General features: G+C 58.1%; 59 protein-coding genes, 4 tRNA genes and 2 rRNA genes (1 of these 65 only partly in view). 58 read left to right on the top strand and 7 right to left on the bottom strand.

Annotation, left to right across the window (positions count from 1 at the left end; genetic code table 11):
* From CKW24_RS06110 to bfr, 52 genes are all read left to right on the top strand, one after another.
* Positions 1-107: ribosomal RNA gene (locus CKW24_RS06110) — 23S ribosomal RNA — on the top strand; the annotation flags it as partial.
* Between the two features lie 168 nt (positions 108-275).
* Positions 276-391, top strand: a 5S ribosomal RNA gene (gene rrf, locus CKW24_RS06115).
* A gap of 136 nt (positions 392-527) precedes the next feature.
* The gene (birA, locus tag CKW24_RS06120) at positions 528-1,487 is read left to right on the top strand and encodes a bifunctional biotin--[acetyl-CoA-carboxylase] ligase/biotin operon repressor BirA (RefSeq protein WP_095166153.1); all 960 of its coding nucleotides are present in this window, start codon (positions 528-530) and stop codon (positions 1,485-1,487) included.
* Positions 1,477-2,226: a pantothenate kinase gene (locus CKW24_RS06125; protein WP_095166155.1), complete on the top strand. Its 750-nt coding sequence runs from the start codon at positions 1,477-1,479 to the stop codon at positions 2,224-2,226. The genes birA and CKW24_RS06125 overlap by 11 nt, the downstream gene beginning before the upstream one ends.
* 7 nt (positions 2,227-2,233) lie before the next feature.
* On the top strand, positions 2,234-2,680 hold the full coding sequence (locus CKW24_RS06130; RefSeq protein WP_095166156.1) for a hypothetical protein: 447 nt from the start codon (positions 2,234-2,236) through the stop codon (positions 2,678-2,680).
* Positions 2,681-2,822: 142 nt separating this feature from the next.
* Positions 2,823-2,907, top strand: a tRNA-Tyr gene (locus tag CKW24_RS06135).
* Positions 2,908-2,932: 25 nt separating this feature from the next.
* Positions 2,933-3,006: transfer RNA gene (locus tag CKW24_RS06140), tRNA-Gly, on the top strand.
* Between the two features lie 26 nt (positions 3,007-3,032).
* Positions 3,033-3,108: transfer RNA gene (locus tag CKW24_RS06145), tRNA-Thr, on the top strand.
* Between the two features lie 85 nt (positions 3,109-3,193).
* The gene (gene tuf, locus CKW24_RS06150) at positions 3,194-4,387 is read left to right on the top strand and encodes an elongation factor Tu (protein ID WP_010467251.1); all 1,194 of its coding nucleotides are present in this window, start codon (positions 3,194-3,196) and stop codon (positions 4,385-4,387) included.
* Positions 4,388-4,440: 53 nt separating this feature from the next.
* Positions 4,441-4,516: transfer RNA gene (locus CKW24_RS06155), tRNA-Trp, on the top strand.
* A 45-nt stretch (positions 4,517-4,561) separates the two neighbouring features.
* The gene (gene secE, locus CKW24_RS06160; RefSeq protein WP_095166158.1) at positions 4,562-4,930 is read left to right on the top strand and encodes a preprotein translocase subunit SecE; all 369 of its coding nucleotides are present in this window, start codon (positions 4,562-4,564) and stop codon (positions 4,928-4,930) included.
* Positions 4,931-4,939: 9 nt separating this feature from the next.
* The gene (nusG, locus tag CKW24_RS06165; RefSeq protein WP_003186097.1) at positions 4,940-5,473 is read left to right on the top strand and encodes a transcription termination/antitermination protein NusG; all 534 of its coding nucleotides are present in this window, start codon (positions 4,940-4,942) and stop codon (positions 5,471-5,473) included.
* Positions 5,474-5,590: 117 nt separating this feature from the next.
* Positions 5,591-6,022: a 50S ribosomal protein L11 gene (gene rplK, locus CKW24_RS06170; RefSeq protein WP_007933726.1), complete on the top strand. Its 432-nt coding sequence runs from the start codon at positions 5,591-5,593 to the stop codon at positions 6,020-6,022.
* Complete coding sequence (gene rplA / locus CKW24_RS06175) at positions 6,022-6,717, top strand: 50S ribosomal protein L1 (RefSeq protein ID WP_003176434.1); 696 nt, start codon at positions 6,022-6,024, stop codon at positions 6,715-6,717. The genes rplK and rplA overlap by 1 nt, the downstream gene beginning before the upstream one ends.
* Positions 6,718-6,916: 199 nt before the next feature.
* Positions 6,917-7,417: a 50S ribosomal protein L10 gene (gene rplJ, locus CKW24_RS06180; protein ID WP_003176433.1), complete on the top strand. Its 501-nt coding sequence runs from the start codon at positions 6,917-6,919 to the stop codon at positions 7,415-7,417.
* Between the two features lie 78 nt (positions 7,418-7,495).
* Positions 7,496-7,861 carry a 50S ribosomal protein L7/L12 gene (gene rplL / locus CKW24_RS06185; protein ID WP_025215758.1) on the top strand — a complete coding sequence of 122 codons (366 nt, stop codon included), beginning with the start codon at positions 7,496-7,498 and terminating at the stop codon, positions 7,859-7,861.
* A 220-nt stretch (positions 7,862-8,081) separates the two neighbouring features.
* Positions 8,082-12,155 carry a DNA-directed RNA polymerase subunit beta gene (gene rpoB, locus CKW24_RS06190; RefSeq protein WP_095166162.1) on the top strand — a complete coding sequence of 1,358 codons (4,074 nt, stop codon included), beginning with the start codon at positions 8,082-8,084 and terminating at the stop codon, positions 12,153-12,155.
* A 64-nt stretch (positions 12,156-12,219) separates the two neighbouring features.
* A complete protein-coding gene (rpoC, locus tag CKW24_RS06195) occupies positions 12,220-16,419 on the top strand; it encodes a DNA-directed RNA polymerase subunit beta' (protein WP_095166164.1) in 4,200 nt (1,399 codons plus the stop codon).
* Between the two features lie 216 nt (positions 16,420-16,635).
* Complete coding sequence (gene rpsL, locus CKW24_RS06200) at positions 16,636-17,007, top strand: 30S ribosomal protein S12 (RefSeq protein ID WP_002555494.1); 372 nt, start codon at positions 16,636-16,638, stop codon at positions 17,005-17,007.
* A 119-nt stretch (positions 17,008-17,126) separates the two neighbouring features.
* Complete coding sequence (gene rpsG / locus CKW24_RS06205; RefSeq protein ID WP_002555493.1) at positions 17,127-17,597, top strand: 30S ribosomal protein S7; 471 nt, start codon at positions 17,127-17,129, stop codon at positions 17,595-17,597.
* Positions 17,598-17,627: 30 nt separating this feature from the next.
* Positions 17,628-19,733 (top strand): elongation factor G, encoded by a 2,106-nt coding sequence (fusA, locus tag CKW24_RS06210; protein ID WP_095166166.1) that lies wholly within the window; start codon positions 17,628-17,630, stop codon positions 19,731-19,733.
* Positions 19,734-19,763: 30 nt separating this feature from the next.
* The gene (tuf, locus tag CKW24_RS06215) at positions 19,764-20,957 is read left to right on the top strand and encodes an elongation factor Tu (protein ID WP_008145495.1); all 1,194 of its coding nucleotides are present in this window, start codon (positions 19,764-19,766) and stop codon (positions 20,955-20,957) included.
* 144 nt (positions 20,958-21,101) lie between these two features.
* Complete coding sequence (gene rpsJ / locus CKW24_RS06220) at positions 21,102-21,413, top strand: 30S ribosomal protein S10 (protein WP_003186070.1); 312 nt, start codon at positions 21,102-21,104, stop codon at positions 21,411-21,413.
* 80 nt (positions 21,414-21,493) lie between these two features.
* The gene (gene rplC / locus CKW24_RS06225) at positions 21,494-22,129 is read left to right on the top strand and encodes a 50S ribosomal protein L3 (RefSeq protein WP_003186059.1); all 636 of its coding nucleotides are present in this window, start codon (positions 21,494-21,496) and stop codon (positions 22,127-22,129) included.
* 12 nt (positions 22,130-22,141) lie between these two features.
* Positions 22,142-22,744, top strand: a complete 603-nt coding sequence (rplD, locus tag CKW24_RS06230) for a 50S ribosomal protein L4 (RefSeq protein WP_003228735.1) — start codon at positions 22,142-22,144, stop codon at positions 22,742-22,744.
* Positions 22,741-23,040, top strand: coding sequence for a 50S ribosomal protein L23 (gene rplW / locus CKW24_RS06235; RefSeq protein ID WP_002555488.1), 300 nt, complete (start codon positions 22,741-22,743; stop codon positions 23,038-23,040). Before rplD ends, rplW begins: the two co-directional genes overlap by 4 nt.
* A 14-nt stretch (positions 23,041-23,054) precedes the next feature.
* Positions 23,055-23,879: a 50S ribosomal protein L2 gene (gene rplB / locus CKW24_RS06240; protein WP_003228734.1), complete on the top strand. Its 825-nt coding sequence runs from the start codon at positions 23,055-23,057 to the stop codon at positions 23,877-23,879.
* A 16-nt stretch (positions 23,880-23,895) separates the two neighbouring features.
* Complete coding sequence (gene rpsS, locus CKW24_RS06245) at positions 23,896-24,171, top strand: 30S ribosomal protein S19 (RefSeq protein WP_002555486.1); 276 nt, start codon at positions 23,896-23,898, stop codon at positions 24,169-24,171.
* 11 nt (positions 24,172-24,182) lie between these two features.
* On the top strand, positions 24,183-24,515 hold the full coding sequence (gene rplV / locus CKW24_RS06250) for a 50S ribosomal protein L22 (RefSeq protein WP_003103908.1): 333 nt from the start codon (positions 24,183-24,185) through the stop codon (positions 24,513-24,515).
* Positions 24,516-24,528: 13 nt separating this feature from the next.
* Positions 24,529-25,215 carry a 30S ribosomal protein S3 gene (rpsC, locus tag CKW24_RS06255; protein ID WP_003176422.1) on the top strand — a complete coding sequence of 229 codons (687 nt, stop codon included), beginning with the start codon at positions 24,529-24,531 and terminating at the stop codon, positions 25,213-25,215.
* A gap of 12 nt (positions 25,216-25,227) precedes the next feature.
* Positions 25,228-25,641 (top strand): 50S ribosomal protein L16, encoded by a 414-nt coding sequence (rplP, locus tag CKW24_RS06260; RefSeq protein WP_027898303.1) that lies wholly within the window; start codon positions 25,228-25,230, stop codon positions 25,639-25,641.
* Positions 25,641-25,832: a 50S ribosomal protein L29 gene (gene rpmC / locus CKW24_RS06265; RefSeq protein WP_002555481.1), complete on the top strand. Its 192-nt coding sequence runs from the start codon at positions 25,641-25,643 to the stop codon at positions 25,830-25,832. The genes rplP and rpmC overlap by 1 nt, the downstream gene beginning before the upstream one ends.
* Before the next feature lie 2 nt (positions 25,833-25,834).
* Positions 25,835-26,101, top strand: coding sequence for a 30S ribosomal protein S17 (gene rpsQ, locus CKW24_RS06270; RefSeq protein WP_003176419.1), 267 nt, complete (start codon positions 25,835-25,837; stop codon positions 26,099-26,101).
* A 23-nt stretch (positions 26,102-26,124) separates the two neighbouring features.
* Positions 26,125-26,493, top strand: a complete 369-nt coding sequence (gene rplN, locus CKW24_RS06275; protein WP_002555479.1) for a 50S ribosomal protein L14 — start codon at positions 26,125-26,127, stop codon at positions 26,491-26,493.
* Positions 26,494-26,504: 11 nt separating this feature from the next.
* Positions 26,505-26,819 carry a 50S ribosomal protein L24 gene (gene rplX, locus CKW24_RS06280; RefSeq protein WP_003176416.1) on the top strand — a complete coding sequence of 105 codons (315 nt, stop codon included), beginning with the start codon at positions 26,505-26,507 and terminating at the stop codon, positions 26,817-26,819.
* A gap of 22 nt (positions 26,820-26,841) precedes the next feature.
* Positions 26,842-27,381: a 50S ribosomal protein L5 gene (rplE, locus tag CKW24_RS06285; RefSeq protein WP_003210069.1), complete on the top strand. Its 540-nt coding sequence runs from the start codon at positions 26,842-26,844 to the stop codon at positions 27,379-27,381.
* Positions 27,382-27,394: 13 nt separating this feature from the next.
* Positions 27,395-27,700 carry a 30S ribosomal protein S14 gene (rpsN, locus tag CKW24_RS06290; protein ID WP_007918460.1) on the top strand — a complete coding sequence of 102 codons (306 nt, stop codon included), beginning with the start codon at positions 27,395-27,397 and terminating at the stop codon, positions 27,698-27,700.
* 209 nt (positions 27,701-27,909) lie between these two features.
* On the top strand, positions 27,910-28,302 hold the full coding sequence (gene rpsH / locus CKW24_RS06295) for a 30S ribosomal protein S8 (protein WP_003186040.1): 393 nt from the start codon (positions 27,910-27,912) through the stop codon (positions 28,300-28,302).
* Positions 28,303-28,314: 12 nt separating this feature from the next.
* Entirely contained in the window at positions 28,315-28,848 is a 534-nt protein-coding gene (gene rplF, locus CKW24_RS06300) for a 50S ribosomal protein L6 (protein ID WP_003176412.1), read from the top strand.
* Positions 28,849-28,858: 10 nt separating this feature from the next.
* On the top strand, positions 28,859-29,209 hold the full coding sequence (gene rplR / locus CKW24_RS06305) for a 50S ribosomal protein L18 (protein ID WP_003186037.1): 351 nt from the start codon (positions 28,859-28,861) through the stop codon (positions 29,207-29,209).
* Positions 29,210-29,212: 3 nt separating this feature from the next.
* Positions 29,213-29,713 (top strand): 30S ribosomal protein S5, encoded by a 501-nt coding sequence (rpsE, locus tag CKW24_RS06310; protein ID WP_003186035.1) that lies wholly within the window; start codon positions 29,213-29,215, stop codon positions 29,711-29,713.
* A 2-nt stretch (positions 29,714-29,715) separates the two neighbouring features.
* Complete coding sequence (rpmD, locus tag CKW24_RS06315; RefSeq protein WP_003186033.1) at positions 29,716-29,892, top strand: 50S ribosomal protein L30; 177 nt, start codon at positions 29,716-29,718, stop codon at positions 29,890-29,892.
* A gap of 3 nt (positions 29,893-29,895) precedes the next feature.
* On the top strand, positions 29,896-30,333 hold the full coding sequence (gene rplO / locus CKW24_RS06320) for a 50S ribosomal protein L15 (RefSeq protein ID WP_003228720.1): 438 nt from the start codon (positions 29,896-29,898) through the stop codon (positions 30,331-30,333).
* On the top strand, positions 30,334-31,662 hold the full coding sequence (gene secY / locus CKW24_RS06325; RefSeq protein WP_095166168.1) for a preprotein translocase subunit SecY: 1,329 nt from the start codon (positions 30,334-30,336) through the stop codon (positions 31,660-31,662).
* 24 nt (positions 31,663-31,686) lie between these two features.
* On the top strand, positions 31,687-31,803 hold the full coding sequence (gene rpmJ, locus CKW24_RS06330) for a 50S ribosomal protein L36 (protein ID WP_002555468.1): 117 nt from the start codon (positions 31,687-31,689) through the stop codon (positions 31,801-31,803).
* A 130-nt stretch (positions 31,804-31,933) separates the two neighbouring features.
* A complete protein-coding gene (gene rpsM, locus CKW24_RS06335; protein ID WP_003186020.1) occupies positions 31,934-32,290 on the top strand; it encodes a 30S ribosomal protein S13 in 357 nt (118 codons plus the stop codon).
* A 30-nt stretch (positions 32,291-32,320) separates the two neighbouring features.
* A complete protein-coding gene (gene rpsK / locus CKW24_RS06340) occupies positions 32,321-32,710 on the top strand; it encodes a 30S ribosomal protein S11 (protein WP_002555466.1) in 390 nt (129 codons plus the stop codon).
* 18 nt (positions 32,711-32,728) lie between these two features.
* On the top strand, positions 32,729-33,349 hold the full coding sequence (rpsD, locus tag CKW24_RS06345; RefSeq protein WP_003210056.1) for a 30S ribosomal protein S4: 621 nt from the start codon (positions 32,729-32,731) through the stop codon (positions 33,347-33,349).
* Between the two features lie 22 nt (positions 33,350-33,371).
* Entirely contained in the window at positions 33,372-34,373 is a 1,002-nt protein-coding gene (gene rpoA, locus CKW24_RS06350; RefSeq protein WP_007924176.1) for a DNA-directed RNA polymerase subunit alpha, read from the top strand.
* A gap of 42 nt (positions 34,374-34,415) precedes the next feature.
* Positions 34,416-34,802 (top strand): 50S ribosomal protein L17, encoded by a 387-nt coding sequence (gene rplQ, locus CKW24_RS06355; protein WP_017135967.1) that lies wholly within the window; start codon positions 34,416-34,418, stop codon positions 34,800-34,802.
* A gap of 229 nt (positions 34,803-35,031) precedes the next feature.
* Entirely contained in the window at positions 35,032-36,486 is a 1,455-nt protein-coding gene (locus CKW24_RS06360; RefSeq protein WP_095166170.1) for a catalase, read from the top strand.
* A gap of 149 nt (positions 36,487-36,635) precedes the next feature.
* Entirely contained in the window at positions 36,636-37,100 is a 465-nt protein-coding gene (bfr, locus tag CKW24_RS06365; protein ID WP_095166171.1) for a bacterioferritin, read from the top strand.
* Between the two features lie 140 nt (positions 37,101-37,240).
* Here the strand turns inward: bfr and uvrA are convergent, their stop codons facing one another.
* Positions 37,241-40,075: an excinuclease ABC subunit UvrA gene (uvrA, locus tag CKW24_RS06370; protein ID WP_095166173.1), complete on the bottom strand. Its 2,835-nt coding sequence runs from the start codon at positions 40,073-40,075 to the stop codon at positions 37,241-37,243.
* 188 nt (positions 40,076-40,263) lie between these two features.
* On the opposite strand from uvrA, the gene CKW24_RS06375 reads away from it, so the two are divergent.
* Together CKW24_RS06375 and CKW24_RS06380 are read left to right on the top strand one after the other, a co-directional pair.
* Complete coding sequence (locus CKW24_RS06375) at positions 40,264-41,661, top strand: MFS transporter (protein ID WP_095166174.1); 1,398 nt, start codon at positions 40,264-40,266, stop codon at positions 41,659-41,661.
* Positions 41,662-41,670: 9 nt separating this feature from the next.
* Positions 41,671-42,201, top strand: coding sequence for a single-stranded DNA-binding protein (locus tag CKW24_RS06380; RefSeq protein ID WP_095166176.1), 531 nt, complete (start codon positions 41,671-41,673; stop codon positions 42,199-42,201).
* A gap of 90 nt (positions 42,202-42,291) precedes the next feature.
* On the opposite strand, the gene CKW24_RS06385 is transcribed toward CKW24_RS06380, so the two are convergent.
* Complete coding sequence (locus CKW24_RS06385) at positions 42,292-43,116, bottom strand: alpha/beta fold hydrolase (protein WP_095166178.1); 825 nt, start codon at positions 43,114-43,116, stop codon at positions 42,292-42,294.
* Between the two features lie 36 nt (positions 43,117-43,152).
* Positions 43,153-43,707, bottom strand: coding sequence for a cysteine hydrolase family protein (locus CKW24_RS06390; RefSeq protein ID WP_095166182.1), 555 nt, complete (start codon positions 43,705-43,707; stop codon positions 43,153-43,155).
* Between the two features lie 96 nt (positions 43,708-43,803).
* On the opposite strand from CKW24_RS06390, the gene CKW24_RS06395 reads away from it, so the two are divergent.
* The 3 genes from CKW24_RS06395 to CKW24_RS06405 all read left to right on the top strand — a co-directional run bounded on the left by CKW24_RS06395 (position 43,804) and on the right by CKW24_RS06405 (position 46,842).
* Positions 43,804-44,799: a GlxA family transcriptional regulator gene (locus tag CKW24_RS06395; protein ID WP_095166185.1), complete on the top strand. Its 996-nt coding sequence runs from the start codon at positions 43,804-43,806 to the stop codon at positions 44,797-44,799.
* 185 nt (positions 44,800-44,984) lie between these two features.
* Positions 44,985-46,094, top strand: a complete 1,110-nt coding sequence (locus tag CKW24_RS06400; RefSeq protein WP_095166187.1) for a DUF3182 family protein — start codon at positions 44,985-44,987, stop codon at positions 46,092-46,094.
* Positions 46,084-46,842, top strand: a complete 759-nt coding sequence (locus CKW24_RS06405; RefSeq protein ID WP_095166189.1) for a S9 family peptidase — start codon at positions 46,084-46,086, stop codon at positions 46,840-46,842. The genes CKW24_RS06400 and CKW24_RS06405 overlap by 11 nt, the downstream gene beginning before the upstream one ends.
* Positions 46,843-46,982: 140 nt before the next feature.
* On the opposite strand, the gene CKW24_RS06410 is transcribed toward CKW24_RS06405, so the two are convergent.
* From CKW24_RS06410 to CKW24_RS06420, 3 genes are read right to left on the bottom strand one after another with little or no spacing between them, the layout of a single operon-like run.
* Positions 46,983-47,969 carry a lysylphosphatidylglycerol synthase domain-containing protein gene (locus CKW24_RS06410; RefSeq protein ID WP_095166191.1) on the bottom strand — a complete coding sequence of 329 codons (987 nt, stop codon included), beginning with the start codon at positions 47,967-47,969 and terminating at the stop codon, positions 46,983-46,985.
* Positions 47,956-49,263, bottom strand: a complete 1,308-nt coding sequence (gene clsB / locus CKW24_RS06415) for a cardiolipin synthase ClsB (protein WP_095166193.1) — start codon at positions 49,261-49,263, stop codon at positions 47,956-47,958. Before clsB ends, CKW24_RS06410 begins: the two co-directional genes overlap by 14 nt.
* Positions 49,260-50,069: an endonuclease/exonuclease/phosphatase family protein gene (locus tag CKW24_RS06420; RefSeq protein WP_095166195.1), complete on the bottom strand. Its 810-nt coding sequence runs from the start codon at positions 50,067-50,069 to the stop codon at positions 49,260-49,262. Before CKW24_RS06420 ends, clsB begins: the two co-directional genes overlap by 4 nt.
* A 203-nt stretch (positions 50,070-50,272) precedes the next feature.
* Between CKW24_RS06420 and CKW24_RS06425 the strand changes: the two genes are divergently transcribed.
* Positions 50,273-52,417: a mechanosensitive ion channel family protein gene (locus tag CKW24_RS06425; RefSeq protein ID WP_095166197.1), complete on the top strand. Its 2,145-nt coding sequence runs from the start codon at positions 50,273-50,275 to the stop codon at positions 52,415-52,417.
* Here CKW24_RS06425 and CKW24_RS06430 read toward each other — a convergent pair.
* On the bottom strand, positions 52,414-55,704 hold the 3' portion of the coding sequence (locus CKW24_RS06430) for a DEAD/DEAH box helicase (protein WP_095166199.1). Its footprint extends 1,056 nt past the window's final position; the window shows 3,291 of its 4,347 coding nt (coding positions 1,057-4,347); the start codon falls outside the window, past its right edge — the gene reads right to left on this strand; the stop codon is at positions 52,414-52,416. The genes CKW24_RS06425 and CKW24_RS06430 overlap by 4 nt on opposite strands.

Consider the following 55,704-nt stretch of genomic DNA (forward strand, 5'->3'; position numbering starts at 1 on the left):
TGAGTCCCCTGAAGGGCCGTCGAAGACTACGACGTTGATAGGTTGGGTGTGTAAGCGCTGTGAGGCGTTGAGCTAACCAATACTAATTGCCCGTGAGGCTTGACCATATAACACCCAAGCAATTTGATTACTCGAAAGAGCATCAGATTGCGGTGTGTGAAGACGAAACGAACCGAAAGTTCGAATCTGCTCAAAGCAGCACACAACACCGAAAGCTATCACATACCCAATTTGCTGAAGCGAGGCCGTCTGGCCACGACTCAGTACCCGAATTTCTTGACGACCATAGAGCATTGGAACCACCTGATCCCATCCCGAACTCAGCAGTGAAACGATGCATCGCCGATGGTAGTGTGGGGTTTCCCCATGTGAGAGTAGGTCATCGTCAAGATTAAATTCCGAAACCCCTATCTGCGTATGCAGGTAGGGGTTTTGTTTTTGTCCGCGAGAAAGTTGGCGTATAGGGTTTCTATGCAACAGCGCGGGGCATGGCTATCATGCGGGCCTCATTGTGAGGCGATACTTGCATGCTGACGTTGTTAAAACTCTTGAAAGATGGTCGTTTCCATTCCGGGCAAGCGCTTGGCGTTGCTCTGGGGATCAGCCGGAGTGCTGTTTGGAAGCAACTCCAGCATCTCGAGGCGGAGTTGGGTCTCACTATTCATAAGGTGCGTGGTCGCGGCTATCAGTTGCGCGCGCCCCTGACGCTGCTCGATCCGGCCGGGATCGCTGAGCATTCGCCGTCCAGTCAATGGCCGGTGCTGGTCTTTGACTCGCTTGATTCAACCAATGCCGAAGCCCTGCGTTCAATCGAGCGGGGGATGGCGGCGCCGTTCCTGGTGCTTGCGGAGCGGCAAACGGCCGGTCGTGGTCGCCGGGGTCGCAAGTGGGTCAGTCCCTTTGCCGAAAACCTTTACTACAGCCTAGTGCTGCGTATCGATGGTGGTATGCGCCAGTTGGAGGGCTTGAGCCTGGTGGTAGGCCTTGCCGTGATGCAGACTTTGAGAGACCTGGGCATTGCTGGGGCGGGGTTGAAGTGGCCCAATGATGTACTGGTTGGCGAGAAAAAGATCGCCGGCATATTGTTGGAGTTGGTCGGAGATCCCGCTGATGTGTGCCACGTTGTCCTGGGTGTGGGGATCAACGTGAATATGCAGGAGGCTGATGAGGTCGATCAGCAGTGGACCTCCATGTACTTGGAGGCGGGCAAGGGGTTTGATCGTAATCTGCTGGTGGCACACCTCGGTGGTGTGCTCCAGGAACACCTTAATCGTCACCAGTCTGCAGGTTTTTCGGTGCTGCAGGCGCAGTGGGAGCAAGGTCACCTCTGGCAAGGGCGTGCGGTATCGCTGATTGCCGGGGTGAACCGGATTGATGGTGTGGTGATGGGTATCGACGGGCAAGGTGCGCTGCGCTTGAAAGTCGACGGCGTGGAAAAGGTTTTTAGTGGTGGCGAGCTAAGTTTGAGGCTGCGCGATGATTCTTGAGCTCGACTGTGGGAATAGCTTTATCAAGTGGCGCGTGCTGCATGCAGACGCCACGCATCTGTTTGCCGAGGGTGTGGTGGACTCGGACCTGGCCCTGCTGGAGGGTCTGCGCGGCTGTGTGGGGCTGGATCTCAAGTACTGTCGCCTGGTCAGTGTGCGCACCAATGATGAAACGGCAGCGTTGGTGACGGCATTGGCCGATGCATTTGGTGTTTTCGCGCTGTGTGCGGCGCCGTCCAGGTTGATGTCCGGGGTTGAGAATGGTTACGAGGATTTTCAGCGACTCGGCCTCGATCGCTGGTTGGCCATGCTCGGCGCCTATCACCTGGCCGCAGGGGCCTGTCTGGTACTGGATTTCGGTACGGCACTGACAGCCGACTTCATTGCTGCTGATGGCAAACACCTGGGGGGCTTCATTTGCCCGGGTATGCCGCTGATGCGTCATCAATTACGCACGCACACCCGGCGCATTCGTTATGACGACATCGCGGCCTCTCGGGCGCTGGAAAGTTTCGCGCCGGGTCGTAATACGGTTGAGGCGGTAGAGCGTGGCTGTTCATTGATGCTGCGTGGGTTTGTCCTGACTCAGCTGGAACTGGCGCGTGAGTACTGGGGCGAAGATTTCAGCGTGTTTCTCACCGGCGGCGACGCGGACCTGGTGTCCGGCGTCGTCCCGCAAGCGCGGGTAGTGCCGGATCTTGTATTCGTGGGTCTGGCCATGGCCTGTCCATTGTCCTGAGGTTCTTATGCGTTGGTTGTTTCTGCTGTTGTTGGTTCTTAACGTCTTCTATTACGTCTGGCATCAGCAGGAGGTGCCCTTGCGTGCCAAGGACGTTACTCCGCTAAGTTTGTATAAGGGGTCGCAGCAGGATATCCGGCTGTTGAGTGAAACCAGGAGCTCCGCAGTGGCGCGCGACACGTCCAGGGCTGAGTCGGCGGATGAGAGCTGCCTGTACCTGGGCGGATTTGCTCGCCAGGAGACGGCCAGGGCATTCGAGGGGCGGCTGGCTGCGCTCGATATCAAGGTGCAACAGCTGGCAACTTCGCTGCCAGATTCAGCCGGCTTCTGGATGCGCGTATCCCCGCAAACCCGGCATTTGGCCGATGACGCTGCCTTGCAGAAGCTTGTTAATGAATTCAATGAGTTAAAACATAAAATAATGCGGTGCGAGGGGGTTGCAACTGCTCAATAGGTTGCATAGAATGGCGCCCGCTACGCAGTGAAGGCCTTTAACGGCAAACATCGCGAAGCACGGTCAACGCAGCTAACCTCAGGTTTTTAATGAGAAAATGCTTGACAGAAGGCTGGCATGATGTAGAATGCCGGCTCGCTTAGGAGGGGTTCCCGAGCGGCCAAAGGGATCAGACTGTAAATCTGACGTCTACGACTTCGAAGGTTCGAATCCTTCCCCCTCCACCATTTTTAGCGTGAGCTGCAAGCTTACGCGGGTATAGTTTAGTGGTAGAACCTCAGCCTTCCAAGCTGATGATGCGGGTTCGATTCCCGCTACCCGCTCCAAGTTTGCAGGTTGTGCAAAGTGTTTCGCTCTTGTAGCTCAGTTGGTAGAGCACACCCTTGGTAAGGGTGAGGTCAGCGGTTCAAATCCGCTCAAGAGCTCCATATAACAAGGCAGATATGAAAATATCTGCCTTTGTTTTAATGGCTAGTGTGACTTGTTTAATTCTTCTCTGTAGGGGTGAATTCGATGGCTAAGGAAAAGTTCGAACGTAATAAGCCGCACGTCAACGTAGGCACCATTGGTCACGTCGACCACGGCAAAACTACTCTGACTGCTGCTCTGACTCGTGTCTGCTCCGAAGTGTTCGGTTCGGCGAAGGTCGACTTCGACAAGATCGATAGCGCCCCTGAAGAAAAAGCTCGTGGCATTACCATTAACACCGCTCACGTTGAGTACGATTCGGCCGTGCGTCACTACGCACACGTGGACTGCCCAGGTCACGCCGACTACGTAAAAAACATGATTACCGGTGCTGCTCAGATGGATGGCGCAATTCTGGTTTGCTCGGCCGCTGATGGTCCGATGCCGCAAACCCGTGAGCACATTCTGTTGTCCCGCCAGGTAGGCGTTCCGTACATCGTGGTCTTCCTGAACAAGGCTGACATGGTTGACGACGCTGAGCTGCTGGAGCTGGTTGAGATGGAGGTGCGTGATTTGCTCAGCACCTACGATTTCCCGGGTGACGACACTCCGATCATCATTGGTTCGGCGCTGATGGCGCTGAATGGTCAAGACGACAACGAGATGGGCACTACTGCCGTCAAGAAGTTGGTCGAGACTCTGGATACTTATATTCCGCAGCCTGAGCGTGCTATCGACAAGCCGTTCCTGATGCCAATTGAAGACGTATTCTCGATCTCTGGTCGTGGTACGGTTGTGACTGGTCGTGTAGAGCGTGGCATTGTTCGCATCCAGGAAGAAGTTGAGATCGTTGGTCTTCGTGACACGGTCAAGACAACTTGCACGGGTGTTGAGATGTTCCGCAAGTTGCTGGACGAAGGTCGTGCTGGTGAGAACTGTGGCGTATTGCTGCGTGGCACCAAGCGTGATGACGTTGAGCGTGGTCAGGTCCTGGTCAAGCCGGGTACTGTCAAGCCGCACACCAAGTTCACTGCAGAGGTTTACGTTCTGAGCAAGGAAGAGGGTGGTCGTCATACGCCATTCTTCAAAGGCTACCGTCCACAGTTCTACTTCCGGACCACTGATGTGACCGGTAACTGCGAACTGCCGGAAGGCGTCGAAATGGTAATGCCAGGTGACAACATCCAGATGACTGTCACTCTGATCAAAACCATCGCGATGGAAGATGGTCTGCGTTTCGCTATCCGTGAAGGCGGTCGTACCGTCGGCGCTGGCGTCGTAGCCAAAGTAATCGAGTAAGTTGTTGTAATGTCTTTTTCAGGCCGGCATAATGGTCGGCCTGATTTTGTTTTAGGTCAGTAGCTCAATTGGCAGAGCGACGGTCTCCAAAACCGTAGGTTGGGGGTTCGATTCCCTCCTGACCTGCCAGATTCACTCAGTGTGTCTGGCTTTCTTTTCACAGGATCTTCATAGATGACTCCTAAGGCTGAAGCTCAAGGCTCTCGCTTCGATCTGCTTAAGTGGCTAGTAGTAGCTGCTTTGGTGGTTGTTGGCGTTGTTGGCAATCAGTATTACTCTGCTTCGCCGATCCTGTACCGTGTACTCGCTTTGCTTGCTATTGCTGCTGCAGCTGCCTTTGTAGGCCTGCAAACAGCGAAGGGCAAGTCTTTCTTTGTACTGGTTAAGGAAGCTCGCACCGAGATTCGTAAAGTCGTGTGGCCAACTCGCCAAGAAACCACGCAGACCACCCTGATTGTGGTGGCTGTTGTTCTGGTTATGGCGTTGCTGTTGTGGGGGCTTGATTCCCTGCTCGGTTGGCTTGTTTCCTTGATTGTTGGCTAAGGGTGTCCCGTGGCTAAGCGTTGGTACGTTGTGCATGCTTACTCGGGTTACGAGAAGCATGTCATGCGCTCGTTGGTAGAGCGCGTAAAGCTGGCTGGCATGGAAGATGGCTTCGGCGAAATTCTGGTTCCCACTGAAGAAGTGGTTGAAATGCGTAATGGCCAGAAACGCAAAAGCGAGCGCAAATTCTTCCCTGGTTATGTGCTGGTCCAGATGGATATGAACGAGGGTACTTGGCACTTGGTCAAGGACACTCCTCGGGTGATGGGTTTCATCGGCGGTACCGCTGATAAACCTGCACCGATCACTGATAAAGAGGCAGAAGCGATTCTGCGTCGTGTTGCTGATGGTAGCGACAAGCCGAAGCCGAAGACGTTGTTCGAGCCGGGCGAAGTGGTTCGTGTCACCGACGGTCCGTTTGCCGATTTCAATGGCACGGTCGAAGAAGTTAACTACGAAAAGAGCCGGATCCAAGTGGCAGTGCTCATTTTCGGTCGCTCTACTCCGGTAGAGCTAGAGTTCAGCCAGGTCGAAAAGGTCTAGCCGAACAAGCATCCCAACCCCGCAGCCCTAGGCTGTGGGGTTTTGTCGTCACTGGGATAAACGCGCAAGTAACCGGGGAGCCTTTCGAGGCGTTTGAACCCGTAATTGGAGTGCCTCATGGCCAAGAAGATTACCGCTTACATCAAGCTGCAAGTGAAGGCCGCTCAGGCTAACCCAAGCCCACCTGTTGGTCCGGCCCTGGGTCAGCACGGCGTGAACATCATGGAATTCTGCAAGGCTTTCAACGCCCGTACTCAGGGTCTTGAGCCAGGTCTGCCGACTCCAGTGATCATCACTGTCTACAGCGACCGTAGCTTCACGTTCGAAACCAAGTCGACCCCTGCTTCGGTTCTGCTGAAGAAGGCTGCTGGTCTGACTAGCGGTTCCGCTCGTCCTAACACCGTTAAGGTTGGCACCGTAACTCGTGCTCAGCTGGAAGAAATCGCGAAAACCAAAAACGCGGATCTGACTGCAGCTGATATGGAAGCAGCCGTGCGTACTATCGCCGGTTCTGCTCGTAGCATGGGCCTTAACGTGGAGGGTGTGTAATGGCTAAGCTGACCAAGCGCCAAAAGGCTATCGCCGGCAAAATCGAAGCGGGCAAGTCCTACAACTTTGTAGACGCTGCTGCCCTGCTGACCGAGCTGTCGACTGTCAAGTTCAGCGAGTCCGTTGACGTTGCTGTAAACCTGGGCGTTGACCCACGTAAATCCGACCAGGTCGTTCGTAGCGCTACTGTGCTGCCACACGGTACTGGCAAGACTGTACGTGTTGCTGTCTTCACCCAAGGCCCGGCAGCTGAAGCTGCTCTGGCCGCTGGCGCCGATCGCGTTGGCATGGACGACCTGGCTGCCGAAATGAAAGGCGGCGACCTGAACTATGACGTCGTTATTGCTTCCCCGGATGCAATGCGCGTTGTAGGTCAGTTGGGTCAGATCCTCGGTCCACGTGGTCTGATGCCTAACCCTAAAGTCGGCACCGTAACTCCAGACGTAGCTACCGCGGTTAAAAACGCCAAGGCTGGTCAGGTTCGTTATCGCACCGACAAAAACGGCATCATCCACACTTCCGTTGGCAAAGTCGGTTTCGACGCCGTCAAGCTGAAGGAAAACGTTGAAGCCCTGATCGCTGATCTGAAGCGTATCAAGCCAGCTTCCTCGAAAGGTATCTACGTCAAGCGCGTTACCCTGAGCACCACTATGGGCCCAGGTCTGGTCATCGACCAAGGCTCGCTGGACGTATAAGCAATACATTGGCGTGAGAAATCACGCCAATTGAAAAAATTGGGGTCCCTGCCTGGCGGGGGCTATCCAAGACCGTAGGCGACGTAAGTCTTAAACCACAAGCCTACGCAGATGGTGCTCCCGGTTCCTTACCGAATCAGACACCAAAACGACATCCGGCTCCGGCCAGATGAAACGGTAACAAGCAGGAGTTAAACCCGTGGCAATTAATCTCGAAGACAAGAAGGCCATCGTCGCTGAAGTCAACGAGGCTGCCAAAGCTGCTCTGTCCGCTGTCGTGGCTGATGCCCGTGGTGTGACAGTAGGCGCTATGACCGGACTCCGTAAAGAGGCTCGTGAAGCTGGCGTATACGTACGTGTTGTACGTAACACCCTGCTCAAACGCGCTGTTGCTGACACTGAATACAGTGTCCTCAACGACGTGTTCACCGGCCCGACTCTGATCGCGTTCTCCAAAGATCATCCAGGCGCTGCTGCCCGTTTGTTCAAGGAATTCGCCAAGAGTCAGGATAAGTTCGAGATCAAGGCAGCTGCGTTCGAGGGCAAGTTCCTCGCAGCTAACCAAATCGACGTACTGGCAACACTGCCGACCCGTAACGAAGCTATTTCTCAGCTGATGAGCGTGATTCAAGGCGCTACCAGCAAGTTGGCTCGTACTCTGGCTGCAGTTCGCGAGCAAAAAGAAGCTGCCGCAGCCTAAGGCTGAGCACTTTCTTTCGCGTATTTTTGTTTATTTCGATGGCCGCGTAGGCCGTCCCCCAATTCAGGAAATACAGCAATGTCTATCTCCCAAGACGATATCCTCAACGCCGTAGCTGAAATGTCGGTTCTGCAGGTTGTTGAGCTGATCAAAGCTTTCGAAGAAAAATTCGGCGTTTCCGCTGCTGCTGCATCGGCTGGTCCAGCTGCTGCTGCCGCCGTTGTTGAAGAGCAAACCGAATTCAACGTCATGCTGACCGAAGCTGGCGAGAAGAAAGTAAACGTGATCAAGGCAGTACGTGAACTGACCGGTCTGGGCCTGAAAGAAGCCAAGGCTGTAGTTGACGGCGCTCCTGCCATGGTTCTGGAAGCTGTTTCGAAAGACGCAGCTGACAAAGCCAAAGCAACTCTGGAAGAAGCAGGCGCTAAAGTCGAGCTGAAGTAAGCTTCGACTTTGCGTCTCCAGCCCGAGCGTTAAGCGAAAGGCTGATGGCTGGTGGCTCTTGCCACCGGCCTTTTTCCGTTATTGGCAGCCGATTGGGTCGGTGTCGATAACGTGCTGTAACCACCCGATGCGGTGGCGCAAACCATGGGGTTTGCACGATTTTCTGGCTGCTCCCGTCGGGAGGGGCCAAACAAGCAGGTGACCAAGCTGGGGAACGCTGATGGCTTACTCATATACTGAGAAAAAACGTATCCGCAAGGACTTTAGCAAGTTGCCGGACGTCATGGATGTGCCTTACCTCCTGGCCATCCAGCTGGATTCGTATCGTGAATTCTTGCAAGCGGGAGCGACTAAAGATCAGTTCCGCGACGTGGGCCTGCATGCGGCCTTCAAATCCGTTTTCCCGATCATCAGCTACTCCGGCAATGCTGCGCTGGAGTACGTCGGTTATCGCCTGGGCGAACCGGCATTTGATGTCAAAGAATGCGTATTGCGCGGTGTAACTTACGCCGTACCTTTGCGGGTAAAAGTGCGCCTGATCATTTTCGACAAAGAATCGTCGAACAAAGCGATCAAGGACATCAAAGAGCAAGAAGTCTACATGGGTGAAATCCCCCTGATGACTGAGAACGGTACCTTCGTAATCAACGGTACCGAGCGTGTAATCGTTTCCCAGCTGCACCGTTCCCCGGGCGTGTTCTTCGACCACGACCGTGGCAAGACGCACAGCTCTGGCAAACTGCTGTACTCGGCGCGGATCATTCCTTACCGCGGTTCGTGGCTGGACTTCGAGTTCGACCCGAAAGACTGCGTATTCGTGCGTATCGACCGTCGTCGCAAGCTGCCTGCATCGGTACTGCTGCGCGCGCTGGGCTATACCACTGAAGAAGTGCTGGACGCGTTCTATACCACCAACGTTTTCCACCTGAGCGGCGAAACCCTCAGTCTGGAACTGATTGCTTCGCGTCTGCGTGGTGAAATCGCTGTTCTTGATATTCAGGACGAGAAGGGCAAGGTCATCGTTGAGGCTGGTCGCCGTATTACTGCGCGCCACATCAACCAGATCGAAAAAGCCGGCCTCAAGACCCTGGAAGTGCCTCTGGACTACGTCCTGGGCCGCACTACCGCCAAGGCCATCGTGCACCCGGCAACCGGCGAAATCCTGGCAGAGTGCAACACCGAGCTGAACACCGAGATCCTGGCGAAAATCGCCAAGGCCCAGGTTGTTCGCGTCGAGACTCTGTACACCAACGATATCGACTGCGGTCCGTTCGTCTCCGACACCCTGAAGATCGACTCCACCAGCAACCAATTGGAAGCGCTGGTCGAGATCTATCGCATGATGCGTCCAGGCGAGCCGCCAACCAAAGACGCTGCCGAGACCCTGTTCAACAACCTGTTCTTCAGCCCTGAGCGCTATGACCTGTCTGCGGTCGGCCGGATGAAGTTCAACCGTCGTATCGGTCGTACCGAGATCGAAGGTTCGGGCGTGCTGTGCAAGGAAGACATCGTCGCGGTACTGAAGACCCTGGTCGACATCCGTAACGGTAAAGGCATCGTCGATGACATCGACCACCTGGGTAACCGTCGTGTTCGCTGCGTAGGCGAAATGGCCGAGAACCAGTTCCGCGTTGGCCTGGTACGTGTTGAGCGTGCGGTCAAAGAGCGTCTGTCGATGGCTGAAAGCGAAGGCCTGATGCCGCAAGACCTGATCAACGCCAAGCCAGTTGCTGCGGCGGTGAAAGAGTTCTTCGGTTCCAGCCAGCTGTCCCAGTTCATGGACCAGAACAACCCGCTGTCCGAGATCACCCACAAGCGTCGTGTCTCTGCACTCGGCCCGGGCGGTTTGACTCGTGAGCGTGCTGGCTTTGAAGTCCGTGACGTACACCCGACTCACTACGGTCGTGTCTGCCCGATTGAAACGCCGGAAGGTCCGAACATCGGTCTGATCAACTCCCTGGCGGCCTATGCGCGCACCAACCAGTACGGCTTCCTCGAGAGCCCGTACCGTGTGGTGAAAGACGCCCTGGTTACCGACGAGATCGTGTTCCTGTCCGCCATCGAAGAAGCTGATCACGTGATCGCTCAGGCTTCGGCCACGATGAACGACAAGAAAGTCCTGATCGACGAGCTGGTAGCTGTTCGTCACCTGAACGAGTTCACCGTCAAGGCGCCGGAAGACGTCACCCTGATGGACGTATCACCGAAGCAGGTAGTTTCGGTTGCAGCGTCGCTGATCCCGTTCCTCGAGCACGATGACGCCAACCGTGCGTTGATGGGTTCGAACATGCAGCGTCAAGCTGTACCCACCCTGCGCGCTGACAAGCCGCTGGTCGGTACCGGCATGGAGCGTAACGTAGCTCGTGACTCCGGCGTTTGCGTCGTGGCTCGTCGTGGCGGCGTTATCGATTCCGTCGACGCCAGCCGTATCGTGGTTCGTGTTGCTGATGACGAAGTTGAAACCGGCGAAGCTGGTGTCGACATCTACAACCTGACCAAGTACACCCGCTCCAACCAGAACACCTGCATCAACCAGCGTCCGCTGGTGCGTAAAGGTGATCGGGTTCAGCGTAGCGATATCATGGCCGACGGCCCGTCCACCGACATGGGTGAACTGGCGCTGGGTCAGAACATGCGCATCGCCTTCATGGCATGGAACGGCTTCAACTTCGAAGACTCCATCTGCCTGTCGGAACGTGTAGTTCAGGAAGATCGCTTCACCACGATCCACATCCAGGAACTGACCTGTGTGGCACGTGACACCAAGCTTGGGCCAGAGGAAATCACTGCCGACATCCCGAACGTGGGTGAAGCGGCACTGAACAAGCTGGACGAAGCCGGTATCGTTTACGTAGGTGCTGAAGTAGGCGCAGGCGACATCCTGGTGGGTAAGGTCACTCCGAAAGGCGAGACCCAGCTGACTCCGGAAGAAAAACTGCTGCGTGCGATCTTCGGTGAAAAAGCCAGCGACGTTAAAGACACATCCCTGCGTGTACCAACCGGTACCAAGGGCACTGTCATCGACGTACAGGTCTTCACCCGTGACGGCGTTGAGCGTGATGCTCGTGCTCTGTCCATCGAGAAGACTCAGCTCGACGAGATCCGCAAGGATCTGAACGAAGAGTTCCGTATCGTTGAAGGCGCGACTTTCGAACGTCTGCGTTCCGCTCTGGTCGGCCACAAAGCCGAAGGCGGCGCCGGCCTGAAGAAAGGTCAGGAGATCACCGACGAAGTACTCGACGGTCTTGAGCACGGCCAGTGGTTCAAACTGCGCATGGCTGAAGATGCTCTGAACGAGCAGCTCGAGAAGGCCCAGGCCTACATCGTTGATCGCCGCCGTCTGCTGGACGACAAGTTCGAAGACAAGAAGCGCAAACTGCAGCAGGGCGATGACCTGGCTCCAGGCGTGCTGAAAATCGTCAAGGTTTACCTGGCAATCCGTCGCCGCATCCAGCCGGGCGACAAGATGGCCGGTCGTCACGGTAACAAAGGTGTGGTCTCCGTGATCATGCCGGTTGAAGACATGCCGCACGATGCCAATGGCACTCCGGTCGACGTGGTCCTCAACCCACTGGGCGTACCTTCGCGTATGAACGTTGGTCAGATTCTTGAAACCCACCTGGGCCTCGCGGCCAAGGGTCTGGGCGAGAAGATCAACCGCATGATCGAAGAGCAGCGTAAAGTTGCCGAGCTGCGCAAGTTCCTGCACGAGATCTACAACGAGATCGGCGGGCGCCAGGAAAGTCTCGATGACTTCTCCGACCAGGAAATCCTGGATCTGGCGAAAAACCTGCGTGGCGGCGTACCAATGGCCACTCCAGTGTTCGACGGTGCCAAGGAAAGCGAAATCAAGGCCATGCTGAAACTGGCAGACCTGCCAGAAAGCGGCCAGATGCAGCTGACCGACGGCCGTACCGGCAACAAGTTCGAGCGCCCGGTTACCGTTGGCTACATGTACATGCTGAAGCTGAACCACTTGGTAGACGACAAGATGCACGCTCGTTCTACCGGTTCGTACAGCCTGGTTACCCAGCAGCCGCTGGGTGGTAAGGCGCAGTTCGGTGGTCAGCGTTTCGGGGAGATGGAGGTCTGGGCACTGGAAGCATACGGTGCTGCATACACTCTGCAAGAAATGCTCACAGTGAAGTCGGACGATGTGAACGGCCGGACCAAGATGTACAAAAACATCGTGGACGGCGATCACCGTATGGAGCCGGGCATGCCCGAGTCCTTCAACGTGTTGATCAAAGAAATTCGTTCCCTCGGCATCGATATCGATCTGGAAACCGAATAACACGTGACGTGAATCGAGAGCGGGGCGCGATTGCCCGCTCTCTGCTCCGCCAGGAGGAAAGGCCTTGAAAGACCTACTGAATTTGCTGAAAAACCAGGGTCAAGTCGAAGAGTTCGACGCCATCCGTATCGGATTGGCATCGCCTGAGATGATCCGTTCGTGGTCGTTCGGTGAAGTTAAAAAGCCGGAAACCATCAACTACCGTACGTTCAAACCTGAGCGTGACGGCCTGTTCTGCGCCAAGATCTTTGGCCCGGTAAAGGATTACGAGTGCCTGTGCGGTAAGTACAAGCGCTTGAAGCACCGTGGTGTGATCTGCGAGAAGTGCGGCGTTGAAGTTGCACTGGCAAAAGTTCGTCGTGAGCGCATGGCGCACATCGAACTGGCCTCGCCAGTTGCCCACATCTGGTTCCTGAAATCGCTGCCGTCGCGTATCGGCTTGCTGATGGACATGACCCTGCGTGATATCGAACGCGTTCTCTACTTCGAGAGCTACGTCGTTATCGATCCAGGCATGACCACCCTTGAAAAAGGTCAGCTGCTCAACGACGAGCAGTACTTCGAAGCGCTGGAAGAGTTCGGCGACGACTTTGATGCCCGCATGGGTGCCGAAGCTGTCCGCGAACTGCTGCACGCTATCGACCTGGAGCACGAGATTGGCCGCCTGCGTGAAGAAATTCCGCAAACCAACTCGGAAACCAAGATCAAGAAGCTGTCCAAGCGTCTGAAGTTGATGGAAGCCTTCCAGGGTTCCGGCAACCTTCCAGAATGGATGGTGCTGACCGTTCTGCCGGTTCTGCCGCCAGACCTGCGTCCACTGGTCCCGCTGGATGGCGGTCGCTTCGCGACTTCCGACCTCAACGATCTGTATCGTCGAGTGATCAACCGTAACAACCGTTTGAAGCGCCTGCTTGATCTGTCCGCTCCGGACATCATCGTGCGCAACGAAAAGCGTATGTTGCAGGAAGCTGTCGATGCACTGCTCGACAACGGTCGTCGTGGCCGCGCTATCACCGGTTCCAACAAGCGTCCTCTGAAATCCCTGGCTGACATGATCAAGGGTAAGCAAGGTCGTTTCCGTCAGAACTTGCTCGGTAAGCGTGTTGACTACTCCGGTCGTTCGGTAATTACCGTAGGCCCGACCCTGCGTCTGCACCAGTGCGGTCTGCCGAAGAAAATGGCTCTCGAGCTGTTCAAGCCGTTCATTTTCGGCAAGCTGGAAATGCGTGGTCTTGCGACCACCATCAAAGCGGCCAAGAAAATGGTCGAGCGCGAGCTGCCAGAGGTTTGGGACGTTCTCGCTGAAGTGATCCGTGAACACCCGGTTCTCCTCAACCGTGCACCGACCCTTCACCGTCTGGGTATCCAGGCGTTTGAACCGGTACTGATCGAAGGTAAGGCTATCCAGCTGCACCCTCTGGTCTGTGCTGCGTACAACGCCGACTTCGACGGCGACCAAATGGCCGTGCACGTACCGCTGACACTGGAAGCCCAGTTGGAAGCGCGTGCGTTGATGATGTCGACCAACAACATCCTGTCGCCAGCCAACGGTGAGCCAATCATCGTTCCGTCGCAGGACGTTGTATTGGGTCTGTACTACATGACGCGTGAAGCGATCAACGCCAAGGGCGAAGGTCGTGTGTTCGCGGATCTGCAAGAAGTTGACCGTGTGTTCCGTGCCGGCGAAGCCGCACTGCACGCCAAGGTCAAAGTGCGCATCCACGAAACCGTCAACGACCGTGATGGCGGCAGCGTGAGCAACGTTCGTATCGTCGACACCACTGTCGGCCGTGCCTTGTTGTACCAGGTTGTGCCGAAAGGTCTGTCGTACGATGTCGTCAACCTGCCGATGAAGAAAAAGGCGATCTCCAAGCTGATCAACCAGTGCTACCGCGTGGTTGGTTTGAAAGAGACCGTGATCTTCGCTGACCAGCTGATGTACACCGGTTTTGCCTATTCGACCATTTCCGGCGTTTCCATCGGCGTTAACGACTTCGTTATCCCGGATGAAAAAGCCCGCATCATCAGTGCAGCCACCGATGAAGTGAAAGAGATCGAAAGTCAGTACGCCTCCGGCCTGGTAACCCAGGGCGAGAAGTACAACAAAGTGATCGACCTTTGGTCCAAGGCGAACGACGAAGTTTCCAAGGCGATGATGGCCAACCTCTCGAAAGAGAAAGTCATCGACCGTCATGGCGTCGAAGTCGAGCAAGAGTCCTTCAACTCGATGTACATGATGGCCGACTCGGGCGCACGGGGTTCTGCTGCGCAGATCCGTCAGCTCGCCGGTATGCGTGGTCTGATGGCCAAGCCGGACGGTTCCATCATTGAAACGCCGATCACTGCGAACTTCCGTGAAGGTTTGAGCGTACTCCAGTACTTCATCTCCACTCACGGTGCTCGTAAAGGTCTGGCGGATACCGCGTTGAAAACCGCTAACTCCGGTTACCTGACTCGTCGTCTGGTAGACGTGGCACAAGATCTGGTTGTAACCGAGATCGACTGCGGCACCGAGCACGGCCTGCTGATGACTCCGCACATTGAAGGCGGTGACGTTGTAGAGCCGCTGGGTGAGCGCGTATTGGGTCGTGTTATTGCCCGTGACGTGTTCAAGCCAGGTACCGAGGACGTCATCGTTCCTGCTGGCACCCTGGTTGACGAGAAGTGGGTCGAGTTCATCGAGCTGAACAGTATCGACGAAGTGATCGTGCGTTCGCCGATCAGCTGCGAAACCCGCTACGGCATCTGCGCCAAGTGCTACGGCCGTGATCTGGCTCGTGGTCACCAGGTGAACATCGGTGAAGCGGTCGGCGTAATCGCTGCCCAGTCCATCGGTGAGCCGGGTACCCAGCTGACCATGCGTACGTTCCACATCGGTGGTGCGGCAAGCCGGACCTCCGCAGCCGACAGCGTTCAGGTGAAGAATGGCGGTACCGTCCGTCTGCATAACCTGAAGCACGTTGAGCGAGTGGATGGTTGCCTGGTTGCTGTGTCCCGTTCCGGTGAGCTGGCGATCGCTGATGACTACGGTCGTGAGCGTGAGCGCTACAAGCTGCCGTACGGTGCTGTGATTTCGGTTAAAGAGGGTGACAAGGTCGACGCTGGCGCAATCGTGGCCAAGTGGGATCCGCACACTCACCCAATCGTTACCGAAATGAAAGGTACCGTGACCTACGTGGGCATGGAAGAAGGCATCACGATCAAGCGTCAGACTGACGAATTGACCGGTATGACCAACATTGAAGTACTCGACGCCAAAGATCGTCCAGCTGCCGGTAAAGACATCCGTCCAGCCGTGAAGATGGTCGACGACAACGGCAAGGATCTGTTGCTGCCAGGCACTGACGTAATTGCTCAGTACTTCCTGCCAGCAAACGCCCTGGTCGGCGTAGCGGATGGTGCGAAAATCGCGATCGGTGATGTTATCGCGCGTATTCCGCAAGAGACTTCGAAGACCCGTGACATCACCGGTGGTCTGCCGCGTGTTGCCGACTTGTTTGAAGCTCGTCGTCCGAAAGAAGCCTCGATTCTGGCGGAAGTCAGCGGCACCATCGCGTTCGGTAAAGAGACCAAAGGCAAGCGCCGTCTGGTTATCACTCCGAACGACGGTACCGATCCGTACGAAGAGCTGATTCCGAAGTGGCGTCACCTGAACGTCTTCGAAGGCGAACAGGTAAACCGCGGCGAAGTTATCTCCGACGGCCCGAGCGATCCACACGACATCCTGCGTCTGCTGGGTGTAAGTGCGCTGGCCAAGTACATCGTCAACGAGATCCAGGACGTTTACCGTCTGCAAGGCGTGAAGATCAACGATAAGCACATCGAGACCATCCTGCGTCAGATGCTGCGTAAAGTTGAAATCGCTGAATCCGGCGATTCCACTTTCATCAAGGGCGACCAGATGGAATTGACTCACGTCCTGGTCGAGAACGAGCGTTTGGCTGGCGACGACAAGTTCGTCTCCAAGTTCACTCGCGTTCTGCTGGGTATCACCAAGGCGTCGTTGTCCACCGAATCGTTCATCTCGGCGGCCTCTTTCCAAGAGACCACTCGTGTACTGACCGAAGCGGCGGTAACCGGCAAGCGCGACTACCTGCGCGGCCTGAAAGAAAACGTGGTCGTGGGTCGTCTGATCCCGGCTGGTACCGGTCTGGCTTATCACAGCGAGCGCAAGCGTCGCCGTGATGCTGACAAACCGTTGCGCGTAAGCGCCAGTGAAGTGGAAGCTGCACTGACCGAAGCGCTGAACTCGAGCGGTAACTGAGTTCTGCGATAAATGAGCGTAAGGCCCTGACCGCTCCGTTCGTCGAATCCTGACAATTTGTCGAGGTTCGATGGGTGGGGAGGTTGGGGCCTTGCCTTGACTGGGGGCAAGATCCTCTTTAGACTCTTGTACCCCTAAATTTGGCGGGAATTCGTTCCTGCCATTTTGCTTTTCTTGCAAGACAATAGCGTCGCAAGACAACAGTGGAGCTAGTAGATGGCAACTATCAACCAGCTGGTACGTCAGCCGCGTAAGCGTATCGTCGAGAAATCCGACGTGCCTGCGCTGCAGAACTGCCCGCAACGTCGTGGCGTATGCACCCGTGTGTATACCACCACGCCGAAAAAACCTAACTCGGCACTGCGTAAAGTATGCCGTGTGCGTCTGACCAACGGTTTCGAGGTTTCCTCGTACATCGGCGGTGAAGGCCACAACCTGCAAGAGCACAGCGTGGTACTGATCCGCGGCGGTCGTGTAAAAGACTTGCCAGGTGTTCGTTACCACACCGTACGCGGCTCCTTGGATACTTCCGGCGTTAAAGGTCGTAACCAGGGTCGTTCGAAGTACGGTACCAAGAAGCCTAAGTAGTAGCGGCTTTTTGTAAAAACTGAATCATCTTATTTTCTGAGTCGATAAGAGTAAGGTCGGAGGCGTCCCGCAAGGGCACCGATTCCGAGCGAACCTGAAGACCGTTTGAGGGCTTATCCATGCCAAGAAGACGCGTAGCAGCCAAGCGCGAAGTGCTTGACGATCCAAAATACGGAAGCCAAATCCTGGCCAAGTTCATGAACCACGTGATGGAAAGCGGCAAGAAAGCCGTTGCCGAGCGTATCGTTTATGGCGCGCTGGAAAAGGTTAAAGAACGCAAGAACAGCGATCCCCTGGAAATCTTCGAGAAAGCTCTCGACGCCATCGCTCCGCTGGTCGAAGTGAAGTCGCGCCGTGTAGGCGGTGCTACTTACCAGGTTCCGGTCGAAGTTCGCCCGTCCCGTCGTAACGCCCTGGCAATGCGCTGGTTGGTAGACTTCGCCCGTAAGCGCGGCGAGAAGTCTATGGCTCTGCGTTTGGCCGGCGAACTGTTGGACGCTGCTGAAGGTAAAGGTGCTGCTGTTAAGAAGCGTGAAGACGTGCACCGTATGGCCGAAGCTAACAAAGCTTTCTCGCACTACCGCTTCTAATTTTAGCTTCACTAATTTTGCGAGGGCTTTATGGCTCGTACTACTCCGATTAGTCGCTACCGTAACATCGGTATCGTCGCTCACGTGGATGCTGGTAAAACCACCACCACCGAGCGCGTCCTTTTTTACACTGGCAAAAGTCACAAGATGGGCGAGGTGCATGACGGCGCCGCGACCACAGACTGGATGGTGCAGGAGCAGGAGCGTGGTATTACCATTACTTCTGCTGCGATCACCGCCTTCTGGAAAGGTTCTGCCAAGCAGTACAAAGACGAGCATCGCTTCAACGTAATCGATACCCCGGGCCACGTAGACTTCACAATTGAAGTTGAACGTTCCCTGCGCGTACTCGACGGCGCTGTCGTTGTGTTCTGCGGTACTTCGGGTGTTGAGCCACAGTCGGAAACCGTATGGCGTCAAGCCAACAAATACGGCGTTCCACGTCTTGTTTACGTCAACAAGATGGACCGTGCTGGTGCGAACTTCCTGCGCGTGATCGCTCAGATCAAGCAGCGTCTGGGTCACACTCCGGTGCCAATCCAGTTGGCCATTGGTTCGGAAGACAACTTCCAGGGGCAGATCGATCTGCTCAACATGGAAGCCGTCTACTGGAACGATGCTGACAAAGGCATGACTCCACGTCGTGAAGCTATCCCTGCTGAACTGCAGGAACTGGCTGACGAATGGCGCAACAACATGGTTGAGGCTGCTGCCGAAGCCAACGAAGAGCTGATGAACAAGTACCTCGAAGGTGAAGAACTCACCAACGAGGAAATCAAGGCCGCTCTGCGTCAGCGTACTATCGCTGGTGAGATCGTCTTGGCTGTTTGCGGTTCTTCCTTCAAGAACAAGGGTGTTCCCCTGGTTCTCGACGCCGTTATCGACTACCTGCCTGCACCTACCGATATTCCTGCCATCAAGGGTACTGACCCGGATGACGAGACTATCGAGCTGGAGCGTCATGCAGACGATGCGGAGCCGTTCTCGGCTCTGGCGTTCAAGATCGCTACCGACCCATTCGTGGGTACTTTGACCTTCGTCCGCGTTTACTCGGGCGTGTTGAGCTCCGGCGACGGCGTGATCAACTCGGTTAAAGGCAAGAAAGAGCGCGTGGGTCGTATGGTGCAAATGCACGCAAACGCCCGTGAAGAGATCAAGGAAGTACGCGCTGGTGACATCGCGGCCCTGATCGGCATGAAGGACGTCACCACTGGTGAAACCCTCTGCAACGCTGACAAGCCAATCATCCTGGTTCGCATGGACTTCCCGGAGCCGGTTATTTCGGTTGCCGTAGAGCCTAAGACCAAGGATGACCAGGAAAAAATGGGTATCGCTCTGGGCAAACTTGCTCAGGAAGATCCATCTTTCCGCGTTAAAACCGATGAAGAGACTGGTCAAACGATCATCTCCGGCATGGGCGAGCTGCACTTGGACATCCTGGTTGACCGGATGCGCCGTGAGTTCAACGTCGAAGCCAACATCGGCAAGCCTCAGGTTTCCTATCGTGAGCGCATCACGAAGAACTGCGAAATCGAAGGCAAGTTCGTTCGTCAGTCCGGCGGTCGTGGCCAGTTCGGTCACTGCTGGATTCGTTTTGCTCCTGCTGACGAAGGTCAGGAAGGTCTGCAATTCCTGAACGAAGTAGTGGGTGGTGTGGTTCCTAAGGAATACATCCCGGCTATCCAGAAGGGTATCGAAGAGCAGATGAAGAACGGCGTTGTTGCCGGCTATCCGCTGATCGGCCTGAAGGCTACCGTGTTCGATGGTTCTTACCACGACGTCGACTCCAACGAGATGGCGTTCAAGGTGGCTGCTTCCATGGCGACCAAGCAACTGGCCCAGAAGGGCGGTGGTGAGTTGCTCGAGCCGATCATGGCAGTAGAAGTTGTTACGCCTGAAGACTACATGGGTGACGTGATGGGCGACCTTAACCGTCGTCGCGGCATGATCCTGGGTATGGAAGACACGGTTTCCGGCAAGGTAATTCGTGCTGAAGTGCCGTTGGGTGAAATGTTCGGTTATGCAACCGACGTTCGTTCCATGTCCCAAGGTCGCGCAAGCTACTCCATGGAATTCAAAAAATACAATCCAGCTCCGACGCACATCGTCGAAACTGTAACCAAAAAACAAGGCTGATTCAGCCCTTTAGGCAAGGAGTTAATTGTCGTGGCTAAAGAAAAATTTGACCGTACCCTCCCGCACGTCAACGTTGGCACCATCGGTCACGTCGACCACGGTAAAACCACGCTGACCGCTGCTCTGACTCGCGTCTGCTCCGAAGTTTTCGGTTCGGCTGTTGTTGCTTTCGATAAAATCGACAGCGCTCCAGAAGAAAAGGCTCGTGGTATCACCATCAACACCGCGCACGTTGAATACAACTCGCTGATCCGTCACTACGCTCACGTCGACTGCCCAGGTCACGCTGACTACGTGAAGAACATGATCACCGGTGCTGCTCAGATGGACGGCGCTATCCTGGTTTGCTCGGCCGCTGATGGTCCGATGCCACAAACCCGTGAGCACATCCTGCTGTCCCGTCAGGTTGGCGTTCCGTACATCGTTGTCTTCCTGAACAAGGCTGACATGGTAGACGACGCTGAGCTGCTGGAACTGGTTGAGATGGAAGTGCGCGATCTGCTGAGCACTTACGACTTCCCAGGTGACGACACTCCGATCATCATCGGTTCGGCTCTGATGGCTCTGAACGGCCAAGATGACAACGAAATGGGCACCACTGCCGTTCGTAAACTGGTTGAGACTCTGGACAGCTACATTCCAGATCCAGTCCGTGTTATCGACAAGCCGTTCCTGATGCCAATCGAAGACGTATTCTCGATCTCGGGTCGCGGTACTGTTGTAACTGGTCGTATCGAGCGCGGTATCGTCAAGGTTCAGGATCCACTGGAAATCGTTGGTCTGCGTGACACTACCGTCACCACCTGCACCGGTGTTGAAATGTTCCGTAAGCTGCTCGACGAAGGTCGTGCTGGCGAGAACTGCGGCGTGCTGCTGCGCGGCACCAAGCGTGACGACGTTGAGCGTGGCCAGGTTCTGGTCAAGCCAGGTTCGGTTAAGCCACACACTACCTTCGAAGCTGAAGTGTACGTGTTGAGCAAAGAAGAAGGCGGTCGTCACACTCCGTTCTTCAAAGGCTACCGTCCACAGTTCTACTTCCGGACCACTGACGTGACCGGTAACTGCGAACTGCCGGAAGGCGTTGAAATGGTAATGCCAGGCGACAACATCAAAATGGTTGTCACCCTGATCAAAACCATCGCAATGGAAGATGGTCTGCGTTTCGCTATCCGTGAAGGCGGTCGTACCGTCGGCGCTGGCGTCGTAGCCAAAATCATCGCTTAAGTAAGTGATGACTTGAAAAAAGCCCCCGCTCAGCGGGGGCTTTTTTTATTGAGTTGACACTGTGATAGCCCGTCTATAGAATTGCGCCTCCTTTTAACGGGCGTATTGCGCTCGCTGGGAATAGCAGCCGGAGTCTGAAATCCAATGCAAAATCAGCAAATCCGTATCAGGTTGAAGGCTTTTGACCATCGCCTGATCGACCAATCCACCCAGGAAATCGTGGAAACCGCGAAACGTACTGGTGCTCAAGTGCGTGGTCCAATTCCACTGCCTACCCGTAAAGAGCGGTTCACCGTTCTGGTCTCCCCGCACGTCAACAAAGACGCGCGTGACCAGTACGAGATCCGTACTCATAAGCGCGTTCTGGACATCGTCCAGCCAACGGATAAAACCGTTGATGCACTTATGAAGCTTGATCTTGCGGCCGGTGTGGAAGTGCAGATCAGCCTCGGCTAAGACTCGGTCTTAGTCGTGTAACGCTCTGAAATGGGCGGCCATAGCGGGTGAAAGCCCCGTACACTCATGAGGTTTACAACATGACTATTGGTGTAGTCGGTCGTAAATGCGGTATGACCCGTATTTTCACCGAAGAAGGTGTCTCCATTCCGGTCACGGTCATTGAGATCGAGCCGAATCGCGTCACCCAGTTCAAAACTGAAGAAACCGATGGCTATCGTGCAGTGCAAGTCACTGTCGGCGAGCGTCGTGCTTCGCGTGTTACAGCTGCTCAAGCTGGCCACTTCGCTAAAGCGAACGTTGCCGCTGGTCGTACCGTAATGGAATTCCGCCTTGAAGAAGGCGAGTACCAGGCCGGCGATCTGATCAACGCTGAAATCTTCGCCGCTGGTCAACTGGTTGATGTAACCGGTCAGTCCAAGGGTAAAGGCTTCCAGGGTACGATCAAGCGTTGGAACTTCCGCGGGCAAGATAATACCCACGGTAACTCCGTGTCCCACCGCGTTCCAGGCTCTATCGGCCAGTGCCAGACTCCTGGTCGTGTATTCAAGGGCAAAAAAATGTCCGGTCATATGGGCGCTGAGCGCGTGACCGTGCAGTCCCTCGAAGTAGTGCGCGTGGACGCTGAACGCAATCTGTTGTTGGTCAAGGGCGCTGTTCCTGGCGCTACTGGCGGCAACTTGGTTGTACGTCCAGCAGCCAAGGCTCGCGGTTAAGGGGAAGCTGACATGCAATTAAATGTAAATGACGCTCAAGCGATCGAAGTTTCCGAACTGACATTTGGCGGCGAGTTCAACGAGACGCTGGTTCACCAAGCAGTCGTGGCCTACATGGCCGGCGGCCGTCAAGGTAGCAAGCAGCAAAAGACCCGTTCCGACGTTCGTGGTGGCGGTAAGCGCCCATGGCGTCAGAAAGGTACTGGCCGTGCTCGTGCCGGTACTATCCGTAGCCCAATCTGGCGCGGCGGCGGTACCACTTTCGCAGCTCGTCCACAGGATCACTCCCAGAAGCTGAACAAGAAGATGTATCGCGCAGCAATGCGTTCCATCCTTGCTGAGCTGGTGCGTACTGATCGTCTGGTCGTGGTTCAGGATTTCGCCGTTGAAACGCCGAAAACCAAAGACCTGCTGGGCAAACTGAACAACATGAGCCTGACCGACGTTCTGATCGTGTCCGACGCTGTTGATCAGAACCTGTACCTGGCTGCTCGTAACCTGCCACACGTTGATGTACGTGACGTGCAAGGTTCCGATCCAGTTAGTCTGATCGCATACGACAAGGTGTTGATCACCGTGTCGGCCGTGAAGAAATTCGAGGAGCTGCTGGGATGAACCAGGAACGCGTATTTAAAGTTCTGCTTGGCCCGCACGTTTCCGAGAAGGCTACGGTTCTGGCAGACAAGAAAGGCCAGTTCGTTTTCAAGGTTGCTACTGATGCAACCAAGCTGGAAATCAAGAAGGCCGTCGAAAGCCTGTTCAGCGTGAAAGTAGAGCGTGTTACTACCCTGAATGTTCTGGGTAAGAGCAAGCGCACTGCTCGCGGTCTGGGCAAGCGTAATGACTGGAAGAAGGCAGTTATCTCCCTTCAGCCAGGCCAAGATCTCGATTTCAGCAGCAGTGCTGAGTAAGGAAGGGGTGCATCATGGCAATCGTTAAATGCAAACCGACTTCCCCTGGCCGCCGTTTTGTGGTCAAGGTGGTCAACCAGGAGCTGCATAAAGGCGCTCCTCACGCACCGCTGCTCGAGAAAAAATCGAAGACTGGTGGTCGTAACAACAATGGCCGTATTACTACCCGTCATATCGGTGGTGGTCATAAGCAGCATTACCGTATGGTCGATTTCCGTCGCAACGACAAAGATGGCATCGTCGCCACTGTCGAGCGTATCGAATACGATCCAAACCGTACTGCTCACATCGCACTGCTGTGCTACGCAGACGGCGAGCGCCGCTACATCATCGCCCCTAAAGGCGTGAGTGCTGGCGACCAGCTGATCGCAGGCGCACTGGCTCCAATCAAGCCAGGCAACGCTCTGCAACTGCGCAACATTCCAGTCGGTTCCACCGTACACGGCATCGAACTGAAGCCGGGTAAAGGCGCTCAGATCGCTCGTTCCGCTGGTGCTTCGGCTCAGCTGATCGCTCGTGAAGGCGTATACGTGACCCTGCGTCTGCGTTCCGGTGAAATGCGTAAAGTCCTGGCTGAATGCCGTGCGACCCTGGGCGAAGTCTCGAACTCCGAGCACAGCCTGCGTTCGCTGGGTAAAGCTGGTGCCAAACGCTGGCGTGGCGTTCGCCCAACCGTTCGTGGTGTTGCCATGAACCCGGTTGACCACCCACATGGTGGTGGTGAAGGTCGTACCTCTGGTGGTCGTCATCCGGTATCGCCATGGGGCTTCCCGACTAAGGGCGCGAAGACTCGTGGTAATAAGCGTACCGACAAAATGATCGTCCGTCGTCGCAAGTAAATAGAGGGATACGACAGTGCCACGTTCTCTGAAAAAAGGTCCTTTTATCGATCTTCACCTACTGAAGAAGATCGAAGTGGCGGCGGAAAAGAATGATCGCAAACCGGTGAAAACCTGGTCGCGTCGTTCGATGATCCTGCCACAAATGGTCGGTCTGACCATCGCAGTACACAACGGTCGTCAACACGTCCCAGTTCTCGTTAACGAAGACATGGTCGGCCACAAACTGGGCGAGTTCGCCGGTACCCGCACTTATCGTGGGCACGTGGCAGACAAGAAAGCCAAGCGTTAAGGGGTTAGGAAATGGAAGTAGCCGCTAAGTTGTCGGGCGCTCGAATCTCCGCCCAGAAAGCCCGCTTGGTCGCCGACCAGATCCGCGGGAAGAAGGTGGGCGAAGCGCTCAACCTGTTGGCTTTCAGCAGTAAGAAAGCCGCCGAGATCATGAAGAAAGTGCTGGAGTCGGCCGTAGCCAACGCCGAGCATAACGAAGGCGCAGACGTTGATGACCTGAAGGTCAGCACCGTTTTCGTCAACGAAGGGCGTTCGCTGAAGCGCATCATGCCACGTGCCAAAGGCCGTGCTGATCGCATCGTCAAGCGGTCTTGCCATATCACTGTCAAGGTTGCTGACAAGTAACGGAGTCGAAGAGATGGGTCAGAAAGTACATCCCATTGGCATTCGCCTGGGAATCGTCAAGGAGCACACCTCCGTCTGGTACGCAGACGGTCGGACTTATGCGGACTACTTGTTCGCTGATCTGAAGGTGCGTGAGTATCTCCAAGACAAACTAAAAAGCGCGTCCGTAAGCCGTATCGATATCCATCGTCCGGCCCAAACTGCACGTATCACCATCCACACCGCTCGCCCAGGTATCGTTATCGGGAAGAAAGGTGAAGATGTTGAGAAACTGCGCCAGGACCTGACCAAGCAAATGGGTGTGCCTGTGCACATCAATATCGAAGAGATCCGCAAGCCGGAACTCGACGGTATGCTGGTTGCGCAGAGCGTAGCTCAGCAGCTGGAGCGTCGCGTAATGTTCCGTCGCGCTATGAAGCGCGCTGTTCAGAACGCCATGCGCATTGGTGCCAAAGGCATCAAAATCCAAGTGAGCGGTCGTCTCGGCGGTGCTGAAATCGCACGTACTGAATGGTATCGCGAAGGTCGTGTGCCACTGCACACCCTGCGTGCCGACATCGACTATGCCAACTACGAAGCTCACACCACCTACGGTGTGATCGGTGTAAAGGTTTGGATCTTCAAAGGCGAAGTAATTGGTGGTCGCCAAGAAGAGCTGAAACCACAAGCACCAGCGCCTCGTAAAAAAGCTGCTAAGTAAGGGGTACGCCAAATGTTGCAACCAAAGCGTACGAAGTTCCGCAAGCAAATGACTGGCCACAACCGTGGTCTGGCATTGCGCGGTAGCAAAGTCAGCTTCGGCGAGTATGCGCTGAAGTCTGTAGCTCGTGGTCGTCTCACCGCTCGTCAGATCGAGTCAGCGCGTCGTGCTCTGACCCGTCACGTAAAACGTGGCGGCAAGATCTGGATCCGTGTGTTCCCGGACAAGCCTGTAACCAAAAAGCCACTCGAAGTTCGGATGGGTAAAGGTAAGGGTAACGTGGAATACTGGGTTGCCCAGATTCAGCCAGGCAAAGTCCTGTATGAAATCGAGGGTGTTTCTGAAGAGTTGGCGCGTGAGGCGTTCGCCCTGGCTGCTGCAAAGCTGCCACTCGCCACCTCCTTTGTTAAGCGGACGGTGATGTGATGAAAGCGAATGAACTTCGTGAAAAATCAGCACAGCAGCTGAACGAGCAACTGCTCGGCCTGCTGCGCGACCAGTTCAATCTGCGTATGCAGAAAGCAACTGGCCAGTTGGGGCAGTCTCATCTGCTCTCGCAAGTTAAACGTGACATCGCTCGCGTGAAGACTGTGCTCAACCAGCAGGCAGGTAAGTAATCATGGCTGAAGCCGAAAAAACTGTCCGTACGCTGACTGGCCGTGTTGTCAGCGACAAGATGGACAAGACCATCACCGTTCTGATCGAGCGCCGCGTTAAGCACCCGATCTACGGTAAATACGTTAAGCGTTCGACTAAGCTGCACGCGCACGACGAAACCAATCAGTGCCACATCGGCGACAAAGTCACTATTCGTGAAACTCGTCCGCTGGCCAAGACCAAGTCTTGGGCACTGGTTGATGTTCTCGAACGCGCTGTGGAAGTCTAAGGACTAGGGGTCGGAGAAATTATATGATTCAGACTCAATCCATGCTCGATGTGGCCGATAACAGCGGCGCACGCCGCGTTATGTGCATCAAGGTGCTGGGTGGCTCCCATCGTCGTTACGCTGGTATCGGTGACATCATCAAAGTTACCGTGAAGGAAGCAATTCCTCGCGGTAAAGTGAAAAAAGGCCAAGTGATGACTGCTGTTGTAGTCCGCACTCGCCACGGTGTTCGCCGTGCTGATGGCTCCATTATCCGCTTTGATGGCAACGCTGCTGTTCTGTTGAACAACAAGCAAGAGCCGATCGGCACCCGTATCTTTGGGCCAGTGACCCGTGAACTTCGTACTGAGAAGTTCATGAAGATCGTCTCGCTCGCCCCAGAAGTGCTGTAAGGAGATCCGACATGCAAAAGATTCGTCGTGACGACGAGATCATCGTGATCGCCGGCAAAGACAAAGGTAAGCGCGGTAAGGTGCTTAAGGTTCTCGCTAACAACCGTCTGGTTATTGGTGGTCTGAACCTGGTCAAGCGTCATACCAAGCCAAACCCGATGTCGGGCGTGCAGGGCGGTATCGTCGAAAAAGAAGCTCCACTGGACGCTTCTAACGTCGCCATTTTCAACGGCGAAACCAACAAGGCTGACCGCGTTGGTTTCAAAGTAGAAGACGGCAAGAAAATTCGTGTCTTCAAGTCGACCCAAAAAGCGGTTGATGCTTGAACACTGCTAGGTAGATGAGACCATGGCACGACTAAAAGAGATTTACCGGAAGGAAATTGCTCCGAAACTTAAGGAAGAACTTAAGCTTTCGAACGTGATGGAAGTTCCGCGCGTTACCAAAATCACCCTGAACATGGGTCTGGGCGAAGCGATCGGCGACAAAAAAGTCATCGAGCACGCTGTTGCTGACCTGGAAAAGATCACCGGTCAAAAAGTCGTTGTGACTTACGCTCGGAAATCCATCGCTGGCTTTAAAGTCCGTGAAGGTTGGCCGATCGGCGTCAAAGTGACTCTGCGCCGTGAGCGTATGTACGAGTTCCTGGATCGTCTGCTGTCGATCTCCCTGCCTCGGGTTCGCGACTTCCGCGGCCTGAATGCCAAGTCCTTCGATGGTCGTGGTAACTACAGCATGGGCGTGAAAGAGCAGATCATTTTCCCGGAAATCGATTACGACAAGATCGACGCTCTCCGCGGTCTGGACATTACCCTGACCACCACTGCCAAGAACGATGATGAAGGCCGCGCTCTGCTGCGTGCTTTCAAATTCCCGTTCCGCAACTGATTGGAGTAGGAAAATGGCCAAGAAGAGCATGAAAAACCGTGAGCTGAAGCGTCAGCTCACCGTTGCCAAGTACGCCACCAAGCGTGCAGCGCTGAAAGCTATCATCGTTGATCTGAACGCAAGTCCAGAAGCGCGTTGGGAAGCTACAGTAGCTCTGCAGAAGCAGCCACGTGACGCAAGCGCTGCGCGCATGCGTAACCGCTGCCGCCTGACTGGTCGTCCGCACGGCGTTTACCGCAAGTTCGGCCTTGGCCGTAACAAGCTGCGTGAAGCTGCAATGCGTGGTGACGTACCAGGTCTGGTTAAAGCCAGCTGGTAAGTGCTGTCAAAGTCTCGATGGTCGGGATCGCATGATCCCGACCATCGGTGGCCTTGAATCTGAATCAAGCCCCTTTTGGGGCTTGTTTCATTTCCGGAGTGTGTCTAGAATATCCGGCTCGCCTGAGCCCGTGTTTTTTATGCTCGGAGATTCTCGGCGACACGTAGTAGCCGCAAGGCTAATTTTTCTGTATTAGGAGCGTCTAGCCCATGAGTATGCAGGACCCGTTAGCGGACATGCTAACTCGAATCCGTAATGCCCAGATGGCTGAAAAGTCCGTCGTAAGCATGCCGTCTTCCACGTTGAAGGTGGCTGTAGCTAAAGTCCTGAAGGACGAAGGTTACATCGCGGGTTATCAGATCAGCAGCGAAATCAAACCACTGCTGTCTATCGAGCTGAAATATTTCGAAGGCCGTCCGGTCATCGAAGAAGTGAAGCGCGTTAGCCGTCCAGGCCTGCGTCAGTACAAGTCCGTCGATGATCTGCCAAAAGTTCGTGGCGGTCTCGGTGTGTCTATCGTCTCCACCAACAAGGGTGTGATGACGGATCGTGCTGCGCGCGCTGCCGGTGTCGGCGGCGAAGTTCTTTGCACTGTGTTCTAAGGGGGGATAAGCATGTCTCGCGTCGCTAAGAACCCCGTTAAGCTGCCAGCCGGTGTCGAAGTAAAATTCGCAGGCCAACAGCTTTCGGTGAAGGGTGCCAAGGGTACTCTTGAACTGAACATCCATTCGTCCGTTGAGATCGTTGAAGAAGCCGGTGAGCTGCGTTTTGCTGCTCGCAATGGCGATCAACAGACTCGCGCAATGGCTGGTACCACTCGTGCGTTGGTAAACAACATGGTCCAAGGCGTAAGCCAAGGCTTCGAGCGCAAGCTCCAGCTGGTCGGTGTTGGTTACAAAGCGCAAGCAAAAGGCACAGTGCTGAACCTGGCTCTCGGCTTCTCGCACCCAGTGGATTACGAACTGCCGGAAGGCATCACCGCTGAGACTCCTAGCCAGACCGATATCCTGATCAAGGGCATCGACAAGCAGCTGGTAGGTCAAGTGGCCGCCGAGATCCGCGACTTCCGTCCACCAGAGCCGTACAAAGGCAAAGGTGTGCGCTACGCGGACGAAGTCGTCCGTCGTAAAGAAGCCAAGAAGAAGTAGGGCATAGCAAATGACCGACAAAAAAGTTACTCGACTGCGTCGCGCTCGCAAAGCACGCCTGAAAATGCACGAACTAGAAGTCGTGCGTCTCTGCGTGTTCCGCTCTTCGCAGCACATCTACGCCCAGGTCATTTCGGCCGACGGCAACAAAGTTCTGGCATCTGCCTCGACTTTGGACAAAGAACTGCGTGATGGTGCCACTGGCAACATTGACGCGGCCACAAAGGTTGGCCAGCTGGTCGCTACGCGTGCTAAGGCCGCTGGTGTCTCGCAAGTGGCTTTCGACCGCTCTGGCTTCAAGTACCACGGCCGCGTTAAAGCGCTGGCTGATGCTGCTCGTGAAGCTGGGCTGGAGTTCTAAGTTATGTCAAATAACGACCAAAAGCGCGACGAAGGCTACATCGAGAAGCTGGTTCAAGTTAACCGCGTAGCCAAAACCGTTAAAGGCGGCCGTATCTTCACCTTCACCGCGTTGACCGTGGTTGGTGATGGTAAGGGCCGTGTTGGCTTCGGCCGTGGCAAGTCGCGTGAAGTGCCTGCTGCAATCCAGAAGGCAATGGAAGCTGCTCGTCGCAACATGATCCAAGTGGACCTGAACGGCACCACTCTGCAGTACGCAATGAAATCCGCCCATGGCGCTTCCAAGGTGTACATGCAGCCTGCTTCTGAAGGTACCGGTATCATCGCTGGCGGCGCTATGCGTGCTGTCCTCGAGGTTGCTGGCGTTCAGAACGTTCTGGCCAAGTGCTACGGCTCGACTAACCCGGTAAACGTGGTTCACGCCACTTTCAAAGGTTTGAAAGCTATGCAATCTCCTGAATCCATTGCCGCCAAGCGTGGCAAAAGCGTCAAGGAGATCTTCTGATCATGGCTACCGTTAAAGTAACGCTGATCAAAAGCATGACCGGCCGCATCCCTAACCACAAACTGTGCGTTAAGGGTCTGGGTCTGCGTCGCATCGGTCACACTGTAGAAGTACTGGATACTCCCGAGAATCGCGGGATGATCAACAAGGCTTACTACATGCTGCGTGTCGAGGGTTAATCGATGAAACTCAATGATCTGAGTCCAGCGCCGGGTTCCCGTCGCGAAAAGCATCGTCCGGGCCGTGGTATCGGTAGCGGTTTGGGTAAGACTGGTGGCCGTGGCCACAAAGGTCAAACCTCCCGCTCCGGTGGCACCATTGCTCCAGGCTTTGAAGGCGGTCAACAGCCGCTGCATCGTCGCCTGCCTAAGTTCGGTTTCGTTTCCCTGAAAGCCATGGACCGCGCAGAAGTGCGTCTGTCCGAGCTGGCTAAAGTGGAAGGCGACATCGTCACTGTGCAGTCCCTGAAAGATGCCAACGTGATCAACGTCAACGTACAGCGTGTGAAAATCATGCTGTCCGGTGAAGTGACTCGCGCTGTCACTATCGGCAAGGGAATCGGCGCCACCAAAGGTGCGCGTGCGGCTATCGAAGCAGCTGGCGGCAAGTTCGAGGAATAAATGGCTAAGCAAGGTGCTCTCTCTGCGCTCGGCAAAGGCGGTATGTCTGAACTCTGGGCTCGTCTGCGTTTTCTGTTCCTGGCGATTATCGTCTACCGAATAGGCGCACACATCCCGGTTCCAGGTATCAACCCGGACCGACTCGCGGACCTGTTTCGACAGAATGAGGGGACCATTCTTAGCTTGTTCAACATGTTTTCCGGCGGCGCGCTGGAGCGGATGAGCATCTTTGCACTGGGGATCATGCCGTACATCTCGGCATCGATCATCATGCAACTGATGACAGCCGTCAGCCCGCAGTTGGAGCAGTTGAAGAAGGAAGGTGAAGCTGGGCGTCGCAAGATCGCTCAGTACACCCGCTACGGCACTGTCGTCCTCGCTCTCGTCCAGGCAATTGGCATGTCCATTGGTCTGGCGGGGCAGGGCGTTGCGTTCACTGGTGACTTTGGCTTCCATTTCGTTGCGGTAACCACTTTTGTGGCGGGCGCAATGTTCATGATGTGGCTGGGTGAGCAGATTACTGAGCGTGGTGTTGGCAACGGTATCTCGATGTTGATATTCGCAGGTATCGTCGCCGGTCTTCCGAGAGCGATCGGGCAGTCTTTCGAGTCTGCGCGTCAGGGTGATATCAACATTTTTGCCCTGGTTGCCATCGGTTTGCTGGCAGTAGCGATTATCGGTTTTGTGGTGTTCATTGAGCGTGGCCAGCGTCGTATTGCTGTTCACTACGCCAAGCGTCAGCAGGGCCGTAAGGTTTTTGCTGCGCAGACCAGCCACCTGCCGCTGAAGGTGAACATGGCCGGTGTTATTCCGGCTATTTTCGCGAGCAGCATCTTGCTGTTCCCGGCTTCGTTGGGTACCTGGTTTGGTCAGTCTGAAGGTCTGGGCTGGCTGCAGGACATCTCGCAGTCGATCGCTCCTGGTCAGCCGTTGAATATTCTGCTGTTTAGTGCAGGGATTATTTTCTTCTGCTTCTTCTATACGGCGTTGATGTTCAATCCGAAAGACGTAGCGGAAAACCTGAAGAAGTCCGGTGCCTTTATTCCGGGCATCCGTCCAGGTGAGCAGTCTGCGCGCTACATTGATGGCGTTCTGACTCGTTTGACCCTGTTCGGTGCTCTCTATATGACGGCCGTGTGTCTGTTGCCCCAGTTCCTGGTGGTTGCGGCAAACGTTCCGTTCTACCTTGGCGGGACCTCGTTGCTGATCGTCGTCGTGGTTGTGATGGACTTCATGTCCCAAGTACAATCGCACCTCGTTTCGCACCAGTACGAATCCCTGATGAAGAAAGCCAACCTGAAGGGTTACGGCAGCGGCATGCTGCGCTGACCCATAAGGTTCGAGGAGTTGGTGATGAAAGTTCGTGCATCGGTGAAAAAGCTGTGCCGTAACTGCAAGATTATTCGCCGCGAAGGTGTTGTTCGAGTAATTTGCAGCGCGGAACCGCGTCACAAACAGCGCCAAGGCTGAGTGTGATTGTGCTTCAAGCCCGGCAGCTAGTGCGCTGCCGGGTTGATTATTTGTTATTACAGCGATATTATCTCGCGCCCTATTTCTTGGCTTCCGGGGCGTAGGTAGCTGTCAATTGGAGTCCCACTGAATGGCCCGTATTGCAGGCGTCAACATTCCAGATAACAAGCATACTGTTATCTCGCTGACCTACATCTATGGTGTTGGTCGCACTACTGCGCAGAAGATCTGTGCAGTGACTGGGGTAAACCCAGCAGCAAAGATCAAAGATCTGAGCGACGAGCAAATTGAACAGCTGCGTGGCGAAGTGGCGAAGTTCACCACTGAAGGTGATCTGCGTCGCGAAATCAACATGAAAATCAAGCGCTTGATGGACCTCGGTTGCTATCGCGGTCTGCGTCATCGTCGTGGTCTGCCAGTACGCGGTCAGCGTACCAAGACCAACGCGCGTACCCGTAAAGGTCCGCGTAAGCCGATCCGCAAGTAATCGCCCCAGCGAATCGACAGGAAAATTATCATGGCAAAACCTGCTGCTCGTCCTCGTAAAAAAGTTAAAAAGACAGTGGTTGATGGCATCGCCCACATCCATGCATCTTTTAACAACACAATCGTGACCATCACCGACCGTCAAGGTAACGCGCTTTCTTGGGCTACCTCCGGTGGTTCGGGTTTCCGCGGTTCCCGCAAGTCCACCCCGTTCGCTGCTCAAGTAGCTGCTGAACGTGCTGGTCAAGCTGCGCTGGAATATGGCCTGAAAAACCTCGACGTTAACGTCAAGGGTCCAGGTCCAGGTCGTGAGTCCGCTGTCCGTGCTTTGAACGGCTGTGGCTATAAGATCGCCAGCATCACCGACGTGACGCCAATCCCGCACAACGGGTGCCGTCCGCCGAAGAAGCGCCGCGTGTAATCCAGGAGATTGTAAAGAATGGCTCGTTACATTGGTCCAAAATGCAAACTCGCTCGTCGCGAAGGCACCGATCTCTTCCTGAAGAGCGGCGTGCGCGCGATCGAATCGAAGTGCAACATTGAAGCAGCACCTGGTATCCACGGCCAACGCCGCGGTCGCCAGTCCGACTACGGCACCCAACTGCGTGAAAAGCAGAAGGTCCGTCGTATCTACGGCGTTCTCGAGCGTCAGTTCAGCGGCTACTACAAAGAAGCTGCTGGCAAGAAAGGTGCAACCGGTGAAAACCTGCTGCAACTGCTCGAATGCCGTCTGGACAACGTTGTATACCGTATGGGCTTTGGTTCGACTCGTGCCGAATCCCGTCAGCTGGTATCGCACAAATCCGTAAGCGTTAACGGTCAGACCGTAAACGTGCCGTCGTACCAGGTTCGTGCTGGTGACGTGGTCGCGATTCGCGAGAAAGCAAAGAACCAACTTCGCATTGTCCAAGCTCTCGATCTGTGTGCCCAACGTGGCCGCGTAGAATGGGTAGAAGTAGACACTGAGAAGAAGTCGGGCGTTTTCAAGAACGTTCCAGCTCGCAGTGATCTGTCCGCCGACATCAACGAAAGCCTGATTGTCGAGCTCTACTCCAAGTAAGGGCTAGAAAATAGGTGCATCCATGCAGATTTCGGTAAATGAGTTCCTGACACCCCGCCATATTGATGTGCAGGTTGTCAGTCCAACCCGCGCCAAGATCACTCTCGAGCCTCTCGAGCGTGGTTTTGGCCACACCCTGGGCAACGCGCTGCGCCGCATCCTGTTGTCCTCAATGCCCGGCTGTGCAGTAGTCGAGGCCGAGATTGACGGTGTGCTCCACGAGTACAGCGCCATCGAAGGTGTACAGGAAGACGTAATTGAAATCCTGTTGAACCTTAAAGGTCTGGCTATCAAGCTGCACGGCCGTGACGAAGTTACGCTGACCTTGTCGAAGAAGGGTTCGGGGGTGGTTACCGCTGCCGATATTCAGCTGGATCATGATGTCGAGATCGTTAATCCCGATCACGTAATCGCTAACCTGGCGTCTAACGGCGCCCTGAACATGAAGCTAGTAGTAGCTCGTGGTCGTGGTTATGAACCGGCCGACTCGCGTCAGAGCGATGAAGACGAAAGCCGCAGCATTGGTCGCTTGCAGCTTGACTCTTCGTTCAGCCCGGTTCGCCGTATCGCATACGTGGTGGAAAACGCCCGTGTCGAGCAGCGTACTAACCTGGACAAGCTGGTTATTGATCTGGAAACCAACGGTACTCTGGACCCTGAAGAGGCTATCCGTCGCGCTGCAACCATCCTGCAACAGCAGTTGGCTGCGTTCGTGGACCTCAAAGGCGACAGCGAGCCAGTGGTAATCGAGCAAGAAGACGAGATCGATCCGATCCTGCTTCGCCCGGTTGACGATCTGGAACTGACTGTACGTTCGGCTAACTGCCTTAAGGCGGAAAACATCTACTACATCGGTGACCTGATTCAGCGTACCGAAGTAGAGCTGTTGAAGACTCCGAACCTGGGCAAGAAATCCTTGACTGAAATCAAGGACGTTCTGGCCTCCCGCGGTCTGTCCCTCGGCATGCGCCTCGACAACTGGCCGCCTGCAAGTCTTAAGAAGGACGACAAGGCGACTGCCTGATCGTCGTAATCACCGAACGTTGTGTTTGGTAAGGAATGAACCATGCGTCATCGTAAAAGTGGTCGTCACCTGAGCCGCACCAGCTCGCACCGCAAGGCCATGTTTCAAAACATGGCGGTGTCGCTGTTCGAGCACGAGCTGATCAAAACTACACTGCCAAAAGCCAAAGAACTGCGTCGCGTTGCTGAGCCGCTGATCACTTTGGCCAAGACAGACAGCCTGGCTAACCGCCGTTTGGTTTTCGACCGTACTCGTTCGAAAGCTATCGTTGGTAAGCTCTTCAACGACCTGGGCAAGCGTTACGCTACCCGTGAGGGTGGCTACCTGCGCATCCTCAAGTGCGGCTTCCGCACTGGCGACAACGCGCCTATGGCGTACGTCGAGTTGGTTGATCGTGCTACTGCCGGCGAAGCTGTAAGCGCCGAGTAAGACGACAAGCTGTAACGAAGAACCGGGCCTAGTGCCCGGTTTTTTGTGCGCGCTGGAAAAGTACCGTCGCGACGGACGGCGTTATCTCCGTCTATCCAGGGCTGCTTTCAATTAGTTAATTTCTATTGATGCTGATCAATTAATGAATTTGATGGTGTCATGTTCCTGGTCAATACTCCTTCTCAGCCGATTAGCCGGCAGTTTCCAAGACTGAAGAGGAAGATTGTGCATGAGCCAGAATAAAACGCTGACTACCGCCAGTGGCGCTCCCGTCGCAGATAACCAGAATTCCCGTTCCGCCGGTCCACGCGGCCCGCTGCTGCTCGACGATTTTCACCTGATCGAGAAGCTCGCCCACTTCAACCGCGAAAATATCCCTGAGCGCCGCGTGCATGCCAAGGGCTCGGGTGCTTACGGTACCTTCACCGTCACTCGCGATATCACCCAGTACACCAGCGCCAAGCTGTTTTCCGAGGTTGGCAAACAAACCCCTACGTTCCTGCGGTTCTCCACTGTCGGTGGTGAGCGCGGCTCGGCGGACACCGAACGCGATCCTCGTGGATTCGCTTTGAAGTTCTACACCGAAGAAGGCAACTGGGACATCGTCGGCAATAACACGCCGGTGTTCTTCATTCGTGATCCGCTGAAGTTTCCGGATTTCATCCACACCCAAAAACGTCTGCCGCAAAGCAATCTGAAAAGCGCGCAGATGATGTGGGATTTCTGGTCGCACTCCCCTGAGGCGCTGCACCAGGTCACTATCCTGTTCTCCGACCGTGGGATTCCTGATGGCTACCGTCACATGCACGGCTTTGGTAGCCATACCTACAGCCTGATCAGCGCCAGCGGCGAGCGGCATTGGGTGAAATGGCACTACAAGACCCTGCAGGGCATCAAGAACCTGGCGCCGGCCGAAGCTGCGCGTCTGGCCGGGACTGACCCGGACTACGCCCAACGCGACCTGTTCGGCGCCATCGAGCGCGGTGACTTCCCGAAATGGCGCGTGTGCATCCAGATCATGAGCGAAGCCCAGGCAGCGGCGCATTACGAGAACCCGTTCGACGTGACCAAGACCTGGTCGCAGAAAGAGTTTCCGTTGATTGAAGTCGGCGAGTTGGAACTCAACCGTAACCCGCTGAACTACTTCGCCGAAGTCGAGCAGGCTGCGTTTGGCCCGAGCAACATGGTTCCGGGTGTCGGCCTGTCGCCGGACCGCATGCTGCAGGGCCGGGTGTTCGCCTACGCCGATGCGCACCGCTACCGTGTGGGCACCAATCACCAGCAACTGCCGGTGAACGCACCACGCAGCCCGGTTAACAGCTATCAGCGCGATGGTTCCATGGCATTTGGCAGCAATGGCGGCGCGGCGCCCAACTACGAGCCGAACAGCTACGTGGAGTCGCCAAAGCAGGCCCCGCACTTCGCTGAGCCGCCACTGGCGTTGAGTGGAGCGGCTGATCGTTACGATCATCGCGAAGATACCGACTACTACAGCCATGCTGGTGCGCTGTTTCGCTTGATGAGCGCTGAACAGAAAGTCCTGTTGGTCAGCAACATTGCTGGCGCCATGGCCGGGGTTTCCGGTGATGTGGTCGACCGTCAACTGCAGCACTTCTTCAAGGCCGATCCGGCGTACGGAGAAGCAATTGCAACGGCGTTGGGTGTACAGCTTAACGAAGTCTAAACGAGAAGCAGAACCGCCCTCAATTGGGCGGTTTTTGCGTTATTTAAACCACTTTTCTCAGAATATCTTCGCTTTTATCTCGCGAATCGAGTGACCAAACGGGCGCCTTGGTTCAAACTACAGACTTTCAAGCAGGGAGATGTAGGGCGATGCAAGGTCACCCGGACGTAATCGATTACCTCAACACGTTGCTCACGGGCGAACTGGCAGCGCGTGATCAATATTTCATCCATTCGCGGATGTATGAGGACTGGGGCTTTACCGAGCTCTACGAGCGCATCAATCACGAGATGGAAGAAGAAGCCGGGCACGCCGATGCGCTGATGCGCCGGATCCTGATGCTGGAAGGTACGCCGCGCATGCGCCCGGACGACCTCGACGTCGGGACTACCGTGCCGGACATGCTCGCCGCCGACCTGCGCCTGGAGTACAAGGTGCGTGCCGCGCTGTGCAAAGGCATTGAGCTGTGTGAGCAACACAAGGACTACATCAGTCGCGACATGCTGCGTATCCAGTTGGCCGATACCGAAGAAGATCACACCTACTGGCTGGAGAAACAGCTGGGCCTGATCAAGTTGATCGGTCTGGAAAACTACCTGCAATCGCAGTTCTGATTCTGCTTTGTAGGCGCACGGCTTACCGGCGATGGCGTCCTCGAAATCGCCATCGCGAGCACGCTTCGCTCCTACAGACGCAAGACACAAAAAAGCCCCTGTCACCGATAACGTGACAGGGGCTTTTTCATGGGCCGGTGTCAGGCCCGGTCGCGTTCCAGCAGTGGCTTGAGGTAGAAGCCAGTGTGCGACTGCTTCATCTCGGCGACTTCCTCAGGCGTACCCACGGCGATGATCTGACCGCCCTTGGAGCCGCCTTCCGGCCCCAGGTCCACCAGCCAATCGGCGGTCTTGATCACGTCCAGATTGTGCTCGATTACCACTACGGTGTTGCCGTGGTCGCGCAGGCGGTGCAACACGTCGAGCAATTGCTGGATGTCCGCGAAGTGCAGGCCGGTGGTCGGCTCATCGAGGATATACAGGGTCTTGCCGGTATCACGCTTGGACAACTCGCGGGACAACTTGACCCGCTGTGCTTCACCGCCCGACAGGGTGGTCGCCGATTGCCCGAGCTTGATGTACGACAGGCCGACATCCATCAGCGTCTGCAGCTTGCGCGCCAGGGCCGGTACCGCGTCGAAGAACACCCGGGCTTCCTCGATGGTCATTTCCAAGGTTTCGTGGATGCTCTTGCCCTTGTACTTGATCTCCAGGGTCTCGCGGTTGTAGCGCTTGCTCTTGCACACGTCGCACGGGACATAGATGTCCGGCAGGAAGTGCATCTCGACCTTGATCAGGCCGTCGCCCTGGCAGGCTTCACAGCGTCCACCCTTGACGTTGAACGAGAAACGACCCGGGCCATAGCCCCGTGAGCGCGACTCCGGGACGCCTGCGAACAGCTCACGAATCGGCGTGAACAGCCCGGTGTAGGTCGCCGGGTTGGAGCGCGGCGTACGACCGATCGGGCTCTGGTCGATGTCGACCACCTTGTCCAACAGCTCAAGGCCCTTGATGCTGTCGTGGGCTGCGGCTTCCAGGGTCGTCGCACCATTGAGCGCGGTGGCGCTCAGGGGGAACAGGGTGTTGTTGATCAGTGTCGACTTGCCTGAACCGGACACGCCGGTCACACAGGTCAGCAGGCCCAGGGGGATTTCCAGGTCGACATTGCGCAAGTTGTTGCCGCGGGCACCTTTGAGGTGCAGTGCAAGCTTCTTGTTGCGCGGCGTGCGTTTGGCGGGAACGGCGATCTTCACCCGGCCCGACAGGTATTTGCCGGTCAGCGAATCCGGGTGGGCCATGACTTCGGCCGGTGTGCCTTCGGCGACGATATGCCCGCCATGTACGCCAGCGCCGGGGCCGATGTCTACAACGTAGTCGGCGAGGCGAATGGCGTCCTCGTCGTGCTCGACCACGATCACCGTGTTGCCGATGTCGCGCAAATGCTTGAGGGTGCCCAGCAGTCGGTCGTTGTCCCGCTGGTGCAGGCCAATGGACGGCTCGTCGAGGATGTACAGTACGCCCACCAGGCCGGCGCCGATCTGGCTGGCCAGGCGAATGCGCTGCGCCTCACCGCCGGACAGGGTGTCGGCACTGCGGTCCAGGGACAGGTAGTCGAGGCCGACGTTGACCAGGAACTGCAGGCGTTCGCGGATTTCCTTGAGGATCTTGTCGGCGATTTCGCCGCGCCGCCCCGTCAGTTTCAGGGTGCCGAAGTAGTCGCACGCATCGCCGATCGGCAGGTTGGTCACCGCCGGCAGGGTTTTCTCGCCGACCCACACGTGCCGGGCTTCACGGCGCAGGCGGGTGCCGCGGCAATCCGGGCAGGGCTGGGTGCTGAGGAACTTGGCCAGCTCTTCGCGCACCGAAGCAGACTCGGTTTCGCGGTAGCGGCGATCGAGGTTCGGCACGATGCCTTCGAACGGGTGCGAACGCTTGACGATGTCGCCCCGGTCGTTGAGGTATTTGAAATCGACGTTCTGGCTGCCGCTACCGTGCAGGATGACTTTCTGCTGGTCGGCTGGCAGCTGGTTGAACGGCACTTCCAGGCTAAACCCATAATGGGCGGCCAGCGAGCCGAGCATCTGGAAGTAATAGACGTTGCGCCGGTCCCAGCCGCGAATCGCGCCCTCGGCCAGGGTCAGTTCGCCGTTGACCAGGCGCTTGATGTCGAAGAACTGTTTGACTCCCAGGCCGTCGCAGGTCGGGCAAGCGCCCGCCGGGTTGTTGAAGGAGAACAGCTTGGGTTCCAGTTCACTGATGGCGTGGCCGCAGATCGGGCAGGCAAAACGTGCGGAGAAAATCATCTCCTCACCCGGCTCATCGTCCATCGGTGCGACCAGCGCGATGCCGTCGGCCAGCTTCAGGGCGGTCTCGAACGACTCGGCCAGGCGCTGCTGCAGGTCCTCGCGAACCTTGAAGCGGTCGACCACCACATCGATCGAGTGCTTTTTCTGTTTATCCAGCTTCGGCAGCTCATCCAGCTCGCACAGCTTGCCGTTGACCCGGGCACGGACGAAACCCTGGGCCCGCAGTTCTTCGAAGACCGACAGGTGTTCGCCCTTGCGCTCACGGATCACCGGGGCCAGCAGCATCAGCTTGCTGCCCTCAGGCTGGGCCAGCACCAGGTCGACCATCTGGCTGACGGTCTGGGCTTCCAGGGGGATGTCGTGATCCGGGCAACGCGGAATACCCACGCGAGCGTAAAGCAGGCGCAGGTAGTCGTAGATTTCGGTAATGGTGCCAACCGTCGAGCGCGGGTTGTGGGAGGTCGACTTCTGCTCGATGGAGATGGCCGGTGACAGGCCTTCAATCGTGTCGACGTCGGGCTTTTCCATCATCGACAGGAACTGCCGGGCATAGGCCGACAGCGACTCGACATAACGCCGCTGACCCTCGGCATACAAGGTGTCAAAGGCCAGGGACGACTTGCCGGACCCGGACAAGCCGGTGATGACGATCAGTTTGTCCCGTGGCAGGGTCAGGTCGATATTCTTCAGGTTGTGGGTTCGAGCCCCACGAATCAGGATCTTGTCCAAGGTGGCCTCGCTCGGCGGGCGTAAACGTAGGAGTATAAGGCCAAATACTGGATGGATGCACACTATCAAATGTGCACGATGGTGCCTTACATGAAGACTCTGTCATCCGTGCGCGGCAAAGCGTCGCCCTATACCCCGTCAACCGATGGGACTGATAGAATCGCCGCCGGTTCACATGAGGTAATTCCATGCACGATCCCCACAGCGAACGCATGAGTGGTAGCGAGACCCGCGCAGCGAGCGGTCTGGCCCTGGTGTTCGCGTTCCGTATGCTTGGCATGTTCATGGTGTTGCCGGTATTGGCGACCTACGGCATGGACCTGGCAGGCGCGACCCCGGCCCTGATCGGCCTGGCGATTGGCGCCTACGGCCTGACCCAGGCGGTGTTCCAGATTCCCTTCGGGATCATTTCCGACCGTATCGGGCGGCGCCCGGTGATTTACCTGGGTTTGATCGTCTTTGCCCTGGGCAGCGTGCTGGCGGCCAACGCCGACTCGATCTGGGGCGTGATCGCCGGCCGGATCCTGCAGGGTGCCGGGGCGATTTCCGCAGCGGTCATGGCCTTGTTGTCCGACCTGACCCGCGAACAGCACCGCACCAAGGCCATGGCCATGATCGGCATGACCATCGGCCTGTCGTTCGCCGTGGCCATGGTGGTCGGGCCGCTGCTGACCCGCGCCTTCGGCCTGTCCGGGCTGTTCCTGGCGACCGGCGGCATGGCATTGCTGGGGATCGTCATCGTGATGTTCATGGTGCCGCGCTCCACGGGCCCCTTGCAGCACCGTGAGTCCGGGGTCGCCCGCCAGGCCTTGTTGCCGACCCTCAAGCACCCGGACCTGCTGCGCCTGGACCTGGGGATTTTTGTGTTGCACGCGATGTTGATGTCGAGTTTCGTCGCCTTGCCGCTGGCGCTGGTGGAAAAAGCCGGGCTGCCCAAGGAACAGCATTGGTGGGTGTACCTGACCGCGCTACTGATTTCGTTCTTCGCCATGATTCCGTTCATCATCTACGGCGAGAAGAAACGCAAAATGAAACGAGTTTTACTCGGTGCCGTCGCGACGCTGATGCTCACTGAGCTATTCTTCTGGCAGTTCGGCGACAGCTTGCGGGCCCTGGTGATTGGTACGGTGGTGTTCTTCACCGCGTTCAATCTGCTGGAAGCCTCCTTGCCGTCGTTGATCAGCAAGGTTTCACCGGCAGGCGGCAAGGGCACGGCCATGGGGGTCTACTCCACCAGCCAGTTCCTCGGCTCGGCACTGGGCGGCATCATGGGTGGCTGGATGTACCAGCATGGCGGTCTGTCGGTTGTGTTCCTCGGATGCGCAGGTCTGGCTGCCCTCTGGTTGGCCTTTGCTGTTACCATGCGCGAACCTCCCTATGTGACGAGCCTGCGCTTGCCGTTATCGCCCGAAGCGATCCGCGAAGCCGGTCTGGTTGAGCGCCTGCTGGCCGTCGTTGGGGTAACCGATGCCATCGTGGTGGCTGATGAAGCCGCCATTTACATCAAATTGGACACCGAACTATTGGATCGCACCACCCTCGAGCGCCTGGTCAACAACCCGGCGCCGACAGCGTGCGAAGCCTAGGAGAACGTTATGGCCCGTGGGGTTAACAAAGTCATATTGGTCGGCACTTGCGGCCAGGATCCCGAAGTTCGCTACTTGCCTAACGGTAACGCCGTGACCAACCTGAGTCTGGCGACCAGCGAACAATGGACCGACAAGCAAACTGGCCAGAAAGTCGAAAAGACCGAATGGCACCGTGTATCGATGTTCGGCAAGGTTGCAGAGATCGCCGGCGAATACCTGCGTAAAGGTTCGCAGGTCTACATCGAAGGCAAGCTGCAGACCCGCGAGTGGGAAAAAGACGGCATCAAGCGTTACACCACCGAAATCGTGGTCGACATGCAAGGCACCATGCAACTGCTGGGCGGCCGTCCACAGGGCGACCAGCAAGGCCAGGGCGGCGGCGGTAACAACTACCAGCAAGCCGCTCCACGCCAGCAGGCACCGCGTCCGGCTCCGTCGCAACAGCCACAGCGTGAGTCGCGTCCAGCGCCACAGCAACAGGCCGCACCGCAGCCGGCTGCAGACTTCGACAGCTTTGATGACGATATTCCGTTTTAACGCAGCAACAAGCTTCAAGCCACAAGCTGCAAGCTGAAAGAACCCGCGTTTCGGTCCACGAAACGCGGGTTTTTTGCTTTCGCTTGCCGCTTAACGCTGGGCAAATCGCAACATATCCGCATTCACCTGCGCTTTATGCGTATCCGTCAGCCCGTGTGGAGCCCCTGGGTAGACGATCAGTTCGGCGTGTTCGATCAAGCGTTTGCTCTCAAGCCCCGCGGCCTGGATCGGCACGATCTGGTCGTCGTCGCCATGGATGATCAGGGTGGGGATGTCGAATTTCTTCAGGTCCTGGCGAAAGTCGGTTTCCGAGAAGGCCTTGATGCTGTCGAGGGTGTTTTTATGGCCGCCCATCATGCCTTGCATCCAGAATGCGTCGATCAGCCCCTGGGACGGTGTGGCGCCGGGGCGGTTGAAGCCGAAGAATGGGCCGCCGGCAACGTCCTTGTAGAGTTGCGAGCGGTCGGCGATTGAGCCGGCACGGATGCCGTCGAAGACTTCGATTGGCAGGCCCTTGGGGTTGGTCTCGGTTTTCAGCATCAGCGGCGGCACCGCTGAAATCAGCCCGGCCTTGGCCAGTCGTTGAGTGCCGTGCCGGCCGATATAGCGGGCGACTTCACCGCCGCCGGTGGAGAAGCCGAAGAGAATCACGTTGTTCAGGTCCAGCTGTTCGATCAGTTCGGCGAGGTCGTCGGCGTAGTGATCCATGTCATTGCCGTCCCACGGCTGGCTGGAGCGTCCGTGCCCACGTCGATCGTGGGCGATGGCGCGAAAGCCATTGTCGGCAAAGTGCAGCATCTGTGATTCCCAGCTGTCACTGGAGAGCGGCCAGCCATGGCTGAAAACTACCGGTTGCCCACTGCCCCAGTCCTTGTAGTACAGGGTGTTGCCTTCGCGAGTCGTGAGAGTAGCCATGTCGATCGTCTCCAATGAATGCTCAGGGAATGAGGCTTAGGGCTGTGCCGCCAGGAACTCTGCGGTGGACACCACGCTGGCATAGGCAAAACCCAGGGCCGACATGAAGGCGGCGTGCACTTGGGCGGCGGGTACCACCTGGCCGTTGAATTCCAGGTCGCGGGACGCGCAGGCGTCGTGGATCACCGTGACGTTGTAGCCAAGGTCCGCCGCAGCGCGCGTGATGCCGTCGATGCACATGTGGCTCATGCTGCCGACCACCACCAGGCTCTCGATGCCTTGCTGGTCGAGGATTGACTGTAGTTCGGTTTCGCGGAACGAGTTGACGAAGTGCTTGAGCACCACCGGCTCGTCGCTGCGATTCAGCACCTTGGGGTGCAACTTGGCGCCATCGGAGCCGGGGGTGAAGAATGGGGCTTCGCTGGAGGTGAACTCGTGGCGGATGTGCACCACCGGGTGGCCGGCTTCGCGGAACGCCTGGAGCAGTTTTACCGCGTTGTCGGCAGCGGCATCGGCGCCGACCAACGGCCATTTACCCTGGGGGAAGTAGTCATTCTGGATATCGACTACGATGAGTGCTTGCTTGGCCATGGGTGTTTCCTCTGGAGTGGGTGTGGGCGCCAGTATTGCCGCGCACGGACGCTACGAGGATTGGCCGCACCGACAATAGAAGGGGGAAAACTGACAATGGGTGTAGAACGCGCAGTCGCCGAGTTGGGCGTGCTGATCTATCCCGGTGCGCAGATGGCGGCAGTACACGGCTTGACCGATCTGTTTGGCGTCGCCAATCGCATTGCCGCCGAGCACCAGAGCGCGCAGTTGCCGTGGTTGCGGGTCAGCCACTGGCAGGCAGAGCCCGGACACGCTCCGCAGCGTGTCTACGACAGTCATCCTGGCCCCGATGCGGGCTTGGTGGCGCTGCTGATTCCGCCGTCGATCGGCGGTTTTTGCGAAGGGCAGGCGTCAGCGCCGCTGATCGGTTGGTTGCGCCAGCAGCACGCGAGCGGGGCAACCTTGGGTGGGGTCTGCGTGGGGTCGATTCTGCTGGCTGAAAGCGGTCTGCTCGATGGCCGTAGCGCTACCACTCACTGGACCTCGGCCAAGCAGTTCGCCGAGCGTTATCCCCAGGTCAAGCTCAACGCCGACACCCCCATCGTCGATGACGGCGATTTGATCACCACCGCCGGCCTGATGGCCTGGTCCGAACTGGGCCTGCGCCTGGTAGACCGTTTGCTCGGGCCGAGCATTGCCACCGGCACGGCGCGGTTCCTGGTGGTCGAACACAGTGACAGCGCGAGCCAGTGCGGCAGCAACTTCGCGCCGATCCTCAGCCATGGCGACGCGGCGATCCTCAAGGTCCAGCACTGGCTGCAAGCCAACGGCGCGGTGGAAGTCTCGTTGAGCGTGATGGCCCAGCAGGCGGGCCTGGAGGAACGCACTTTCCTGCGCCGCTTCCGCACGTCTACCGGCTTGAAACCCACTGAGTACTGCCAGCACCTGCGGGTGGGCAAGGCTCGGGAAATGCTCGAGTTCACCAACGGCACCATCGACCATATCGCCTGGACCGTCGGCTACACGGACCCCAGCGCGTTTCGCGCGACCTTCAGGAAAATCACCGGGCTGGCGCCCAGCGATTACCGCAGCAAATTCGGGGTGTCGCCAACGGCGGTACTGGCGCGGTAACAGCGTGGATCGATCGTGCAAAATGCCGGAGCGTTGGCGCTGGTCGTGCAGAATAAGACAAGCCAGTTGCCAGCCGTGCCCCCCACAGCACGCGAATCGACCGCGCATCCGCCAATAACCAGGGTTGGCCTGATCCCTGCACCGCCCTGAGCTACATTCATCAAGCGCAGATGGCAGGGGGACGCATGACCCCGACTAATCGCAACAAACTGGTGGTGGCCCATTCCGTGCGGCCCCAGGCGCCGCAGCACGAGGTCGAGACCAACCGGGCGCTGGCGCAGTGGCTGGCGCAGATTCTCGGCTGGCCATATGGCGGCAGTTACGACGCGGACACCCATGCCGGGCGCGACCTGTACCTGCTGCCCACCCAGACCCTGGTCGGTGGTGGGGCGGCCCGTCAGTTGGGAGTCAAAGGGCCGGACGATCTGTGGGGCGGCTACGTCGACCACTCGTTCATCTGCACCAAAGCCATCACCCATGGTCTATTGAACAGGCAGGCCAAGGCGCCCGAAGGCTGGGCCCCCTTGTTTGCGGAGCGAGTGCGCCAGGTGGTGCTGGAGGGCATCAGTGTGTTTTCCCTCGAGGACGCCCTGCCAGCGGCCGAGCAACTGCTCGAGCGTGGCCCGCTGCGGCTGAAACCGATACACGCGTGTGCCGGACGGGGCCAGGAAGTGATCAGCAACCTCGCAGCGTTCCGGCAGGTCCTCGGCCGTGCCGACGCTGCCGACTTGTTCGCCAGTGGCGTGGTGCTGGAGCAGGACCTCAAGAAGGTCATCACCCACAGCGTCGGCCAGAGTTTCATTGCTGACACCGTACTCAGTTACTGCGGCGAGCAATACCTGACCGAAGACGGTCTAGGCGAAAAAGTCTATGGCGGTTCGGACTTGCTGGTGGTCCAAGGCTATTACGCCGACCTGCTCAAGTTGCCTTTGGCCGACGACGTGCGCCTGGCCATTGAACAGGCGCAGGTGTTCGACCTCGCGGCGGACGAGGCTTACCCGGGGTTCTATGCCTCGCGGCGCAACTACGACATCGCCCAGGGCCTCGATGCCCAGGGGCAGCGCTGCAGCGGCGTGCTTGAGCAGTCGTGGCGCATGGGCGGGGCCAGCAGTGCGGAAGTGGCGGCGTTGCAGAGTTTCGTCAAGCAACCGGGTTTGCCGGCGATTCGCGTGTCGTCGGTGGAAACCTACCATGACCAGCCCTTGCCGGCCGGGGCCATCGAGGTGTACCGCGGCCCGGCAGAAAACAGTGATTTTCTCCTCAAGTATGTGACGGTCAAACCCTATGACGGCTAGAAGCGAAACCATTGAAATCGAGATCGACGACGAACACATGAGCGCGACCTTCCTGAGTCCCAAATCCAAGGTCCCCGGTGTGTTGTTCGTACACGGCTGGGGCGGCAGCCAGGAGCGCGACCTGGAGCGGGCCAAGGGCATTGCCGGCCTGGGCTGCGTGTGCCTGACCTTCGACTTGCGTGGACACACCGGCGGTACGGGCATCCCACTGAGCCGAGTGACCCGCGAAGATAACCTCAAGGACCTCCTGGCCGCCTATGACCGCCTGCTGGCCCACCCGGCCATCGATACTTCAGCGGTAGCGGTAGTGGGCACCAGTTACGGTGGCTACTTGGCGGCGATCCTCACCACCTTGCGCCCGGTGCGCTGGCTGGCATTGCGGGTGCCGGCGCTGTACCGCGACGAGCTATGGCACACCCCCAAGCGCGACCTCGACAAGCAGGATCTGCTCGATTACCGCAGCACCCTGGTGCATGCCGACAGCAATCGGGCCCTGTATGCCTGCGCGCAATTCACCGGCGATGTGTTGCTGGTGGAGTCGCAAACCGATGATTACATACCCCATGCCACCATCATGAGTTACCGCGCGGCGTGCCAGCAGACCCACTCCCTGACCCACCGCATCATCGATGGCGCCGATCACGCCCTCAGCGAGCCCGTGGCGCAACAGGCCTACACCTCGATCCTGGTGGGCTGGATTACCGAGATGGTGGTGGGTGAGCGGTTGAGCATCATCCAGTCCAGCTGACAGGCGTTTTTGGGGTGGGAGCGAGCCTGCTCGCGATGCCCGCAAGGACACCGCGGGGAATCAGGCTTGGCACTTCATCGTTGGCGACCATCGCGAGCAGGCCGCAAGCGGGCGCTCGCTCCTACAGTGTAAGTGGGCGTTCAGGAGGGTTTTTTCTCGATCCGCAGCGCCTTGGCCTTGGCTTCCACCACCAGGTACATGGCCACGGTGATCAACAGCGGCAACAGGAAGTAGATCGCCCGATAGGCCAGCAATCCGGCGACCAGGCTGCCGCGAGAGGCCTGGTGTTGCAGCAGGGCGACAAACACCGCCTCCAGTACCCCAAGCCCGGCCGGAATGTGAGTGATTACCCCGGCGATGGCACTGATCAACAGCACCCCAAGCACCAGCGGATAGTCGAGTTTGCTCGGCAGCAAAGTAAAAATCACCGCCGCCATCAGCGACCAGTTCAATGCTCCCAGAGCCAGTTGCAGCATCGCCATGCGCAGTGACGGCAGGTTGATCTCAACCCCACGAATCGACCATTCACGACGGCTGGAAAAGCGGCACGCCGCCAGGTAGCCGGCGCTCACCAGCAGCAACAGCAGGCCCACGCCCTGCAAGGCCGCGCTGCTGAGCTTCCAGCCCGGGGGCATGTGCACCAGGCCACTGCTGAAGATCGCCCCGGCCACCAGCATATAGCCAAACCAGTTGGTGGCCAGGCTCAGGCCGAGGATCTTGGCGATGTTGCCCTTGCTGACCCCCAGCCGCGAATACAGGCGATAACGCATGGCGATACCGCCGACCCAGGCACTCAGGTTGAGGTTGAACGCGTAGCTGATCACCCCCACCGGCAGGATTTGTCGCCAGGTCAGGTTTTGCCCGATGTAGGTGCGGCCGATCAGGTCGAAGCAGGCATAGGTGAGAAAACTCAGCACGGTAATCGTCGAGGCGATGATCAGGGTCCGCACCTTGAAGTCCTGCAGGGTGTCGAACACTTCGCTCCAATCGATGCGGTGGGCGAGCAGGGTGAACAACACTATCAGCAGCAGGAAAAACAGCGCCGTCAGCGGCTTTTTCAGGCGCCGCCAACGGGACGGCGGATGCTCGGCAACTGCGGGGGCGTCTTGGCTTTCAGCGCGATTCATGGGCGTCATCCTGCACCTGAGTTGCTGGCGTGAAAGGCTGCAGGCGCGGTTTGTGCGCCGGCAGCCAACCGGCCCAGGCGGGGAAGTGCCGCAGGCAGTGGAACACCAGGAAGCCAATGGTCATGCGCCACAGCAATCCTCGGGGGCGCTGGTTGGCCGGCATGACCTTACAGTGATGGTCGCTCAGTTCGTCGAGGCGCTCGCACAGCTCGCGGTTGAATGCCCGGTCGCGAATCAGCACGTTGGCTTCCAGGTTCAACGACAGGCTCAAGGGGTCGAGGTTGCTCGAGCCGACCGTGCTCCAGTCCTCATCCACCAGGGCGACTTTGCCGTGCAGTGGGCGGTCGCAGTACTCATAGATCTTCACCCCCGATTGCTGCAGGTAGTCATAGGTCAGGCGGGCCGCCAGCTTGGCCACCAGCATGTCCGGTTGCCCCTGCAGGATCAGCCGCACCTCGACCCCTCGGCGGGCGGCGTTGCGAATTTCGCGCAGCAGGCGGTAGCCGGGGAAAAAGTAGGCGTTGGCGATGATCACCCGGCGTTGGGCGCTGCGCAGCACCTGCAAGTACACGTCTTCGATGTCCCGGGGGTGGTCGCGGTTGTCGCGGTAGACCAGGCGCACCTGGCCATCGTGATCGCTGAACGCTAGCTCGCTGCGCCGGTGCTTGCGCCGCAGCCAGCCAGAGCGCGCCCGGGCATGGCGGCCGCTTTGCAGCAGGGCGAAGTGATGGATGTCGACCACCGCCGGCCCCTCTACCTGCACCGCATAATCCTGCTTGGCCTGGGGGCCGAAGTCGGCCAGGTGATCGGCGCTGAAGTTGATGCCGCCGACAAAGGCGATGCTGCCGTCCACCACCACGATCTTGCGATGCAGGCGGCGGAACCAGTTGGTACGGATGCCCAGGCGCCGTGGGGCCGGGTCGAACATCTGCAAGTGCACGCCGGCATCACACATCGCCAGGAGGAATTCGCTGGCCAGTTCGCCGCAACCAAAACCATCGAGGCTGACGGTGACACGCACCCCGCGCTGCGCCGCCTCGATCAGGATCTGCTGCAGCTCGCTGCCGACCTTGTCCTCGAACAGAATGAAGGTCTCCAGCAGAATTTCGCTCTTGGCCTGGCGCAGAGCCTCGAACACCTTGGGAAAGTAGGCCTCGCCATTTTCCAGCAAGACCACGCAGTTGTTGCCGTGCCAGCCATAATCGAGGTCGACGAGCGCGCGTCTGGCCGTGGTCGATTCGGCGGCGGAGGCCTGGGGTTCGAGCAGGTTTTTTTCCAGCGGGGCGCTGCTCATAGCTCAATCTCCACCGACAGCGGAACGTGATCGGAAAGGTGCGACCAGGGCCGCGCCGCCAGCACCTGCGGGCGATGGGCCTTGAGGTTGCGCACGTAGATGCGGTCCAGGCGCAGGAGGGGCAGGCGGGCCGGGAAACTGCGCGCCGGCTGGCCATGGTGCTCGCGGAACACCTCGCGCAGGCCCAACGGATTGAGCAGATCGTCGGCGCGCTGGCGCCAGTCATTGAAGTCGCCGGCGACTATCACCCTGGCGTCGGCTGGCAACTCTTGCAGGCGCTTGATCAGCAGTTGCAGTTGTTCATCGCGATGGGCCTGATGCAAGCCCAGGTGCACGCACATGGCATGCACCTGCTGGCCGTCACCGGGCAGGCGTAACACGCAATGCAGCACGCCACGGCTTTCATGGCCGCTGATGGAGACGTCGAGGTTGTCGTGACGGATGATCTGGAATTTCGACAGCAGCGCGTTACCGTGGTCGCCTGCCGGATACACCGCGTTGCGCCCATAGGCGAACTGCGGCCAGAGGCTGTCGGCGAGGAATTCGTACTGGGGCATGCTGGGCCAGTTGCTGTAGCGCCGGGGATGGTGCTCATGGGCGCCGTGCACTTCCTGCAGGAACACCACGTCGGCGCCGACACTGCGCACCGCTTCACGCAGTTCGGGCAGGATGAAGCGCCGATTGAGGGCGGCGAAGCCCTTGTGGGTATTGACCGTGAGCACGGTAAAACGGCGTACCGCGGTGCGGCTTGCACTCGCTGCATCGGGTTGCTCGGCCTGCTCGCCGCTGGTGTCAAACGCCGCCATGTGTGATCCCGCCTGATGATCGTCGGGCTGCCCCCTGTTTGTTGATGACTGTGGGCCAGGGCGGAAAGTTTCGACGACGTTACGGGCGGTCAAACGCCTGGGCAGTGAAACCTTCATTGGGTTTTGCCGATCTACGCTTGTAGCGATCGCTCAAGGCTGCGATCTTCTGCACACATCACCTGGTCAAAAAGGAGCACCGCGTTTTGTCTCCAATCAAAACCGCGATCTGGCTCGCGCTACTGTTGTGTTGCGCCAGTCCTGCCTTGCAGGCGAATGCGCTACCGGCCATTGCGGCGGTTACCGGTAAAGAGCCGGCCGCAGCGTCCAAACCCGAACCGCTGGTGCAGGGCGGCCTGCTGGGCGCCATCAGTTCGAGCATCGATGACGTCCAGGAAAAGCTCGATCTTAACGAGCACCTGGTACAAGCCTGGCGCCTGCGCGCGGACCGCGCGGTGGATGAGGTGGACCAACTGGTCAATCAGCCTTCGCCGCGTTCGAGTTGGAGCGTGGTCGGCGATTTCCTCCTGCTGAGCGTGGTATGGGGCGGGGTGTTTGCGCTGCTCTGGTTACTCGGTGGCCTGCTGGCCCGACGCCTGGCACGGCATCGCCTGTTGCTCACCCGGGAGCGTGGCCAGGCGTTGCTCGGTTACCTGCTGCCCTACACGCTGCCCGCCTTGATCAGCTTGCCTCTGACCCTCTACCTCAGTCATTTCCTGCCCGCATCGGCAGGCCGCGCACTCGCCTTGAGCCTGGCCTACGCCACCAGCGCCGGGATCTTTGTCGCCTCGCTGTTGCTGTCGCTGGTGGTGCTGTTCAACGTCGGGCACAAGCGCCAGGCAGTGCGCATCCTGCTGCAGAACAGCCCGCGGCCGTTGTTCGCCATGGGTTTTCTGGTGGCCCTGAGCGACGCCTTGACCAGCTCGCAGATCGCCAATCGCCTGGGGGACAACCTGACCAGCAGTATCGCGGTGTTCACCGGTATGTCGGCGTCGATCATCTTCGGCCTGCTGGTGATTCGCCTGCGCAGGCCGGTGGGTCAGTTGATCCGCATCCTGCCGCTGGCCCAGCGCCAGAAACAACCGGCATTGCGCGAGACCCTGCGGATCTTTTCCGGGGTCTGGTACTGGCCGATCCTGTTGATGGTGCTGGTGTCGCTGATCAACCTGATCGGCATCGGCGATGACAATCAGAAGGTCCTGCGCTGTGCCTTGTTCACCACGTTGCTGCTGATTGCCACGGTGTTTATCAGCACCATGCTGCAACACCTATTCAAGTCCCGCAGCGCGCTGGCGGTGCAGCGCAGCGGTGCCTACAAGGAGCGTTTCCTGAGCCTGTCCCACGCCTTGCTGCGGATTGTCATGGCCATCGCCTTCATCGACATCCTGGGGCGGATCTGGGGCGTATCGTTGTTCGAGTTCGCGGTCAGCAACGCGATTGGCCGGGCGATCAGCGATTCGTTGAGCCGCATCGGCCTGATCTTCCTGGTGACCTGGCTGGTGTGGGTGGTACTCGACACGGCCATTCAGGAAGCCTTGAAGCCGCCGGTCAACAAGCGCAATGCGCGCCAGCCCAGTACCCGGATCAAAACCATCCTGCCGCTGCTGCGCAACGCGATGAAAATCATCCTGGTGGTGATCTGCGCAATCACCACCATGGCCAACCTTGGGATCAACGTCGCACCGTTCCTGGCCGGTGCCGGGGTGGTGGGGCTGGCGATCGGTTTTGGTTCGCAGCAACTGGTACAGGATGTGATCACCGGGCTGTTCATCATCATCGAAGACACCCTGTCGATCGGCGACTGGGTGGTGCTCGACTCGGGGCATGCCGGCACGGTGGAGGGCCTGACCATCCGGACCCTGCGCCTGCGCGACGGCAAGGGCTTCGTGCATTCGGTGCCATTCGGCCAGATCAAGGCGGTCACCAACCAGTCGCGGCAATTCGCCTTTGCGTTTTTCTCGGTGCAGTTCACCTACGACACCGATGTCGACCAGGCCATCGCGCTGATCCGCGACGCGGGCCGTTCGATCAGCGAAGACCCGTTCCTCAAGTACAACCTGCAAGGCCCGCTGGAAGTGTTCGGGGTCGACAAGATGGACCTCAACGGGGTGATCCTGACGGCGCAGTTCCGCACGGTCTCCGGCGGCCAATATGCGGTGAACCGGGCGTTCAACCTGCGCTTGAAAAAGCTTGTGGATAACAGCCCCTGGGTGCATTTCGCGCAGACTTATCCACAGCAGGTGCTGCTGCATGAGCGACACCTGGACCGACCCGAAGACAAGCATGAGGAGGCGGTCGCCGCCAAGGACAACTCAGCGCTGCTGATGCCCAATCCGAGCCACAGCGCCTAAGCGCCCGGCAGCCCAGGGTCGGCGACTGACACGAGCCGGTACTGAGTCAGCTTCTGCTGCAGCGCGCTGCGTTGTTGCAGGTCCAGTTGCAGCCAGAAATGCTGCACGCCGGCGATCTCGGCCGCCGCCGGCAAGCCGTCGCGGTACACCAGTCGATTGCTGGCCAGGGCCGGGACTTTCTGCCCCGGCAGCAAGGTGCCGACCAGGTTCAGCGGATCAACCCCACAGACGCTGACCAGGCTGCCGTCATGGGGGCGGCGGCGCACTTCGCGCAGCAGCGGGATGGCTTCGGGCAGGGCGAACTGCTCGCCGGCCAGGCCACTGACAAAACGTCCGCCGCGGATCTCCCCGCGTGCCTCCAGGCGATGAAAGGTGCGCAGCAATTCCCGCCAACTGGGCAGCCAGTCCGCTTCGCGCGCAAGCAAGCGCCAGAACACCACGCCGTAGCGGCGCAGCAAGGTCATGGCGATGTGTTCAAGGGTGCCTGCGGGTGTGCCGCGCGGGGCATCGCTGACGGGGGCGGCTGTGCGACGCAGCAGGGCCCAGCGTCCGGCATCGTCCATCCCACCGACCAGGGGCCCGCGCCCGCGTCGGCTGCTGCGGGCCTGGCGTTTGCTCGCCGGGGTGATCAGTGCGCGCAGGCCGGCAAAGCTGTCGGCATTCACCAGGCCGGCGCCGACCAACTCCTGCAAGGCGATCTCCAGTTCACTGCGCAGCAGGTGCGCCTCGTGCAGCAACTCATCAAAAAACAGCGCGCCGTGTTGGCTCAGGGCCTGATGGACTTTCTGGGTCTTGGGCGACAAATCCTCGACCTGTGCCTGTTCGGTCAAGCTGCTCCAGAGTGCCGCTTGCGCCCTGGGCAACAACACGATCGGCGTGCTGCGCAGGGCCACGCTGGCGGTCTTGTGGCGCGCGCTCAAGCGCGTCCAGACCAGCTTGCCGCTGCGGCACAGTTCATCCAGCCAGGTGGCCGAGTAGCCTTTGAGTCGCGCCGGCAACAGATCACTGTCCCAGGCCGAAGCCGCCGCCGGGTAGCCTTCGAACTGCGCGACGATCACCGGCAACATGGCGTTGCCCTGGCCTTGGGTTGTCGCGGACAGGTGCTGCCAGTCAAACAGAAATCGCATGAAGTCCTGCAGGGCCACCGGTTCGATTTCCCGGCGCAGGCGCTTGACCGTGTAGCGGTGGATCCGCGCCAGTAGATGCCGCTCGCACCACTGTTCCTGCGTCGTGCCTGGGCTGAAGCGCCCACGCAATACGTAACCGTCGCGCTCCAGTTGGGCCAGGCCTTGCTCGACCAACAGCGGCATCAGCCCCAGGGCGGCGGCAATCTCACTCAGGGGCAGTGGGCCGAAGGCGCTGAGCCGGGCGCGGAGCAGCTCCACCAGCGCCTCATCAGGTGCCCACAGCTGGTCAAAGCCTGGTAGCGGATGGAGCGGCGGTTGCAGCAGCGCCTGTGGATAAACTTCTTGCAGGCAGCTCAGGCGCTCCAGCGCCAGCCACAGGCCATGTTCGGCATCGATGGCCAGGCGGCTGGCGCGGCCTTGCTCGGCCAGCTCCCGTAGCCACGGCAACCATCGATCGTTCTGCTGCACCTCGTTGTCGGTGATGGCTCCCAGGCTCATCAGCGCTTCATGCATTTCATCGACGCTGGCGGGTTGCGGCCAGGCCTCTTCGCGCACCGACTCGATTGCCTGTGGGTCCAGAGCGCCGAGGTCATCGGTCGCCTGCGGATCGCTCCAGCGACGGCTGAGCACCGCTTGCGTGCGACGTTCCTCCAGAGGCGCATCGTCAAGAAAGGTGTAGGGCCGGGCGTTGAGTATTTCCGCCGCCAGGGGCGAAGGGGCGGGTAGGTCGCGACTGATCAACCGCAGTTCGCCCTGCTCCATGCGCCGCAACAAGGCCAGCCAGCCGTTGCAGTCCATGGCTTCGTGCAGGCAGTCGTCGAGGGTTTGCTCAACCAGTGGGTGATCGGGAATTTCCCGTTCACCGGCGAGGTTTTCCAGGCAGGCGATCTGGTCGGGAAACACGCTGGCGATCAAGTCTTCACTTTTCATCCGCTGGATCTGCGGCGCCACCTTGCGGCCACCGCTGTAGCGCGGCAGCGCCAGGGCCACGCCGGCATTCCAGCGCCAGCGCACGCCGAACAGCGGGGCGTCGAGCACTGCCTGGACGAGGATCTGCTCGGCGCTGTTGCTGTGCAGGTAACGCCAGACGTCCTGCAGTTCAAAACTGTGGCTGGTGGACAGCGACAGGACGATGGCGTCCTCGCTGGCGGCGGCCTGCAATTCGAAGTTGAAGGTGCGGCAGAAGCGCTTGCGCAAGGCCAGGCCCCAGGCGCGGTTGATGCGGCTGCCGAAGGGCGTGTGGATGATCAGTTGGGTGCCGCCGGACTCATCGAAAAAGCGCTCCATCAGCAGCGTGTCCTGGGACGGCAGGGCGCCGAGGGCCAGGCGCGCGGGGGCCAGGTAGTCCACCAGTTGTTCGGCGCAGGCCAGGTTCAGGCCAAGGGTCGCGGTCAGCCAGGCCAGGCTCGGTTGCAAGTCGCCGGGCGTGGCGCCCAGCAGTTGGTCGAGCTGGGCGTGCAGGCGCGCCACGGCGTAGGACAACTCGGCGCTGCGCCCCGGTGCTTCGCCCAGCCAGAACGGGATGGTGGGCGGCTGGCCCTGGGCGTCCTCGACCCGCACCTTGCCGGTTTCGACCCGCAGGATCCGGTAGGAGCTGTTGCCCAATTGGAAGACATCGCCGGCGATACTCTCCACCGCGAAGTCTTCGTTGACGCTGCCGATGTTCAGCCCCTGGGGCTCCAGCAACACGCTGTAGTCGGCGTTGTCGGGAATCGTCCCGCCGCTGGTCACTGCGGTCAGCCGGGCCCCGCGGCGGCCGCGCAAGGAACCGCTGACGGCGTCGCGGTGCAAGTACGCACTGCGGATGCCTTGGCGACCGTTGTAGCCTTCGGCAAGCATCTTCAGCACGGCCTGGTAATGGGCCTGGTCCAGCGCGGCGTAGGGTGAGGCGCGGCGCAGGGTGTCGAACAGCGCCTGCTCCGGCCATTCCTGGCAACTGACTTCGGCGATGATCTGCTGGGCGAGTACGTCCAGCGGCGCGACGGGGATCAGCAGGCTATCGAGCTCGCCCCGGCGCACGCAGTCGAGCAGGGCGGCGCATTCGATCAGGTCGTCGCGGGTGGTGGCGAACAGGCGCCCCTTGGGCGTGCCGCCAACCTGGTGCCCGGAGCGGCCGACCCGTTGCAGGAACCCGGCAATCGAACGCGGCGAGGCGATCTG

The organism is Pseudomonas sp. Irchel 3H3 (assembly GCF_900187635.1).
Lineage (GTDB): Bacteria > Pseudomonadota > Gammaproteobacteria > Pseudomonadales > Pseudomonadaceae > Aquipseudomonas.

What these genes read in the sequence shown, in the direction of transcription:
- birA (WP_095166153.1), top strand. Translation starts at nt 528, where the DNA reads ATGCTGACGTTGTTAAAACTCTTGAAAGATGGTCGTTTCCATTCCGGG.
- CKW24_RS06125 (WP_095166155.1), top strand. Translation starts at nt 1,477, where the DNA reads ATGATTCTTGAGCTCGACTGTGGGAATAGCTTTATCAAGTGGCGCGTG.
- CKW24_RS06130 (WP_095166156.1), top strand. Translation starts at nt 2,234, where the DNA reads ATGCGTTGGTTGTTTCTGCTGTTGTTGGTTCTTAACGTCTTCTATTAC.
- tuf (WP_010467251.1), top strand. Translation starts at nt 3,194, where the DNA reads ATGGCTAAGGAAAAGTTCGAACGTAATAAGCCGCACGTCAACGTAGGC.
- secE (WP_095166158.1), top strand. Translation starts at nt 4,562, where the DNA reads ATGACTCCTAAGGCTGAAGCTCAAGGCTCTCGCTTCGATCTGCTTAAG.
- rplK (WP_007933726.1), top strand. Translation starts at nt 5,591, where the DNA reads ATGGCCAAGAAGATTACCGCTTACATCAAGCTGCAAGTGAAGGCCGCT.
- rplA (WP_003176434.1), top strand. Translation starts at nt 6,022, where the DNA reads ATGGCTAAGCTGACCAAGCGCCAAAAGGCTATCGCCGGCAAAATCGAA.
- rplL (WP_025215758.1), top strand. Translation starts at nt 7,496, where the DNA reads ATGTCTATCTCCCAAGACGATATCCTCAACGCCGTAGCTGAAATGTCG.
- rpoB (WP_095166162.1), top strand. Translation starts at nt 8,082, where the DNA reads ATGGCTTACTCATATACTGAGAAAAAACGTATCCGCAAGGACTTTAGC.
- rpsL (WP_002555494.1), top strand. Translation starts at nt 16,636, where the DNA reads ATGGCAACTATCAACCAGCTGGTACGTCAGCCGCGTAAGCGTATCGTC.
- rpsG (WP_002555493.1), top strand. Translation starts at nt 17,127, where the DNA reads ATGCCAAGAAGACGCGTAGCAGCCAAGCGCGAAGTGCTTGACGATCCA.
- fusA (WP_095166166.1), top strand. Translation starts at nt 17,628, where the DNA reads ATGGCTCGTACTACTCCGATTAGTCGCTACCGTAACATCGGTATCGTC.
- rpsJ (WP_003186070.1), top strand. Translation starts at nt 21,102, where the DNA reads ATGCAAAATCAGCAAATCCGTATCAGGTTGAAGGCTTTTGACCATCGC.
- rplC (WP_003186059.1), top strand. Translation starts at nt 21,494, where the DNA reads ATGACTATTGGTGTAGTCGGTCGTAAATGCGGTATGACCCGTATTTTC.
- rplD (WP_003228735.1), top strand. Translation starts at nt 22,142, where the DNA reads ATGCAATTAAATGTAAATGACGCTCAAGCGATCGAAGTTTCCGAACTG.
- rplW (WP_002555488.1), top strand. Translation starts at nt 22,741, where the DNA reads ATGAACCAGGAACGCGTATTTAAAGTTCTGCTTGGCCCGCACGTTTCC.
- rplB (WP_003228734.1), top strand. Translation starts at nt 23,055, where the DNA reads ATGGCAATCGTTAAATGCAAACCGACTTCCCCTGGCCGCCGTTTTGTG.
- rplV (WP_003103908.1), top strand. Translation starts at nt 24,183, where the DNA reads ATGGAAGTAGCCGCTAAGTTGTCGGGCGCTCGAATCTCCGCCCAGAAA.
- rpsC (WP_003176422.1), top strand. Translation starts at nt 24,529, where the DNA reads ATGGGTCAGAAAGTACATCCCATTGGCATTCGCCTGGGAATCGTCAAG.
- rplP (WP_027898303.1), top strand. Translation starts at nt 25,228, where the DNA reads ATGTTGCAACCAAAGCGTACGAAGTTCCGCAAGCAAATGACTGGCCAC.
- rpmC (WP_002555481.1), top strand. Translation starts at nt 25,641, where the DNA reads ATGAAAGCGAATGAACTTCGTGAAAAATCAGCACAGCAGCTGAACGAG.
- rpsQ (WP_003176419.1), top strand. Translation starts at nt 25,835, where the DNA reads ATGGCTGAAGCCGAAAAAACTGTCCGTACGCTGACTGGCCGTGTTGTC.
- rplN (WP_002555479.1), top strand. Translation starts at nt 26,125, where the DNA reads ATGATTCAGACTCAATCCATGCTCGATGTGGCCGATAACAGCGGCGCA.
- rplX (WP_003176416.1), top strand. Translation starts at nt 26,505, where the DNA reads ATGCAAAAGATTCGTCGTGACGACGAGATCATCGTGATCGCCGGCAAA.
- rplE (WP_003210069.1), top strand. Translation starts at nt 26,842, where the DNA reads ATGGCACGACTAAAAGAGATTTACCGGAAGGAAATTGCTCCGAAACTT.
- rpsN (WP_007918460.1), top strand. Translation starts at nt 27,395, where the DNA reads ATGGCCAAGAAGAGCATGAAAAACCGTGAGCTGAAGCGTCAGCTCACC.
- rpsH (WP_003186040.1), top strand. Translation starts at nt 27,910, where the DNA reads ATGAGTATGCAGGACCCGTTAGCGGACATGCTAACTCGAATCCGTAAT.
- rplF (WP_003176412.1), top strand. Translation starts at nt 28,315, where the DNA reads ATGTCTCGCGTCGCTAAGAACCCCGTTAAGCTGCCAGCCGGTGTCGAA.
- rplR (WP_003186037.1), top strand. Translation starts at nt 28,859, where the DNA reads ATGACCGACAAAAAAGTTACTCGACTGCGTCGCGCTCGCAAAGCACGC.
- rpsE (WP_003186035.1), top strand. Translation starts at nt 29,213, where the DNA reads ATGTCAAATAACGACCAAAAGCGCGACGAAGGCTACATCGAGAAGCTG.
- rpmD (WP_003186033.1), top strand. Translation starts at nt 29,716, where the DNA reads ATGGCTACCGTTAAAGTAACGCTGATCAAAAGCATGACCGGCCGCATC.
- rplO (WP_003228720.1), top strand. Translation starts at nt 29,896, where the DNA reads ATGAAACTCAATGATCTGAGTCCAGCGCCGGGTTCCCGTCGCGAAAAG.
- secY (WP_095166168.1), top strand. Translation starts at nt 30,334, where the DNA reads ATGGCTAAGCAAGGTGCTCTCTCTGCGCTCGGCAAAGGCGGTATGTCT.
- rpmJ (WP_002555468.1), top strand. Translation starts at nt 31,687, where the DNA reads ATGAAAGTTCGTGCATCGGTGAAAAAGCTGTGCCGTAACTGCAAGATT.
- rpsM (WP_003186020.1), top strand. Translation starts at nt 31,934, where the DNA reads ATGGCCCGTATTGCAGGCGTCAACATTCCAGATAACAAGCATACTGTT.
- rpsK (WP_002555466.1), top strand. Translation starts at nt 32,321, where the DNA reads ATGGCAAAACCTGCTGCTCGTCCTCGTAAAAAAGTTAAAAAGACAGTG.
- rpsD (WP_003210056.1), top strand. Translation starts at nt 32,729, where the DNA reads ATGGCTCGTTACATTGGTCCAAAATGCAAACTCGCTCGTCGCGAAGGC.
- rpoA (WP_007924176.1), top strand. Translation starts at nt 33,372, where the DNA reads ATGCAGATTTCGGTAAATGAGTTCCTGACACCCCGCCATATTGATGTG.
- rplQ (WP_017135967.1), top strand. Translation starts at nt 34,416, where the DNA reads ATGCGTCATCGTAAAAGTGGTCGTCACCTGAGCCGCACCAGCTCGCAC.
- CKW24_RS06360 (WP_095166170.1), top strand. Translation starts at nt 35,032, where the DNA reads ATGAGCCAGAATAAAACGCTGACTACCGCCAGTGGCGCTCCCGTCGCA.
- bfr (WP_095166171.1), top strand. Translation starts at nt 36,636, where the DNA reads ATGCAAGGTCACCCGGACGTAATCGATTACCTCAACACGTTGCTCACG.
- CKW24_RS06375 (WP_095166174.1), top strand. Translation starts at nt 40,264, where the DNA reads ATGCACGATCCCCACAGCGAACGCATGAGTGGTAGCGAGACCCGCGCA.
- CKW24_RS06380 (WP_095166176.1), top strand. Translation starts at nt 41,671, where the DNA reads ATGGCCCGTGGGGTTAACAAAGTCATATTGGTCGGCACTTGCGGCCAG.
- CKW24_RS06385 (WP_095166178.1), bottom strand. Translation starts at nt 43,116, where the DNA reads ATGGCTACTCTCACGACTCGCGAAGGCAACACCCTGTACTACAAGGAC.
- CKW24_RS06390 (WP_095166182.1), bottom strand. Translation starts at nt 43,707, where the DNA reads ATGGCCAAGCAAGCACTCATCGTAGTCGATATCCAGAATGACTACTTC.
- CKW24_RS06395 (WP_095166185.1), top strand. Translation starts at nt 43,804, where the DNA reads ATGGGTGTAGAACGCGCAGTCGCCGAGTTGGGCGTGCTGATCTATCCC.
- CKW24_RS06400 (WP_095166187.1), top strand. Translation starts at nt 44,985, where the DNA reads ATGACCCCGACTAATCGCAACAAACTGGTGGTGGCCCATTCCGTGCGG.
- CKW24_RS06405 (WP_095166189.1), top strand. Translation starts at nt 46,084, where the DNA reads ATGACGGCTAGAAGCGAAACCATTGAAATCGAGATCGACGACGAACAC.
- CKW24_RS06410 (WP_095166191.1), bottom strand. Translation starts at nt 47,969, where the DNA reads ATGAATCGCGCTGAAAGCCAAGACGCCCCCGCAGTTGCCGAGCATCCG.
- clsB (WP_095166193.1), bottom strand. Translation starts at nt 49,263, where the DNA reads ATGAGCAGCGCCCCGCTGGAAAAAAACCTGCTCGAACCCCAGGCCTCC.
- CKW24_RS06420 (WP_095166195.1), bottom strand. Translation starts at nt 50,069, where the DNA reads ATGGCGGCGTTTGACACCAGCGGCGAGCAGGCCGAGCAACCCGATGCA.